Origin of the sequence: Nocardiopsis sp. LDBS1602 (assembly GCF_035818715.1) — a bacterium.
Lineage (GTDB): Bacteria > Actinomycetota > Actinomycetes > Streptosporangiales > Streptosporangiaceae > Nocardiopsis > Nocardiopsis alba.
Genome location: NZ_JAYLVW010000011.1, coordinates 112,944 through 165,475, shown reverse-complemented (window position 1 = coordinate 165,475; position 52,532 = coordinate 112,944). Strand labels below are relative to the sequence as shown.

Here is a 52,532-nt window from a genome sequence, read left to right as displayed (position 1 = left end):
CCGCGCTGCTGTCGGGGGGCCGCCCGCCCCCCCCCCCGGGGGCGGCCGCGCTCCCCCCCCCCGTAACCCCCCTACGCCCGCCCCCCGCCGCCCGCCCCCCCCCCCGCCGGGGGGCCCCGCGTCCGGCGTTCGCGGTCACTCGATGAGGGCCTCGGCGGCGTCGACGAGGAGCTCGTCCATCTCCTCCTCGGTGAGGGCCTGGTCGATGTCGTCCCTGCCGATCGACATGGCCGCGACGAACACCCCGCCGGGCAGGTGCAGGAGGGCGCCGCGTCCGGTGTCGACCTCTCCCATGTCACTGATCTCCAGGAGACCGCCCAGCTCGCTCGCCCGGTCGGTCAGGTACAGCTCCCGGTCCTGTGACTCGGCCACGACCTCGTAGTTGTCCTCGATGTCGGGCATGTCGGCCAGCGTGAAGCCCTCCGAGTAGACCAGGTTCACGCCGTTCTGGGCCTCATGGCTTCCGAAGAGGCAGCGGATCCCGCCCTCATCGGTCGTCTCCTCGTTGACCCGTTCCACGTCGGCGGGCTGGTAGTGCCGTACGACGTCGAGGGCGCCCGCCGCGTCGCAGTCCTCGGGGAAGGCGAACTCCGGCGAGGCCTCCTCGGCCTCGGTCGTCGGCTCCTCGTCCACGGCGGCCTCCTCCGTCGGGGCCGTCTCCTCCTCGGGGACGGACTCCTCTCCGCCACAGGCCGTGAGAGCGAAGGTCACGGCGGCGGTGAGGGCCAGGAGGCGTGCGGGGCGGTGGGGCATGTCGGTCCTTCGATGTCGGGGGAGACCTCGTTCCTCCCCTACGATCCCGCCCGTCTCCGCCCCGTTCGATGACGTGGATCACCACCCGCCGCCACCCGGGCCCGCCGTTTCCGGCTCCTCCGGCTACCGTTGACGCGTGGCAAGGGACGGAAGAACCAACATGACAGCGGGCGCGCTCGCCCGACGCGGTTTCGGTGACAGCGTCCGGGCCTTGAGCCTGGTGACGGCGGCCGGGTTGGACACCTCGGACGACGTCGACGTCATCGGCGCCCTCGGTGCCGCCGCCGACCCCGATCAGGCCCTGTTGGGTCTGGTCCGGCTGTTGGAGACCTCTCCCGACCCCGACGAGGTGCGCTCCGCCCTGCGCCGGGAGTCGGATCTGAGGGAGCGTCTGTGCCGGGTGCTGGGGGCGGGCACGGCCCTGACCGACCACCTGGTGCGCCATCCCGAGGACTGGCGGGAGCTGCGCGGCGCCGACGCCGCGCGCACCCCCGAACCGGAGGAGGCGCGTCGAGGGCTGCTGCACACCGTCGGCGCCCATCCCGACGACGAGGCCCCGGTGGCCGACCCCGCCGTGGTGGAGGGTGACGGGGCGGATCCCTCCGCGACCCTGCGCCATACGCTGCGGGTCGCCTACCGCCGCCGTCTACTGCGTCTGGTCGGGCGGGACCTGACCGGGGTGAACTCGGTCGAGGAGGTCGCGGCCGAACTCTCCGACCTGGCCTCCTCCCTGCTGGACGCGGCGTTGGCGGTGGCCCGGTGGGAGTCCCCCGAGGACGCGGCGCTGTGCCGGCTGAGCGTGATCGGCATGGGCAAGTGCGGCGGGCGGGAACTGAACTACGTCAGCGACGTGGACGTCGTGTTCGTCGCCGAACCCGTCGGTGACGCGGACGAGCAGGCGGCCCTGCGCGCGGCCACCGGGCTGGCCACCGCGATGATGCGGATCCCGGCGGAGACCGACGCCGAGGGCACCCTGTGGGAGGTCGACCCGGCGCTGCGCCCCGAGGGCAGGAACGGCCCGCTGGTGCGGACCCTGGCGAGCCATGTGGCCTACTACGAACGGTGGGCCAAGACCTGGGAGTTCCAGGCCCTGCTCAAGGCCCGTCCGATCGCCGGGGACGTCGCCCTGGGGCGTGCCTACGGCGAGGCGATCTCCCCCATGGTGTGGGAGTCCTCCGGGCGCAAGGGCTTCGTGGAGGACGTCCAGGCGATGCGGCGCCGCGTGGTGGCGCACATCCCCACCGGCGAGGCCGAACGGGAGCTGAAGCTGGGGCCGGGCGGCCTGCGCGACATCGAGTTCTCCGTACAGCTCCTCCAACTGGTCCACGGACGCACCGACGAGCGGTTGCGTTCGGGCAACACCCTGCGCGCGCTGACGGCCCTGTCCGAGCACGGCTACGTGGGGCGCGGCGACGCGGCCGGACTCACCGAGGCCTACCGTTTCCTGCGCCGCACCGAACACCTGTTGCAGTTGGAGCGGCTCCGCCGGACCCACCTGATGCCCGATCCGGACAGCCCGGACGGCCCCGCCCGGCTGCGCGGTCTGGGACGGGCCCTGGGCTTCACCGCCGACCCGGTCCGGGAGCTGACCGAGGCCCGTAAGCGGGTGTCGGCCGAGGTGCGGCGTCTGCACGAGAAGCTCTTCTATCGGCCGCTGCTCAACGCGGTGGCCAAGCTTCCCGAGGGCGAGGCGCGGCTCTCCCCCGGACAGGCCGAGGACCGGCTGGGCGCCCTGGGGTTCGCCGATCCGCGCGGGGCGCTGCGGCACCTGGAGTCGTTGACGTCGGGGATCTCTCGAAGGGCGGCGATCCAACGCACCCTGTTGCCCGTGATGTTGGGCTGGTTCGCCGACTCCCCCGATCCGGACGCGGGCCTGTTGGGGTTCCGCCAGGTCAGCGAGGCGCTCGGCACCACCCCGTGGTACCTGAGGCTGCTGCGCGACGACGTGCGGGTGGCCGAGCGGATGGCGTGGCTGCTGGGGACCAGCCGTTACGTGACCGAACTCCTGCTGCGCGCCCCCGGGTCGGTGGCGACGCTGGCCGACGACGCCGATCTGCGGAGCCGTCCGCCCCGCACACTGATGGCCGAGGCGGACGCGGCGCTGCGCCGCTACGACACCCCGGAGGAGGCGGTGTCGGCGGTACGCGCCCTGCGCCGCCGGGAACTGCTGCGCACGGCCTCGGCCGACCTGCTCGGGGTCTCCTCCGTGGAGGAGGTCGGTTCGGCGTTGACCGATATCGCCGCCGTGACCATCGACGCCGCTCTGCGCGCCGCCTACAAGAAGGTGGTGGCCGACTTCGGGGGCGAGGAGCTCACCCGCGTGTGCGTGGTGGCCATGGGCCGGTTCGGCGGCGGTGAGCTGACCTACGCCAGCGACGCCGACGTGATCTACGTGCACGACCCGTTCCCCGGGGCGGACGGCGGCGAGGCCACCCGTCAGGCGATGGCGATCGTGCGAGAGCTCGCCCGGCTCCTGGAGATACCACAGGCCGAGCCGCCGTTGAAGCTGGACACCGATCTGCGTCCCGAGGGACGGAGCGGGCCGGTCGTGCGCACCCTGGACTCCTACGCCGCCTACTACCGGCGCTGGTCCCAGGTGTGGGAGAGCCAGGCCCTGCTGCGGGCGCGTCCGATCGCCGGCGACCACGGACTGCGTTCGGCCTTCCTCGCCCTGGTGGATCCCCTCCGGTATCCGGACGGGGGGATCGACACCTCGGCGGTGTTGGAGATCCGCAAGTTGAAGGCGCGCATGGAGGCCGAGCGGCTGCCGCGCGGGGCCGACCCGACCCTGCACACCAAGCTGGGACGGGGCGGGCTCTCGGACGTGGAGTGGGTGGCGCAGTCGCTCCAGCTCCGTCACGCCCACGAGCATCCCGACCTGCGGACGACCGGCACGTTGGAGACGCTGCGGGTCGCGGTCGCCCACGGTCTGTTGAGCGCCGAGGACGGCGTGGTCCTGGAGCGGGCCTGGCGGCTGGCCTCCCGCGTGCGGGGCATGGTGATGCTCGTACGCGGACGCCCCGGCGACTCGCTCCCCTCCGACCTGCGGGTGCGGGCCGCGTTGGGCGAGGCCATGGGCTACCGCGACTCCTCGGACGACGACGAGAGCGACGTCGAGGCGGAGGGGCCCGCCGAGCAGTTGACCGAGACCTACCTGCGCGCCACCCGGCGGGCCCGCGCGGTGATGGAGCGGGTCTTCTACGACGACTGAGGGCGGGCGGGGAGGACCACCGTGACGAGGAGTCCTCCCCCGTGGCGCGCCTCCAGGGTCAGGGTGCCGCCGTGGACGTCCACGACCCGGGAGACCAGGGCCAGTCCCAGACCGTGTCCCTCTCCGTCCCGGCGGGTCCGGCCCTCTCCTCGCAGGAAGGGTTCGGTGAGCCGGGCGACGCTCTCCGGTGACAGCGTCGCCCCGGTGTTCTCGGTGCGCAACACGGCCGAACCGTCCCGATCCCGATCGACCGAGATCCTCGCCCATCCTTCGCCGATGTTGTGCCGCAGCGTGTTGCGGATCAGGTTGTCGGCCAGCCGCAGCAGCAGTTCGGCGTCTCCGGTCACCGGCGCGGCGCGAAGGTCGGATCGCAGATCGACGCCGCGCCGCCGGGCCTCCTCCGCTGCCTCCTCGACGGCCCGACCGACGGGATCGGCCAGGTCCAAGGGGCGGGCCGCGGCGGTGACGGCGTCGACGTCGGCCAGCCGCAGCAGCGCCTCGGTGAGGTCGACCGCTCGGGCGTTGACCCTGGACAGGCGCTCGATCAGGGCGGGGTCGTGGCCGGGCTCTCTGCGGGCCACGTCGAGCATGGTGGCGGTGATCGCCAGCGGGGTGCGCAGTTCGTGCGAGGCGTTGGCGGCGAACCTCTCCTGGACGGCGAAGGCGTCCTGGAGACGGTCGAGCATGTGGTCGAAGGCGTCCGCCAGCCGACGGAACTCGTCGTCGGGCCCTTCCAGGCGGATCCGGTGGTCCAGGCCGCCGGCGGCGACGGCGCGGACCGCGGCGTCGATGCGGCGTAGTGGCCGCAGCACCCAGCCGGCCAGAAGCCAGCCACCGCCGAGACCGATGACGGCCAGCGCGGCCAGGACCCACAGTGAGACGTCCACGAGGGCGGAGAGGATCTCCCCTCGGGAGGTGATCCCGACATCGGAGAGGCTGGGGTCGGAGCTGGTCAGCGGGTAGTCGGGGATGAAGCGGACGACGACGTAGACGCCGACCAGGATCGCCGCCCCCGCCACGACCAGGAACGCCGCGTAGCCCAGGGTGAGACGGAGACGGGCGCTGACCGGCAGCCCCGGACGCCGGGGCGCCCGGCTCATCGTTCCCGCTCCGGGTCGACCAGGCGGTAGCCGGCACCGGGGACGGTGACGATCGGGTCCGGGTCGCCCAACACCCTGCGCAGGTGCGAGACCGCGACCCGGGGCGCGGTGGTGAAGGGGTCGGCGTGCTCGTCCCACACCTTCTCCAACAGGGTCTCGGCGGTGACCACGGCCCCGTCGGCGCGCATCAGCAGTTCGAGGACGGCGAACTGTTTGCGCGGCAGCCGCAGGGGACGACCGCCCCGGTGGGCCTCCCTACGGTAGGGGTCCAAGCGCAGGTCGCCGCGATGGAGCACCGGATCGACGGCGGTGGCCGGGCGGCGGGCCAGGGCGCGCAGACGCATCACCAGTTCCTCCAGGGCGAACGGCTTGGTGAGGTAGTCGTCGGCCCCCAGCGAGAAACCGTCGACCTTGTCCCGCAGCCGGCCCGCGGCGGTGAGCATGATGATCCGGGTTCCGGGATGGTCGCGGACCAGGACGGCGCACACCTCGTCGCCGTGGGTCCCGGGGATGTCCCGGTCCAGGACGACGGCGTCGTAGTCGTTGACGGCCACGCGCTCCAACGCCCGGTCTCCGTCGAGCGCGATGTCGGCGGCGATGGCCTCCTGGCGCAGACCCGCCTGGAGGGCCTCGGCCATGTAGGGCTCGTCCTCGACGACCAGTACGCGCATGCCGTGTCCTCCCTCGTCGGCGGCCTCCCCGGCCGCCCGGTCCCGAGTCTAGGGACGCACCCTGTTGCGGAAGTGTTGCGCGATCACTCGACACGGACGCAACGCCCCTCTTGATGGTCTGGCCCCGCACGTCGGGCACCGGCCCGGCTCCGAACGAAGGGGGAGACCCGTGGGTGCGGTACACCGTCGGACGATGATCGCGGCCCTGGCGGCCGTGTTGGCGGCCGGAGGCTGCGCGGCCCCGCCGGAGGGCGTCGAGGGCGGCGGTGCCCTGCTGGTGCTGCCGGGACCGGTGGGCGGATCCGACGAACCGACCGAGGCCGACGGGTACGTTCCGGTCGGCGAGGGGCTGGAGGTCGACGCCGACGTCCCCGCGTTGACCGGACTGGATCCGAGGCTGCTGGCCGCGGTGCGAGAGGCCGCGGCGGACGCCCTGGACTCCGGGGTCGACGTGGTGATCGTCACCGGGGGCTGGCGGAGCGAGCGCTACCAGGAACACCTGTGGGAGGAGGCGCTGCGCGAACACGGGGACGAGGAGGAGGCTCGCCGGTGGGTGGCCGCTCCCGACGCCTCCTCCCACGTCCACGGGGACGCCGTGGACATCGGGTACACGAACGCGGCGGACTGGTTCTCCCGCTTCGGGTACGAGTACGGGCTCTGTCAGACCTACGCCAACGAGATGTGGCACTACGAGCTGACCGTCGACCCCGGGGAGCCGTGCCCGCCCCCGCTCGCCGACGCCTCCGAGGAACGCGGAGGCGCCCCCGACCACGAGAATCGAGGGCGCTGAGGGGGCGTGGATCAGCCGCGACCCCAGGTGACCGCGGAGGCGGGGCCGACCCGGTTGTCACCGGGCTCCCAGTCGGCGGTGCCGTCGGTGTCCACACGGACGAGTTTCCACTCGGCGTCGGGGGCGATGTCGACGTTCCCCCGCCACTCGGGATAGGTGTCGGCGTCCGTGCTCAGGCGCACCCCGTTCGCGGGCTCCCAGGAGCCGAGTTCGGGGGTCGAACCGACCACGTGGACCTCCTGACCGGGACGGGTCTCGACGGTCGCGGTCAGGGTCCCCGGCTCGCCGGGCCCCTCTCCCCCGCCGTCGCACCCTTCCTCGCACTCGCCGCCCACGTGCAGGGCCAGGGCGCCCTCGGCGGGAACGGTGGCGGTGACCCGGCCGTCGGCGACCGTGGCGGTGCCCGGGCCGGCGGCGTTGTCGTAGGCGCCGTCGGGCAGGGAGGTCGGGGCGCTCAGCGACCAGGCCTGACCGGAGGCGTTGAAGGCCGCGAAACCGGTCTCGCCCCGGTCGAAGGCCACGCGCGCCGACCCGTCGCGCAGGCGCTCGGTCAGGTCGGTGCCCTCCACCGCGTTACGGAAGGAGACCATGCCGGCGACGGTCTCGTTCCGGTGCTCGCAGACCCAGTCGCTCCCCGAGCAGTCGCTGTCGGCGGTGATCCATCCGGCCGGGTTGCCGTCGACCTCGCCGACGCTGGGCGGCCCCTCGCTCACGTTGCCCCGGAAGTCGTAGCTCGACATCACCACGGGCGTTCCGTAGGGGTGGGCGAGCATGAAGGCGGTGGCCAGGTGGTAGCGGTCGCCATCGAGGTAGGTGAGGGTCGGCTCGTAGCGCTGGGTGTCGTGGTTGTCGACGAAGACCACCGACTCGTCACCGGTGAGACCGCCGAAGTCGGGCATCGAGGTCAGGTCGGCGATGTTCCCGTCGGCGAAGGACGACGCGAGATTGCGCTGGTGATCGAAGTTGGTGACCTGACCGTAGGGCGTGTACGCGGTGTAGGGGATCGTCTGGTCGCCGTAGACCTCGTGGTAGACGCGCGGGGCGCCGCCGAAGCCGGGGACCTCGTCCAAGGCGCCGATGATCGCGCCCATGTCGTCCTCGGGGACGTGCTTGGAGGCGTCCACGCGGAAGCCGCCGACCCCCAGGGCGACCAGCCCGTTGAGGTAGCGGACGATCTGTGCCCGGACCTCAGGGTCACCGGTGTTCAGGTCGGCGAGTCCGAGGAGCTGACAGTTCTGCACCTCCTCCTTGTCCTGCCAGTTCTCGATCGTCTCGTAGCAGGGGCCGAAGTCCTCGTAGGTGTAGGAGGCCTCGCCGTCGCCGAACAGGTCGGGGTATTCGTACAGTTCCCAGTCGGTTCCGGCGCTGCCGGGGCCCTCGTTCTCGCGGGGGCCGGTCATGTGGTTGATGACGGCGTCGACGTAGATCCGGACACCCTGGTCGGCACAGGTCTCGACCATGTTCCGGAACTCCTCGGCGGTGCCGCGCCGGGTGTTGTCGATGCGGTAGGACACCGGCTGGTAGTCCTGCCACCAGGGGTGGTTCCCGCCTTCAGCGGTCGGGACGACCACGTGTTCCTGGGGCGGGGAGACCTGGACGCCTCCGTAGCCCCGCGGACCGAGGAAGTCGACGCACTCCGCGGCGACCGAGTCCCAGTTCCATTGGAAGAGGTGGACGATGGTGTCGCCGGCCTCCTGGGCCGCGGCGGGGGTCGGGGAGGGCGGTGCCGCGTCGGCGGCGGCCGTGGCGGGGGCCGTCAGCAGGCCGGTTCCCAACAACACGGCCGCGGCCAGGGCGCCGAGCCGGGGTGTTCTCATGTGCGCTCCTTGGGGGTTCCGCGGTGGGGACACACCACCCCACCGTCGTTCTCTTGCAGTACTTGCAAGAGTTTGCGTGAGCGTGACGAAGGTAACACGGAGATCTCCCCCTGGGAACCGCCCTTCACCTCCCCTTCATCCGCGCGATACCGATGACCTCAACGAAAACACACGCAAGTTTTCCGCAAGATGTCAGCAAAAGGAGCCGGCGCGAAGGCACGAAAAAGCCGGGGGCGGGTCGGAATCCGACCCGCCCCCGGCGAAGATCCGGCCAGGACACTACCGGTGCCCTCGGCTCCTACCAGAAGACCGCCACGGCGATGTTCAGGACGGCGAGCGCCCCGGCGGTGATCGCCAGGTTCTTCGCGGGCTTGCGCTGGTTGAGCACGGCGATCACGACGACCGTCAGGGCGACGACCAGCTTGACCCCGATCTTGATGTGGTTCATCTCCGCCACGTCGCCCATCTCGGCGACGCCGACCAGCAGCAGGCCGGTGACGAACTGGAGCAGGGAGCTGTGCAGCATGACCTTGGTGGCCTTGACGTTGTCGGTCATCAACTGCATCAGGAAACCGGCGATGATGCCGGCCAGGCCGATCATGTGCAGGAAGACGAGCACCGAGTAGAGAATGTCCATGCCGACACACTACTACGCGTTGTAGTTTTCACGTCCGCCACAGCGTCCCCCATGACGTAACGAATCGGACACCCGTTCAGGCGCGGCGGGCGGCGGGGCCCCACTGGCGCCAGAACATCCACGCCAGCAACATCAACGCGCCCGCGCCCATCGCGCGGATCATCGTGTCCCGGTCGAACACGTCGCCCACCCGGGAGAACATCGTCGGCTCCGCGATCAGGAGCGTCTCGCTCGCGCAGGCCGTCGGTTCCTCGTCCCGGTCCAACAGCAGACAGGCCGTGCTCACCGCCCTGGCGTCGGCCGGCGCCGTCTCGGAGACCCGGACCCGCACGGTGCGCACGGCCTCCTCCCCCGCGGGAAGGTCGATCCGCCAGTTGGCGACCCCCTCCTCCAATACACCGTCCTGGCCGACCTCCACCACCTCCAGCGGGGCGGGAACGTGCTGGGCCAGGAGGGCCCCCTCGGCGCGTTCGGCCCCGTCGTTGGTCACCGTCGCCCGGTAGACGAACTCCTCGCCGGGCATCGGCGAGGGAGCGTCCCCGGACAGGGCCACGCTCGTCGCCTCGGCACCGGACTCCGAGGGCGTCGCCTCCGAGGAGCCCCCCTCGCCGTCCGCCGCCACCGGGGCGGACGACAGCAGAAGGACGGCCGCCACCCCCAGGACCGCGCTCGCCCTCGCGCGCCCCGATCCCCGCGCGTCGACGCGCCCGCCACCGTTCCCGAAACCGTCCGGCGTCATCCCGTACCTCTCTGGTATCCACGCTGTGACACCAACAGACAACTACGGGTCACGCCGTTCCAGGGGGTGGTGACACGCCCCGCACCTCTATCTCGATGGACCGGGCCCCCTGGTGGCCGACCACTCACCGTGAAAACGGGGGTCATAATGGCCGACATGCCCCTCATATCAGGAAAGGCCACCTGTTATGCCTCTGCATGATGGGTGGACCCGGGGGCTCGGGGTGTCTTAGGAGATCTCACGGAGGTCTTAGACGGGGGCGCCCGGCTCACGGATCGCGCCCGCGGAAAGCGGTATTTCTCCCCATGTGGCCCCGGGGTTCTCAGCGGCATCGTCGTGAGCGGGTCGGAAGAGCACCGATCCCGCGACATCCGAGGGGGACCCCATGACCTATGACGACCTTCGTTCCGCCAACGCCCACGCCCTGCGCGACGAGCGTCTCCGCCAGGCCGAACTCGCGCGGCGCGCCCGTCGACTGCGTGAGCAGGAGAGGCGTGACCGCCGTCGCCCGGAACGACGGACCCGGAGAGCATAATGGGCGCCATGCCCCTTATCTCCGACATCAGCCCTGTCTTCGTCGGCCGCCGGGACCAGCTCCGTCTCCTCGCCGACCAGGCCGAACGGGCCCGCTCCGGCGGCTCCGAGACGCTGCTGGTCGGCGGCGAGGCCGGGGTCGGCAAGAGCCGTCTGGTCTCCGAGTTCGTCGAGACCCGGACCCGGGGCGCCGTGTTCGTCGGAGCCTGCCTGCAACTGGGCGAGGACGGACTGTCCTACGCCCCCTTCACCGCGGTGCTCCGCCAGGTCCTGCGCGACCTCGGCCGAGAGGTCTTCGAGACCGCGGCCCCGGGAGGGATCGGCGAGTTCGCGCGGCTCCTGCCCGAACTGGGCGAGGCGCCGCGGGACCGACGGGAGAACCGGGGCATCCTCTTCGAACAGCTGTTGCGCCTGTTCGGCGGTCTCGGCGGGGAAGAGGGCGTCACCATCGTGTTGGAGGACCTGCACTGGGCCGACGGGGCCACCCGCGACCTCCTGGTCTTCCTCGTCCGCAACCTGGACCGCCCCGGCGTACAGATCATCGGCACCTACCGCAGCGACGATCTGCACCGTTCCCACCCGCTGCGCCGTCTCCTGCCCGCGCTCGAACGCCTGCCCGGGGTCGGACGGATCCATCTGGAACCGCTCACCCGGGAGGAGGTGGCCGCCCAGGCCCGGGCGATCCGGGGCGACGATCTCACCCCCTCCCAGATCGACTCCCTCTACCGGCGCAGCGAAGGGGTCCCCCTGTACGTGGAGGCCCTGGCCTCGGCCGAGACCTGCCCGACCGAAGAGGACCCCGACCTGCCGGACCACTTCCGCGACCTGCTCCTGGAACCGCTCCACCGGTTCGACGAGACGGCCTGGAGCGTCCTGCACGCGGTCGCGGCGGGGGCCATCGGCGGCGGTGTCGAACACGAGACGCTCTACCACGCCGTCGGTCTCCCCGAACGGGAACTGGAGGCGGCTCTGCGCGTCCTGGTCGACGCGAACGTGCTGCGCGCGGGGCGGACCGACTACCGGTTCCGGCACGCCCTGCTGCGCGACGCCGTCCACGGGGAGATCCTCCCCGGGCCGCACGCCCGCCTCCACCTGCGGTTCGCCCAACTGATCGACGAGTATCCCGACACGGTCCCCTCGGAGCGCCGCGCCGCCGAGCAGGCGCACCACTACCAGGCCGCCCACGACCTGCCGCGAGCGCTCCAGGCCGCCTGGTGGGCGGCGGTCCGGGCCGGGGAGGCCCTGGCCTTCGACGAGGAGCTGGCCATGGTGGAACGGGTCCTGGACCTGTGGGACCGGGTGCCCGACGCGCGGGAACGGGTCCAGAACCGCTCCCGTGCCCAGGTCGTGGACCGGGCCGCGGGCGCCGCGTTGGACTCGGGACGCCCGAAGCGGGCCCTGGAGCTCTTGGACACGGCCCTGGCCGAACTGCCCGAGGAACCCGAGGACGATGAGACCCGCATGCTCAGGGCGGTCCTGCTCCGCGAACGCGGCCAGGCCCTGTCCCAGGGGGTGCGGGACGGTGGGCTGCCGGACCTGGTGCGCGCCCTGGAGATGCATCCGCCGCATATGCCGGGGTACGCGCGGCTGTTGGCCGCTCTCGCCAAAGAGAGCCGTCTGGCACGGGCCGACCGCGAGGAGACCCCCGACCAACGGCTGCTGACCCGACTGCTCAGGGCCGGGCTCGGCCCCCGCGCGCTGGCCGAGCGTGCCATAGATGTGGCCACCCGGGAGGAGACCGCCGATCCCCGGGGAGAGGTCGACGCCCTGATCGTCCTGGGCGGTCTGCTCATGGAGGAGGGCGACGTCGAAGGGGGCCGCCCGCTCATGGAGCGGGGCACCCTGCGCGCGGTGGAGCTGACCGACCCGATACTCGAAGCGCGCGGCGCGGGCAACCTCGGCCACCATCTCCGAGAACTGGGCCGGCACGAGGAGGGGATGGAGGTCCTGCGGAGCTCCCTGGCCCGACACGATCGGCTGGGCTGGGCGTCGGTGCACCGGGCCTTCAACCACCAGAACGTGGCGGAGATCCTCTTCGAGATGGGGCGTCTGGGCGAGGCCCGGGAGCTGTCCGACCACACGGTGACCGCCGCGACCGAGCGGGTCCGGGTGCACTGCGTCCTGACGGTCCAGGCCCGCGCCGCGGCGGCCCAGGGCGACCTGGAGGCGGCCCGTCGGGCCACGGGGCCCAAGGGAGATCGGAGCATACTGAACGCCCATCGGATGAACGTCCTTCAGCTGCACGCCCTGGCCGCGGTGGACACCTCCCTGGCCGAGGGCGATCCAGAGGAGGCGCTGGACCTGTCCCGGACGCTCCTGGACCGGACGGCCCTGGAGAGGTTCCCCGGCTACACCTGGCCGTTGCTGGAGGCGATGGCCGAGGCCGCGCGCCAGGGCGACGATCCGAAGGTGGCCGAGCGGGTACTGCGGGTGGCGGAACGGACGGACGTGGTCGGTTCGATCATGCCCGCCTATTCCGCCTCGATCGCCGCCCTGGTCACGGAGACCGTGGGCGATGACGCGGGTCCGCTGTGGAAGGGCGCCGTGAAGGCGTGGGAGCCGCTTCCCATGCCGCTGTACCTGGCCCGGGCCCGGTTGCGCGAGGCCGAGGTCGGCGCCGCCCGCGATCGTGATCTGGCGATGTGCCGGGTGCGTCAGGTGTACGCGACGGCCGTCGAGTGCGGGGCGTCCCCCTTGGCGGCCTCCGCCGAGGGGTTGGCGCGCAGGCTCGGGGTCGGGGTCTCGGACGAGGCCCCGGCCCCGAGGACGCCGGCGGGGTTGACCGCCCGTGAGACGGAGGTGCTCCGGCTGCTCGCGGAGGGCGCCACCAACGCCCGGATCGCCGAGGCCCTGTTCATCTCGCCCAAGACCGCCAGCGTCCACGTCTCCAACATCCTCGCCAAACTCGACGTCCCCAACCGCGCCACCGCCGGAGCCCACGCCCGAAGGCTCGGGGTGGCCTGACTCACCCGGCGCCGTCGCCGTCGGAGGACGGGGCGTCCAGGACGATCCCCTCCACGACCCGGGCGACCAGGGTGTCCAGGTCGCCCTCGGGCGCCAGCACCCCCGGCAGGGTGAGGTGTTCGGTGACCATCCAGTTCAGGGCCAGGTAGAGGATCAGGACGGTGTCGCGGCCGCCCGGCATCCTCGATTCCTCGTGGAAGGCGATGTTGGCGTCCAGGTCGGCGCGGACCCGCGCGGTGAGGTCACGGCGCAGATCGGGGCGGCGGGTGGCCTCCAACTGGAGTTCCAGGGTGGCGAGGTAGACCTCGGGGTCCGAGACCATGCGCGTGATCGTGGCGCGCATGACCTCGACGAGCTTGGCGCGGTCCCGGGGGCCGACCAGCACGTCGTCCCACTCGGCCTGTCCGGGCATGAAGCGTTCGTAGGTGCGCACGCTCGTCTGGGCGAGCAGGTCGTCGCGGTCGGCGAAGTAGTTGGAGGCGGTGCCCGCGGGCACCCCCGCCCTGGTGTCGACCGCACGGAAGGTGAGTCCTCGGGCGCCCTCCTCCGCGAGGGCCGCGATGGCGGCGTCCAGCAGCGCGGCGCGTCGTTCCGGGTTCCTGACCATGGTTCTTCCTCTCCTCGGGTCTTTTCCGTTGCCAAACCACTATGCATGGAGTACTTTATCCGTAGTACTTCAACCATAGTGGTCAACCGGCCGCGGAAGTACCCCTTTCTCTCAAGGAGATGTATGCGAACCCTCACCTACTTCGTCGCGGTCTCGATCGACGGCTACGCCTGCGGGCCCGACGGCTCCTACGACTTCTACGAGGCGCCCGACCCCGGCGGCGACCTCGGGGACAACGGACGTTTCCACGTCGAGGAGTACCCCGAACTCCTGCCCACCGCCGCACGCGTCCACCTCGGTCTGGACGTGCCCAACAAGCACTTCGACACCATGCTCCAGGGCCGCGGCTCCTATCGGATCGCCCTCGACGAAGGCATCACCAGCCCCTACAACCACATGCGCGAATACGTCTTCTCCCGTTCCCTGCCCACCGACATCGATCCCAACGTCACCATCGTGGCCGGCGACCCCCTGGAGACCGTTCGCGAACTCAAGCGAGAGGACGGCCCCCTGGGCATCTGCGTCGTCGGCGGCCCCCGCATCGCCGGCACCCTCCTGCCCGAGATCGACGAACTCATGATCAAGCGCTACCCCGTCGTCGCGGGTCACGGGCGCCCCCTCTTCGAGGGCGCCGCCTTCGACCCCGCGCGCTTCGCACGGGTCGAGAGCCACACCTTCGAGGGCGGGGCCGACTACACCCTCTTCCGCCGGATCACACCCGAAGCGCCTTGAGCGGCGCGGCCCCGCCCCACCGGCTCGCGGACCGCGCACCGCCCCCGAGGACGCCCTCGGCACGGTGTGGTCCGCGAGCCCTCGATCAACGGTCATAATGCGTGTGCGGGGGGACGGACCGGGCAGGACGCTCGGGAAACACCCCGGAAACATCCGCACGGCAGACTGGTTCCGGACGACGTGTCCGGTAGGGCTCCAAGGTCGACGGACCGGAACCGGGGCCGACCGGCATCGAGGAAGGTTGATCGTGAATCGACAGCAGGAATTCGTGCTCCGCACGCTGGAGGAGCGCGACATCCGGTTCGTGCGGCTGTGGTTCACCGACGTGCTCGGGTACCTCAAGTCCGTGGCGGTGGCACCGGCCGAACTGGAGGCCGCCTTCTCCGAGGGCATCGGTTTCGACGGGTCCGCGATCGAGGGGTTCGCCCGGGTCTACGAGGCCGACATGCTCGCCCAGCCCGACCCCGGCACCTTCCAGGTGCTCCCCTGGCGCAACGAACCGCACGGCACCGCTCGCATGTACTGCGACATCCTCATGCCCGACGGTTCGCCCTCGCCGGCCGACCCGCGCCACGTGCTCAAGCGTCAGCTCGGCAAGGCCTCCGATCTGGGCTTCACCTTCTACACGCACCCCGAGATCGAGTTCTACCTGCTCAAGAAGTTCCCCGAGCACGGAGAGTTCCCCGAACCGAACGACTCGGGCGGCTACTTCGACCACACACCGCACAACAGCGCCCACGACTTCCGTCGCAACGCGATCAACATGCTGGAGGCCATGGGCATCTCGGTGGAGTTCAGCCACCACGAGGGCGGCCCCGGCCAGCAGGAGATCGACCTGCGCTACGCCGACGCGCTGACCACCGCCGACAACATCATGACCTTCCGACTGGTCATGAAGGAGGTCGCGATGGAGCAGGGCGTGTACGCGACCTTCATGCCCAAGCCCTTCACCGAGTACCCCGGCTCGGGCATGCACACCCACCTGTCCCTGTTCGAAGGCGACCGCAACGCCTTCTACGAGCCCGGCGCCGAGTACCAGCTCTCCAAGGTGGGGCGCGGGTTCATAGCCGGACTGCTGCGACACGCCGACGAGATCGCCGCCGTCACCAACCAGTGGGTGAACTCCTACAAGCGGCTGTGGGACGACCCGGCGGCCTCCGCCGGCATGGGCGGCGAGGCGCCCGCCTACATCTGCTGGGGTCACAACAACCGGTCCGCCCTGGTCCGGGTGCCCATGTACAAGCCGGGCAAGTCCAACTCCAGCCGGATCGAGATCCGTTCGCTGGACAGCGCCACCAACCCCTACCTGGCCTACTCGGTGATCCTGGCCGCCGGGCTGAAGGGCATCGAGGAGGGGTACGAGCTGCCCCCGGGCGCCGAGGACGACGTGTGGGCGTTGACCGACGCCGAGCGCAGGGCGCTGGGGATCAGGCCGCTCCCGCAGAGCCTGGACGAGGCACTGCGTCTGATGGAGAACAGCGAGCTGGTGGCCGAGACCCTCGGCGAGCACGTGTTCGACTTCTTCCTGCGTAACAAGAAGGCGGAGTGGAACTCCTACCGCCGCCAGGTGACGCCCTACGAGCTACAGCGCTACCTGCCCACCCTCTGAGGTCGGTCTTCGAGGCCCCGTCGAACCCGTTCGGCGGGGCCTCGGCCGTGTTCACCCGAGCCCGAGTTCGCGGGCCTTGGCGGCCGCCGCCGTCCGGTTGTCCACGCCCAACTTGGCCATCAGGTTCGTGACGTGCACGCTCACCGTCTTGGGCGAGATGAACAACGCCTCCCCCACCTCACGGTTGCTCAGCCCCCGGGCCACCTCCACCAGCACCTCCACCTCACGCGACGTCAACCCGGCCGGCGGAACCGCGCGTTCCGGAGCGGAGGCGGTCAGGGCGGCCCGCATCCGCTCGATCCGCCCGGGAAGACCGAGCCCGGTGCGCCCGTGCAGTCCCTCGACGCGCTCCAGCATCTCCCGCGCCCGGTCCCTCCGTCCCAGGGCGAGCAGATCGCGGAAGGCCCCTGACCAGGCGTCCATCCGGGTGATGACGTCGGCCCGCTCCGCCAGGGGCAGGGCCCGTTCCCAGTGTTCGAGCGCCGTGGCCGGGTCGGTCTCCAACCATCCGAGGGCCAGGTGCCGTCCGAGCCGGGCCGCCGGCGTGGTCGGTCGGTCCTCGCGTTCCAACACCTCCAGCAACAACCCGGCCAGCCTCTCCGCGAGCTCGGTGTCCCCGGGGTCGGCGCGGTTCCGCAGGAGGTCGACCAGTTCGGCCCATACGAACAGGTCGTGGTAGGCGTGGCGGGTGTTGCCGATGAGCCCGATGTCCTCCTCACCCTCGAAGGACAGGCGCGCGGCCTCGGCCGGTCGGGGCTCCGGGCCGTTCACCAGCAGGAGCATCCGGCCGTGGTAGTGGGTGAGGTACTCCATCGCCGAACTGCGGTCGCGGGGCAGCAGACGGACGAACGTGGCCAAGGCCCTCTCGACGCCCTCCCAATCGCCCCGCGCCATGTGGATCCGGATCATGAGCCCCTGTCGGCGGGCGGCGATGAGGTCCTCATCGGCGGGATGGTCGGCCAACACCCGCTCGGCCTCCTCGACCCGGCCCAGGGAGATCAGGTAGAGGGCGACCCCGTTGGCGTAACCGCCGCCCTGACTGCGCAGGATCCCGAGATCGGCGCAGCGCTCCAGGATCTCCCACGACAGTTCCAGGCCGCGCTCGATCTCCAGACGCCGATGCATGTTGCTCGCCAGGTTGTTGAGTCCGCGCAGCTCCACCTGGACCTCGCCCGTCTCCCGGGCGATCCCGATCCCCTCACGGAGCAACTCCTCCGGCTCGTTCGAGTCGACCGCCTCCAGCAGGGTGCCCAGGGTGACGAGGGCGTCGGCCTCGCTCGCCCGATCGCCGACCGACCGGGCCAGGCGGACGGCGGACCGCGCGGACTCCTCCGCCTCCGTCTCGAACCCCTGGAGCATCAGCACCGAGGCGGTGGCGGCGGTGATGGCGGCCTGTTCGACGTGGCCCTCCGGCAGGAGCCGGGCGGCGGCCCGCAGGTCGTCCAGGGCCGCGGTACGGCCCAGGTCCTTGTAGGCGCGGGCCCGCGCCACCAGCAGACGGGCGGACGTCTCGAGGTCGGTCTCCGGGTCGAGGTCGGCGAGCCCCTCGGTGGCGTGGTCGACGGCGCGGCGCAGGTCACCGGTGACCTGCGCGGCCAGGCAGCCCCGCAGCAGGACCCCGCTGCGGGGCAGGGAGAGCCGTTCGGCGGCGTCGGGCACCGATTCCCACAGTTCCAGGACCCGTTCGAGCAGATCGAGGTGTTCGGGGTGGGCCGCCGAGACGAGCGCCCGTTCGGCCGCCTCCCAGGAGGCGACGAGGGCGCGTGGATGGTCGTGCGCCGCGTAGGCGTGGTGGGCCAGGTGGAAGGCGGTCGTGGCGCCGGACAGCCCGGGGACCCCCGCCTCCAGTGCCTCGGCGTAGCGGCGGTGCGCGCGGATCCGCCGTCCGGGCAGCAGATCGCTCTCGACCGCCTCCGCCAGCAGGGCGTGCCGGAACACGTAGCCGGTGTCGGTCGCGGTGAGCACCCGGGCGTCGACCGCCGGACGCAGGGCCTCGTCCAGCTCGTCCTCGCCGATCCCGGAGCGTTCGGCCACCGCCGAGAGAAGGGCGTGGTCGACCCGGTCTCCGGCGACCGAGGCCAGCCCCAGGACCTCGCGGGTGGTGTCGGGAAGGGGCTCGACCCGGCGCATGAGGAGTTCGCGCGGCCCGTCGGGGACCCCGGCCCCGTCGGCGACGCCCACGAAGGACTCGACGAACAGGGGGTTGCCGCCGCTGCGCTCGTGGATCAGGTCCAGGTCGGTGCCGCTGAGCGGGGATCCGCCCAGCGCGGCGGCCTGTTCCGCGACCTCCTCCCGGGAGAGCGGGCCCAGGTCCAGTCGGGACACTCGGGGCAGCCGTTCCAGCTCGGGCAGGAGGGGCCGTAGCGGATGGGTGCGGTGCAGGTCGTCGACGCGCACCGAGATCACGAGGTGGACCGGAACGGTGTGCAGGTTGCGCAGCAGGAAGACCAGCAGGTCGCGGGTGGAGGCGTCGGACCAGTGCAGGTCCTCCACCACCAGACCGAGTCCGCCGGGGCGGGCACGCTCCTCCAGGAGGGTCAGCACCGCCTCGAACAGCCGGGCCCGCCCGTTGTCGTCCGTCGAGGGGAGACCGTCTCCCCCGGCCTCACCCGGGAGCAGACCGGCCAGCCCCACGTCGTCGAAGGGCCGTTCGCCACCGCGTGACAGGGCGCGGACCAGGGCGGTGAAGGGGGCGTAGGCGATGCCCTCCGTCCCCAGCTCCAGGCAGGCCCCCAGAGCGGTCCGCTCCACGGGGGTGCGCTCCAGGTACTCGGTGAGCAGCCGTGACTTGCCGATTCCGGCGTCGCCGCACAGCAGGGTCGTCCGGGTCTCCCCCGACAGGGCCCGCCGGGCGTCGGTGAGGAGATGGTCCAGGTGGCGTGCGCGGCCCACGAAGACCGAGCTCTCGGAGGGGGACATAGAGGTCAGTATGCCCGGAACGGGGAGCGCCCGGTCGAGTGTCGGGGCTCGGTTCCGTACCGTTCCCCGGCCGAAGTCGGCCATTCCCGGAGGCGACGGATCGGGCGGCCCCGCAGCGGGGCCGCCCCCGCGCTCACCCCTCGCCGAGCCAGAGGTCGGGGCCGAAGACCTCGTAGTGGACCCGACGGGCGGGGAGGCCTCCCCGGAGCAGGCCCGCCCGGACCTCGCGCATGAACGGCAGTGGGCCGCACATGTAGACCTCGGCCGTCTCGGGGATCTCGATCGGGTCCAGGTCGAGGGTTCCGGGGCGGACCTCGATGCCGTCGACACCCGCGTCCCCGTGGTCCCGTTCGTACCAGGTGTGCCCCTCGGCCCCGGGCAGACGGTCGATCAGCTCGGCGATCTCCTCACGGTGGGCGTGGTCGAGGGGTGAGCGGTCGGCGTGCAGGACCACGACGCGGCGCTCGGCGCCCCGTTCGGCCAGGTGGTTCAGGATCGCCACCATGGGGGTGCAGCCGATCCCGGCGGAGATCAGCACCAGTGGGTGATCTCCGTCGGCCGGGGTGACGTCGCCCGCCGGCGCGGAGACCATGAGGGTGTCGCCGGGGGCGGCGGTGGCGTGCAGCAGGGTGGAGACCTCGCCGGAGGGGCTCCGTTCCCCGGCGCGCAGACGCTTGACGGTGATCCGGCGGCGCTCCCCGTTCCATCCGGAGACGGAGTACTGGCGGGCCTGGTGGACGCCGTCGGGCATGAGCGCCCGCACGCTGACGTACTGGCCGGTCAGGAGGTCGGGGGCGGGTCCGTCGTCCCCCGGCACCAGGGTGAGGGAGACCGCGTCGGGGGTCTGTTCGCGGCGTTCGGTCACCGTCCAGGGGCGCCATACGTCGCGACCGGTGTGCCCGGATTCGGCGTACAGGCGCGCTTCCAGGGCGATGAGGGCCCCGGCCATGAGCCAGTAGACCTCGTCCCACGCGGCGACGACGTCGGGGGTGGCGGCCTCGCCGAGGGTGTGGGCGATCGCTTCGAAGAGGTACTTGTGCACGACCACGTACTGGTCCTCGGTCACTCCGAGGGAGACGTGCTTGTGCGCGATACGGGACAGGAGGGCGTCCGGGCGTTCGTCGGGGTGGTCGATCAGGGCGGTGGCGAAGGCCGCGATGGACCCGGCCAGGGCCCGACGCTGCTCACCGCTCGCCTGGTTGCCCCGGTTGAAGAGGCCGTCGAGGAGCTCGGGGCGGTCGCCGAGCATCGTGTCGTAGAAGCGGGAGGTGATCGCGTCCAGTTCCTGGGCGACGACGGGGATGGTGGCGCGGATCGTGGCCGCGGACTCGGTGGAGAGCACGCTTCCTCCTAGACCGGGACGGGTGTTCCCGGCAGAGATAATTGGTATCTGAAATGCATATTAAACCCGCGTCCCGTGGACCCCTCGGCGGGGTGGAATAAGAGATACGACCAGGTCAGGAAGGCTCTACGGCCGGTGATCCGTCCGACCGGAGCACCATCAGGGTCTGCTGTGTGGGCGGGGACACCAGGGACTCCACCGTCACCTCGTCCAGGGAGGCGTAGAAGGCCTCACGCGCCCGGGACAGCGCTCCGCGCAACCGGCAGGCCGAGCGCAACGGGCAGGGCGGATCGTCCTCGCACCCGGCCAGGTCCCCGGCGCCCTCCAGCTCGCGCACGATCGCCCCCACCGAGGACCGCCGCCCCGCCTCGGTCAGGGTGAGGCCGCCACCGCGTCCGCGCCGCGCCTCGACCAGCCCCAGCTCCGACAGCCGCGCCACCGCCTTGGCCATGTGCGAATAGGGCACGACGAGCATGCCCGCGGCGGCCCGGGTGGTGAGGAGTTCGCCCTCCTTCGCCACCGCCAGTCGCATGACCAGGCGCAGGGAGACGTCGGTGAAGGCGGTCAGACGCATACGCCCATGCTAGGTCGTGCTCTTGTGAATCGCTCCGCTCTCGTTCCCTAGCCCTCGCCCCTCGACTCCCCCTCTTCGCTCGAGGCCCTTTCCCGTCGACCCGAGCCCTCTCGCCCTCGAGCGGCCGGTGTCCCGCGCGGCATCCAGATCCACACCATCAGCAGCCCCAGCAGACCGGTCACCAGGGAGACCGTCGCCGCCATGTGCAGGCCCGCCAGGAAGGCCGTCTTGGCGGGGGCGATCAACGCGTCCCCGCTCGCGCCCAACGTCTTGGCGAACGCCACCGTGGACTCGATCGACTCCCCCACCGAGGGGTCGGGGTGACGGTGCGTCTCCTCGGTCACCCTCGTCAGCGTGGGCTCGATCGCCGGCCGGTAGTGGAAGGAGATCACCGCGCCCAGGACCGCGACCCCCATGGCGGTGGAGACCTGACGCACCGTGTTCTGCACCGCCGACGCGGAACCCGCCTTGCCCGGCGGGACCGAGGCCATGATCGTGTCCGTGGCCGGGGTGAGGACCACCGCCATCGCGGAGTTCTGGAGGAAGAAGAACACGACGATCAGGGCGACCGGGGTGGTCTCCTGGAGCTGGGTGTAGAACGCGAAACAGCAGCACACGACGGCCACGCCCACGAGCGCCAGGTTGCGTCGGCCCACCAGCCGCACCAGGGTCGGGCTGAGCGGGGCGAAGATCATCTGGCCCAGGGCCGAGGGGAGGATCAGCAGCCCCGCGACGAGCGGGCTGAACTCGCGCACGCTCTGCCAGTAGAAGCTCAGGAAGAAGATGATCCCGGCCATGCTGAAGAACAGCACCATGATCACGGCGATGGACACGCTGAACCCGGGGTCGCGGAAGAAGCGCACGTCCAGCGAGGGGTTCGGGGTCCGTGCCTCGTGCACCAGGAACAGGACGAGCACACCCACCCCGAGGAGCAGAGCGCCGTACACGTCCACGTCGAACAGGGAGGCCCGCTCCCCCGCGGTGATCACCCCGTAGATCAGCAGCACCAGACCGGGGATCGACAGCGCCACCCCCAGCAGGTCGAGACGGCCGGGGTTCTCGTTCCTGGACTCGGGGACGAGGAAGAACATCAGCGACAGGCCGATCAGGACGAACGGCACGTTGATCAGGAAGATCGAGCCCCACCAGAAGTTCTCCAGCAGCAGCCCGCCGGCGGACGGTCCGATCGCCAGCGCCAGGCCGACCGCCCCGGCCCACAGGCCGATCGCCCGTCCCCGTTCCTCCTCCGGGAACAGGTTCCTGATCACCGACAGGGTCTGCGGCATGACCATGGCGGCGCCGAACCCCATCGCCGCCCGCGCCGCGATGAGCTGTTCCGGTGTCTGCGAGTAGGCGGTCAGGGTCGAGGCCGTACCGAACACGATCAGTCCGGACACCAGCATGCGTCGCCTGCCCCAGCGGTCACCGAGGATGCCGAAGGTGAACAGCAGCCCCGCGAACACCAGGGTGTAGGCGTTGATCGCCCACGCCAACTGCGCCTGGCTCGCGCCGAGCCCCTTCGACGGATCGGAGAGGGTGCGCAACGCCACGTTGAGGATCGTGTTGTCCGCCACGATCACCAGCAGGCAGATGATGAGCACCGTGAGCCCGCCCCACCTGCGCCGATACGCCGTCCGCTCGTCCACAGGGCCTCTCCTCGTCCACCGGCCGTCCGGGTCCGTGGGACACCTACCCGGGGCCGGCATCGTGCCGAACCTCTCCTGTCGGGCGCGCACCCCCCGGAGGGGAATGTTCGGATCTGTGAAGCCGTTGATCTCGCGGAGACGGCGGCATGCGATGATGCCCTCGGGCACCCCGCTCACCCGTTCTCCCCACCGCACCGGTCCCCCGGACGGCGGGGGCGACGGGCGTGGAGGCCGTCCCACGACACAGGTATTCCCCCCGGGGAACACGCGCTCCGACGAGCGCATCACACCATCTTTTCGTCCACAGGTCCGGAGACACCCCGCAGGTGCTTCGAGACAACGGAGGAAGAACACCATGAACACCACGCCCAAGACGCCCGAGGCCGGCAACGCCCTGTACGGCGGGGTCACCAACCGCCGCGTCACCATCAGGGACCTGGCCCGGGCCAAGCAGCGCGGCGAGCGTTGGCCGATGCTGACCGCCTACGACGCCCTCACCTCGCGGATCTTCGACGACGCGGGCATCCCCGTCCTCCTCGTCGGCGACTCGGCCGCCAACGTCGTCTACGGCTACGAGTCGACCGTGCCGATCACGATGGACGAGCTGGTGCCCCTCACCGCCGCCGTCGCCCGTTCCACCAAGCGGGCCCTGGTCGTGTCCGACCTGCCCTTCGGCGCCTACCAGGGCTCCCCTCAGCAGGCGTTGGAGGCGGCCTCCCGGTTCATGAAGGAGGGCGGCGCCCAGGCGGTGAAGCTGGAGGGCGGCCGGGCCGTCGCCCCCCAGGTCGAGCTGCTGGTCTCGGCCGGTGTGCCGGTGATGGGCCACGTCGGTCTGACCCCGCAGTCCGTCAACACCCTGGGCGGCTACCGCGTGCAGGGGCGCGGCGAGGCCGCCGAGGAGCTGCTCAAGGACGCCAAGGAACTGGAGCGCGCGGGCGCGTTCTCGGTCGTGCTGGAGGCGGTCCCGGCCGACCTGGCCGCCGAGGTGACCCGACAGCTGTCGATCCCCACCATCGGGATCGGCGCGGGCGCCGGGACCGACGCCCAGGTGCTGGTGTGGCAGGACATGGCCGGGCTGAGCCCCCGGGTGGCGAAGTTCGTCAAGACCTACGCGAACCTGGCCGACACGCTGCGCGACGCGGCCTCCGAGTACGCGGACGAGGTCGTCAACGGCGCCTTCCCCGCCGAGGAGCACACCTACAAGAGCTGATCCGGTTCGGGGTCGGGCCCTGGGTCCGACCGTGACCGCGTGCGCCGGTCGGGGTTCTCCCCGGCCGGCGTTCCCGTGTCCGCGCCCGGTTCCTCCGTCGAACGGTCGAAGGCCCGTGCCGCCGCCCCGAACATCGGGAACAGGACCGCCGCCAGATGGACGAACGCCCCGGCCGCCAGGACCGGGGCCACCCCCAGGAGCCCGATCGCCGCGCCGATGCCGGGGGCGGCGATGGGCGCCCCGACTCGAGTGAGGGCGCCGAGCATGGACATGCCCCGGCCGACCATGGTCAGGGGCAGCCGCTCGAAGATGATCGCCGAGAGCAGGGGGTTGATGAGCCCGCCGAAGAGCCCGGAGGCCGCCCACACCGTCAGGACGACCCACAGGGGCACGTCCAGGGCCAGGACCAGGACGCGCGGTGGCCCGGCGACCGCCATGCAGAGGAAGAAGGTCGCCTTCCGGGGCAGCCGGTGGCCGGCCCAGGCCGCGATCAACGACCCGAGGATCGACGCCCCGCCGAGCGCTCCGGCCACGAACCCGACCGCCTCGGGCCCCATTCCGCCCTGGTGCGCCCAGATCGGCAGCGCCAGACTCATCACCGCCACGTCGACGATGTTGGTCACCATGATCATGACGGTGAGGGTCCGCAGGGGAACGTCGCCCCAGATCGCCCGCCATCCCGCGTGCAGCCGGGTGAGGTAGCCGTGTCCCTCCTCCGGGTCGGGACCGGCCCGGCCGACCGTCTCGGTGTCGCGGCGCAGCAGGACCGCCGTGACCAGCGCCGACGTGATCATGAGCGCCGCGTTGAGGTGGAGGGCGGTGAGCGCGCCCAAGAACGCGACCACCGCTCCGGCGGCGATCGGTCCGACCGTCATGGAGAGACGGTCGACGGTGCCGGTGAGTCCGGTGACCCGTTCGACCCGCACCCCGGCGGCGCGGGCGACGAACGGGGCCAGGGAGACCTTCGCCGCCTCGGAGGGGCCGGTGGCGAGCCCGATCACGGTGACGAGCGCGAGCAGGAGCGGAAAGGGCAGGAGGTCGGCGGCGAAGAGCAGCGGCACGGCGGCGAGCGCGGCGGCCGCGAGGAGGTCGACCCGGATGCTGACGGCCCGCTGCCCGATCCGGTCCAGGAGGGGACCGACGAACAGCCGGGCCAGGGTGTAGGCACCGAGCTCGCACAGGGTCACCAGACCCATGTGGGTCGGGCTTCCGGTGGTCTCCAGGACGAACCAGGGGATGGCGATCATCGCCAGGCGGGTGCCGAGATAGGCGCACGCCTGCGCGAGGATCAGCCCGGTCATGGGCCTCACGGCGCACCCTTCTCGGCGCCCGGGGGAGCCTCGGTGTCGCCGAAGGGTTCCCGGTCGGTCTCGGGGAAGGGAAAGGCGGTGAGCTGGACGTTCACCGCGCGCCCTTCGGGGTCTCCCTCGTGCGCGTATCGGGCGAGCGTCTCGCTCAGCTCGGCGCGGAGGCGTTCCATCTGCTCCAGGTTCAGGTGCAGGACACGGTCGGCCATGAACTGGGCCTCACGCCACCCTTCGGGCTGCGAGGCCCACAGGTCGACCGCGGCCGCCATGCGTTCGGACCAGCGGGCGGCGAGGGCGTGGCGCAGGGCGGTGCTGAGTTCGGGGGCCTCGGTGTCCAGGTGCTCGGGCATACGGAATCCCTTGTGGAGGACGCGCCACCAGCGTTCACGGGCGGTGCCCAGAGCCGGGTCCTCCTCGATGAAGCCGTAGGTCTCCAGTTGGCGCAGGTGGTAGCTGGCCGAGGCCGAGGAGATGCCGAGTTCGATGGAGACCTTCTTGCCGGTGGCCGGGGCCGCCTGAAGGAACTGGTAGACCCGCAGCCGCAGGGGGTGGGCCAGTCCGCGCAGGGAGTGGGCGTCCAGGACCGCGGCCTTCTCGAAGGGGTCGGGGACGGGGGTGGGGTTCTCGCCGTTCATGCCGAGAAGGTAGACGCCCAAGGTTCTTTGGCCAAGACCCCTTGGCCAAGAGATCTTGGGGAGGGGCTTCGACCAGGGCCTTCCCTCGATGTGAGGCGGACCACAGACCGAATGTCGCTCGGTAGTACAGTGACGCCGACACCAGGACCGCCACGGGCCGGTTCCGGCCCCACCGGGAGGACAGCAGATGCGCATCTCGATGCCGCTCCAGTACGCGGGCGAACCGAAGGACGCCGTCGCACAGGTCGCCGAGCTGGAGAAGGTCGGACTGGACACCGTGTGGGTCGCCGAGGCCTACGGCTTCGACAGCCCCACCCTCATGGGCTATCTGGCGGCCCGCACCGAGCGCGTGGAGATCGGCTCGGCGATCCTGCCCATGTACAGCCGCACCCCCACCCTCATCGCGATGACCGCCGCCGGGCTCGACCACCTCTCCGACGGCCGCGCGCTCCTCGGGCTGGGCGCCAGCGGCCCCCAGGTCATCGAGGGCTTCCACGGCGTCCCCTACACCCGGCCGTTGACCCGCACACGGGAGACCATCGAGATCTGCCGCCGGGTGTGGGCCCGCGAGGAACGGCTCACCTACGACGGCGACGTCTTCACCCTCCCGCTGCCGGCCGACCAGGGCACCGGACTGGGGCGTCCGCTCAAGATCATCAACCACCCGGTGCGCCCGCGCATCCCGATCCACGTGGCCTCGCTCGGCGTGAAGAACGTCGAGATGACCGCCCGGATCGCCGACGGCTGGCTGCCGCACCTGTTCATCCCGGAGAAGGCCGAGAGCGTGTGGGGCGAGGCGCTGGCCCGGGGCCGCGCCGAACGCGACCCCTCCCTGGGCCCGCTCGACATCACCGCCGGCGGTCTTCTGGCCATCGGCGAGGGCGAGGACACCAAGAGACTCCTGGAGTTCACCCGCCCGATCATCGCCCTGTACGTGGGCGGCATGGGCGCCAAGGGCAAGAACTTCTACAACACGGTCGCCCGGCGCTACGGCTACGAGGAGGCCGCCGAGAAGATCCAGGACCTGTACCTGGCCGGCCGCAAGGACGAGGCCGCCGCCGCGGTCCCGGACGAGTTCGTGGAGCTGACCAACCTGGTCGGCCCCGAGTCCTACGTACGCGAACGGGTGGAGGCCTTCCGCGCCGCCGGGGTCACCCGACTCAACGTCACCCCCATGGGCGACGACCCCGCCACGCTCATCGGCAAGATCAAGGAGTGGGTCTCCTGATCCGACGCGGTGCCGCCCGGAACCGTTCGGGCGGCACCGCGGGGCCCGTGTTCACAGGCCGGTGACGCGGATCCCTGCGTGGGTCTTGTAGCGGCGGTTGACCGCGATGAGGTTGGCCGTGAGCGCCTCCACCTGGTGGGCGTTGCGCAGTCGACCGCCGAACACGCCCCGCGCGCCGGGGATGGTCCCGGCCAGGGCGCGTACCACGTCGGTGGCCTCGCGGTCCTCGCCCAGGACCAGAATGTCGAGCTCGATCTCGGCCACCTCGGGGTCGAGCAGGAGCACGGCCGACACGTGGTGGAAGGCGGCGGTGACCCGGCTGCCCGGCAGGACCTCGGCCGCCTGCTGGGCGGCGCTGCCCTCGGGGACGTCGAGGGCGTAGGGACCCTTCTTGTCGAAACCGAGCGGATTCACGCAGTCCACGACGATCTTCCCGGCGAGCCGGTCCGCCAGCGAGACCAGCAGTTCGCGGTGGCCGTCCCAGGGCACCGCCACGACGACGATGTCGCCCATGGCGGCCGCCTCGGCGTTCTCCAGCCCGTGCACCCGGATCTCGGTGGCCTCCGCCTCGACCAGGTCGTTCGCGGCCTTGGCGGCGCGTTCGGCGCTGCGCGAGCCGAGGTGGACGGTGTGCCCGGCCAGGGCGAACCGGCGGGCCAGGCCTCTGCCCTGGTCGCCGGTGCCGCCCAACACCGCGATGCTCTTCCCGGTGATGTCCACGTCCTGTGGTGTGCTCTGTTCGGTCATGAGGCGATCCTGTCAGAGCGCTCCCGGCCGGAGAACGCGCAGGGCCGCGCGCCGGCTCAGCGTCCTTCCTCCTCCGACTCCTCCTCGTCCCAGGCCTCGTTGCGCTCGGCGGCGATGCTCAACGCTCTGGCCGCCGTCTCCCGGTCCGGGTAGGGGCCCAGCCGTTGACTGTTGGGACAGCCCTTTCCGTGCTCCACCTCGTCGTGCTTGAGACAGAACCACCAACCGTCGTCCTGAACGTCCGTCACGGTCGACCACCTCTCGTCGTTCCAGGGCCTCGTTCGGGCATCTACCCGCCCCCGGCGCGCTCTTCACACGTGTCACGTGTCGGCGTCACCGGGTACGGGCGGGTGCCCTCCGCCAATACAATCGTTGTCCATGACTACTCCGCTGGTTCCTGGGCGCATCTCGCCGCAACGTTCGGTCCCCTCGCACATCGTCCGCCCGGAGTACGTCGGCAAGAAGTATCCCGTGGAGGGGGTCCTGGGCGATGTCCAGGACGCCGAGACCATCGAGCGGCTCCGGGTGGCCGGCCGGATCGCGGCGCAGGCCCTCGAAGAGGTCGGCAAGCACGTCGAGCCCGGTGTGACCACCGACGAGCTCGACCGGATCGGCCACGAGTTCCTGCTGGACCACGGCGCCTACCCGAGCACCCTCGGTTACAAGGGCTACCCGAAGTCGCTGTGCTCCTCGCTCAACGAGGTCATCTGCCACGGCATCCCCGACGACACCGTCCTGTCCGACGGCGACATCGTCAACATCGACATCACGGCCTACAAGGACGGCGTGCACGGCGACACCAACGCCACCTTCCTGTCGGGGAACGTCTCCGAGGAGAACCGTCTCCTGGTGGAGCGCACCCGTGAGGCGACCATGCGCGCGATCAAGGCCTGCCGCCCGGGGCGACAGATCAACGTGATCGGTCGGGTCATCGAGTCCTACGCCAAGCGCTTCGGTTACGGCGTGGTCCGCGACTTCACCGGTCACGGCGTGGGCCCGGAGTTCCACTCCGGCCTGATCATCCCGCACTACGACGACCCGCGCGCCACCACCGTGATGGAGCCGGGCATGACCTTCACCATCGAGCCGATGATCACCCTCGGCGGCGTGGAGTACGACCTGTGGGAGGACGGCTGGACCGCCGTGACCGCCGACCGGAGGTGGACGGCGCAGTTCGAGCACACACTGGTCATCACCGAGAGCGGCGCGGAGATCCTCACCCTTCCCTGAGCGTGGCCTCCCAGGACCTCGGACCCGTTCCGGGGTCCTTTTAGCGCGCGGGGTCCGGAACGCCCCGATCGTGCCCGCGCGTCGGAGGAACGGACCCGCGACCCGGTCGACGAGGCGACGCGTTCCGCCGTACCCGCCGGCCTTAGAATCCTGAACCATGCACCAGAGCGCGCGCCGATCCGGACCACGGATCGCCGGTCGCGCCGGTGCGGGCACGGCGCCACCCGGGTGACCGTTCCCGTTCCGGGACCGACCGGTCCGCGCTCCCGTGAGGTCGACGGTCCGGACCGCGACGTCGCTCGGACCGTGCCCCTGCCCCGCACACCGAGGACGTTCACCCGGCGCGGCCGGGTCCCGCGCCATGGGAGTCCCGGCGCCCCCTGCCGAGAACCCTGTACGAGGCTCATGCCATCGACCGCCGACCCTCTCCGACCGACTCACAGGGATCCGATGTCATGGCGATGTTCGTCCACCTGACGCCCCGGGCCAACGCCGCCCGCGTCGAACACGCGGGGGTGCGCCCCACACTCGGGCAGAAAGGGACCAGTGGGGTCTTCTGTTTCCCCACGCTCCCCTCCTATGCCCTCACCCACCACTGGTCGCACGAGTTGAGCCGTCACCACGGACCTCGCGGCCTGATCGCCATAGACGTACGGCTTCCGGACGACGAACCGGTGACGGTCGGCCACTTCGCCGACGGGAACGGGCCGCGGGCGGTGACCGCGGCGGAGGCGGTCCGGGTGATCGTGGCGCTGCGCGATCCGCTCGGCTGGGAGGTGGTCGTCCCCCGACCGATACTCCGCGAGGAGGTGCAGGCCATCCGGGAGATCCGTTGGACGTCCGACCGGGGCCCCTTCCCCGAGTCCCCCTCCCCTCTCCTGCCGGCGCCTCGGCACGACGAGTTCCCCCAAGGCCCCCTCCCCGAATCGCTCACCCTCGCCGACCTGCCGGTGTCCCTTCCCGGCCTTCCCCGGCTCAGTCCCGTCCCCGGGCAGGCCGGAGGGGGAGAGCCCCCACGAGGGCGCTGAATCCGTCCGTTCGATGCCCGTGGACCCATGGCCCCACGGGGTGCGCGCGGGCTAGGCTCTGGCGGATGAAGATCCTCATCTCCGCGGACATGGAGGGCGCCACGGGCGTCACCTGGCCCGCCGACTGCGAGCCCGGGACCGAGCAGTGGCAGCGCTGTCGTTCGATGTTCACCGGCGACGTCAACGCGGCGATCGTCGGTCTCTACGAGGGCGGCGCCACCGAGGTGTTCGTGAACGAGGCGCACTCGACCATGCGCAACCTCCTCTTGGAGCGTCTGGACGAGCGGGCCACCATGATCACCGGCCGCCACAAGGAACTCTCGATGATCGAAGGGGTCCAGAGCGGCGACGTGGACGGGATCGTCTTCCTCGGCTACCACTGCGGTGCCGGGGAGGACGGGGTCCTGGCCCACACCTATCTGCCGAACGCGATCACCGGGGTGTGGTTGGACGGCGTGCCCGCGAGCGAGGGTCGGCTCAACGCCGCCGTGGTCGCCGAGTACGGCACCCCCGTCATCCTGGTCACCGGCGACGACAAGGCCTGCGAGGACGCCGCCTCCTACGCCCCGCAGGCCCTGACCGTCGCGGTCAAGGATCACGTCAGCCGCTACGCCGCCCGCTGTCGTCCCCCCGCGCGCACCGCCGCCGACATCACCGAGGCGGCGCGCAGGTCCCTGGCCCCGGCCGGCCGGGTCGAGCCGGTCGCCCCCGCGCCCAGGACGGTGGAGGTCGAGGTGGACTCCGCCCAGCTCGCGCAGGCCGCGGCGATCGTCCCCGGGGTGACCCGGACCGGTGAGCGCCGGGTGCGTTACACCTCCCCCGACGCCTATGAGATGATCCGGGCCTTCAAGACGGTCACGACCATGATCTCCAACCACATGGAGAAGGACTACGGCTGACCGTCCCCGCCTCGCCCGGAGGGTCTCCTCCTTCCGAGCGGTTCGGCGGACAATCGACGGGGTCGACAGGTAGAACTGTCCCCGGGGTCGGTAACGGATCGTGCCGTTCGGCACGGGCCGCCCCGGGCGTCGCCCCTGCCCGCGCCCCTCCATCGGCGCGCGACGACTCCGTCCTCATCACCTGTACCCGACGAAAGGCCGACTCCGTGGGCCACAACGACACCTTCCCGTCCGACAGTGCCCGAGAGGCGGCCCTGACGGCGGCGGGCGAGGACGCCATCCACCTGACCCGCGAGCTGATCCGACGCGACTCCACCAACCGGGGCGGAGGCGAGGGCGACGAGCGCGCCGCCGCCGAGTTCGCGGCCGAGGCCCTCGGCGCGGCCGGGCTCTCCCCCGTGATCCTGGAGTCCGCGGACCGCAGAGCCAACGTGGTGGTGCGCGTCCCGGGCACCGACCCCGACGCGGACGCCCTGCTGGTCCACGGACATCTGGACGTGGTGCCCGCCGACGCCCACGACTGGTCGGTGCCGCCGTTCTCCGGTGAGATCGCCGACTGCCCGGTCACCGGTGCCCCCGCCCTGTGGGGGCGCGGCGCGGTGGACATGAAGAACACCATCGGCATGGTCACCGCGGTCGTGCGGCACTGGTCGGAGATGGGCCTGCGACCGCGCCGCGACATCGTGCTGGCCTTCGTCGCCGACGAGGAGGACAGCGCCGCCTATGGGGCCGACCACCTGGTGCGCGAGCACGCCGATCTGTTCGAGGGCTGCACGGTCGCGATCGGCGAGGGCGGCGGCCACACCGTGCACTCCCGCTCCACCAACGGGGACCCGGTCCGTCTGTACCCGATCGGCGCGGCCGAGCGGGGCAGCGCCTGGCTGACCCTGCGCTCGCGCGGTACCGCGGGCCACGGGTCGCGTCCGCCGCGCGACAACGCGGTCGGCACCCTGGCCGCGGCCATCGCCCGGATCGACGAGCACCGTTGGCCGCTGCACATGACGCCGGTCACCCGCGCCGCCATCGAGTCCATCACCAAGGCCCTGGGGGTGGAGCGCGCGCACGGCGACATCGAGAGCAACGAGGCGGTGGACGCGTTGATCGCCCGGTTGGGGACGGCGGCGCCCCTGGTCGCGCCGACGGTGCGCAACAGCGCCGCCCCGACCATGCTCTCGGCCGGGTACAAGGTCAACGTGGTGCCGGGCGAGGCGACGGCGGGGGTGGACGGCCGGGTGCTCCCCGGCGCCGAGGAGGCGTTCACCGCCGCCATGGACGAGCTGACGGGGAACCGGGTGACCTGGGAGTACGCGCACGGTTCTCCGCCCGTCTCCGCCCCGGTGGACTCCCCCGCCTTCGACGCCCTGCGTTCGGCGCTGCTGGCCCACGATCCGGAGGCCCACGTGGTGCCGGTGTGCCTGTCGGGCGGCACCGACGCCAAGGTCTTCGCCCGGTTGGGGATCGACTGCTACGGCTTCTCCCCCATGCGTCTGCCCGCCGGGATGGACTACCCCGGGCTGCTGCACGGGGTGGACGAGCGGGTGCCGCTGGACGGACTGCGGTTCGGCGTGCGGGTGTTGGACGGCTTTCTGCGTTCTTGATGACCCGGGAGGGGCGTCGACGGGTACGACCCGTACGGCGCCCCTCCCTTTTCGGGTGCCCGAGGGCGGGTGCCCTGGAGGAGACGACGAAAGGGATGGGGACCGACGTGGGCGAGTCGACGGCCGAGGTGCGCGAGGGGTTCGAGGAGCGTAAGGGGGTCCCCGGGGCGTCACGTCCCGTTCCGTCTCCGCTGAGGCGTCCGCCGAGGCTGCGTCGAGGCGACCGGGTGCGGTTGGTGGCCCCGTGCAGTCCGGTCCCGGCCGCCCAACTGGACGCGGCGGTCTCGATCCTCACCGGGTGGGGGCTGGAGGTGGAGACCGGCCGGCACATCCGCGACCAGCACCCCGTACTGCCCTACCTGGCCGGGGAGGACCGGGATCGGGCCGCCGACCTCCAGGAGGCCTGGTGCGATCCCGACGTGCGCGCGGTGTTCTGCGCGCGTGGTGGCGACGGCGCGCACCGGATGCTCGACCTGCTGGACTTCGACGCGATGCGCGAGGCCGGGCCCAAGGCGCTGATCGGGTTCAGCGACATCACCGCCCTGCACGAGGCGTTCGCGATGGAGCTGGGGGTGACGACGGTGCACGGCCCGGTGGTGGGCACCCGCTACTTCGTGGGCGACGAGCCGGCCCAGCGGGATCTGCGCACGACCCTGTTCTCGCCCGAGGAGCGTCTGACGCTCACCTCGCCCGCCACGCGCGCGCTGGTCCCGGGCCGGGCCGAGGGGGTGCTGTTCGGCGGGAACCTGAGCCTGCTCAACGACGGGCTGGCCACACCGCACAGCCGGCTCTCCGCCGCCGGGGGAATCCTCGTGTTGGAGGACATCAACGAGGACGCCGCGCGCCTGGACCGGATGCTCACCCACCTGCTGCGCACCGGCTGGATGGACGGTGTGGCCGGGGTGGCGTTGGGCACCTGGACCGACTGCCCGCCGGACCCGGAGACGATCGCCGAGTTGATGCGCGACCGTCTCGCCCCACTGGGGGTCCCGGTGCTGTGGGGTCTGGACTTCGGTCACTGCGCCGCCCAGCTCACCGTTCCGCTGGGGGTCCCGGCGGTCCTGGACGCCGACCTCGGGACCCTGGAGGCGCTCGTCCCCGTTCTGGAGTGAGGTCCGCGCGTCGAGCAGCCCCCTCCCGACCTCGCTCTTCTCGATCGGGGTCGGGGAGGCCGGGTTACACTCGGCCCATGGTTCGTGAACCGTTGACCCAAGAGCAGATCCAGCGCGGCCGGACCCTGGGCGCCCTCCTCCGCCGGGCACGGGCCGACCGCACGATGGTGGACGTCGCGCGGGACTCCGGCATCTCGGTGGAGACCCTGCGCAAGATCGAGGGCGGCCGCATCCCCACCCCCGCCTTCTTCACCATCGCGGCCGTCGCCACCACACTGGGCCTGTCCCTGGACGACCTCCTGGCGCGGACCGACGACCCCCTCTCCCCGCCCCGCGACGTCGCGGTGTGACCCGCACGACCTCTCCCCGGGGACGGAACGCCCCCACCACCGCCTACGTTGGTTTCCACACCCGTGTCCCGGGCGTGTTCGGCACTCCCGCGCGTCGGGATGATGGTCACATGAGGGGCACGGGCGCGTGTCCGGACGACCACAGGGGGAGCAGATGAGCGAACAGGCACCGCTGACACCGAACGAGACCGAACTGCGCGGTCTCCTGGACGGGCGCTGGGCGCACGTGCGAGAGCGGGCCAGGGACGTCGTTCGAGGCGAGCGGTTCGCCCCGGTGTACGGCCTGTCGGTGGAGGAGCACCGGGCCCGGACCCTGGACCAGCTCATGGCCCTGACCGAGACCGATATGCCCGGCTACGGCTTCCCCGAGTCCGTGGGCGGCAGCGACGACGTCGGCGCCTCCGTGGTGGCCTTCGAGATGCTCGTCGCCGACATGTCCCTCATGGTGAAGATGGGCGTGCAGTTCGGGCTGTTCGGCGGGGCGATCAAGGCCCTGGGCACCGACGACCACCACCGGCGCTACCTGCCCGACGTCATGAGCGTGGCGCTGCCCGGTTGTTTCGCGATGACCGAGACCGGCCACGGTTCGGACGTGCAACGACTGCGCACCACCGCGACCTACGACCCGGCCACCGAGGAGTTCGTGGTCCACACGCCCGACGAGGCGGCGCGCAAGGACTACATCGGCAACGCCGCCCGCGACGGTCGCGCCGCCGTGGTCTTCGCCCAGTTGCGCACCCCGGGCCCCGACGGCCTCATCGAGCACGGTGTGCACGCCCTGATGGTGCCGATCCGCGACGAGGACGGCGCGGCGCTGCCCGGGATCACCATCGAGGACTGCGGCCCCAAGGCCGGCCTCAACGGCGTCGACAACGGCCGGCTCTGGTTCGACCAGGTGCGCGTGCCTCGCACCGATCTGCTCAACCGTTACGGCGACGTCTCCCCCGATGGCACCTACTCCAGCCCGATCGAGAGCCCCAACCGGCGCTTCTTCACCATGCTGGGCACCCTCATCCGCGGCCGGATCAGCGTGGCCGGCGGCGCGGGCAGCGCCACCAAGGCCGCCCTGACCATCGCCCTGCGCTACGCCGACACCCGCCGCCAGTTCACCCGTCCCGCCGCCGACGGCCGTCCGGCGGAGGAGGTGCGGATCCTCGACTACCTGGCCCACCAGCGCAAGCTCCTGCCGGCCCTGGCCCGCACCTACGCTCTGCACTTCGCCCAGGAGGAACTGGTCACCGGGCTGCACGAGCTCTCCCGGAGCGAGGAGTCCGACGACCGTGCCCAGCGCGAGCTGGAGTCCCGGGCCGCCGGTCTGAAGGCGGTCGCGACCTGGCACGCCACCGCGACCATCCAGACCTGTCGTGAGGCCTGTGGCGGTTCGGGCTACCTGTCGGAGAACCGGATCCCGCAGCTCAAGGCGGACTCGGACATCTTCACCACCTTCGAGGGCGACAACACGGTCCTGTTGCAGCAGCTCACCAAGGGTCTGCTCACCGACTTCAAGGACTCCTTCGGCGACCTGGACCAGCTCGGCCTGGCGAAGTTCATGGCGGGCAAGGTCTTCGAGACCGTCATCGAGCGCACCGCCGCGCGGCCGTTGATCGAGCGGCTGATCGCCGCCGCCCCGGGCCGGGGCGACGAGTCGAGCCTGTACAACCGGGGTTGGCACCTGGAGCTGTTCGAGGACCGCGAGAAGCACGTCATCGAGGGTCTGGCGGCGCGCCTGCGCCGTTCCAAGAAGGACGGCAGCGACGCCTTCGAGGTGTTCAACCAGGCCCAGGACCACGTCCTGGAGGCCGGTCGGGCGCACATGGACCGGGTGGCGCTGGAGGCGTTCGTCGCGGGTATCGACCGTTGCGGCGACAAGGCCACCGCCAAGCTGCTCAACCGCCTGTGCGACCTGTTCGTGCTGTCCGTGATCGAGGAGAACCGCGGCTGGTTCCTGGAGCACGAGCGGATCTCCACCTCGCGCGCCAAGGCGGTCACCGCGGCCGTGAACGAGCTGTGCCGGGGGCTGCGCCCGTACGCGGTGCCGCTCGTGGAGGGCTTCGGTCTGCGCGACGAGTGGCTGGGCGCCCCGATCGCGTTGGGCGCCGAGCACCGACGCCAGGGCGACCGGGACTGACGTCCGGAGCGACCCTAGGCCCCGTGAAGCCCGTCTTCGCGGGGCCTATGCTTTTGCGGACGTCCAGAGGAGGTGGGGCCATGTCGGCGATCCGGTTGTTGGTGCTCGGCGCGATCCGGTCGCGCGGTCGCGCGCACGGGTACCAGGTCCGTTCGGATCTGGAGTCGTGGGGCGCGCACGAGTGGTCCACGGCCAAGCCGGGATCGATCTACCACGCGCTCAACCGGATGGAGCACGAAGGCCTGTTGGCCGCCGAGGAGGCCGCCGTCTCCGGAGGGCCGCCGCGTACCGAGTTCACCCTGACCGGGGACGGCGAGCGGGAGTACCTGTCGCTGCTGCGCGACGCCCTGGCCGCCGAGCACGACGCCCGGGTGGACGTGGTCTCGGCGGGGCTCGGCTGTATGACCGATCTGCCGCGCCCGGAGGTCCTGACGCTGCTCCGCCGCCGGTTGGAGAGCCTGGAGGGGTGGCGTTCCAGCGTGCTGGAGCACCACGATCCCGAGGCCCCCGTCGACGAGGAGATCGGGGCCGTCGGTGAGGTCCTGGGCTTCTGGGTGCACTCGGCCGAGTCGGCGGCGGGGTGGACGCGCTCCCTGATCGAGCGGATCGAGGGAGGCGCCCACGTCTTCGCCGGCGAGGAGGGGTGGCGTCCCTCCGGCGTCCCGAGCTAGGAAGTGCCCGGGGAGCGCCTACTCGTCGCGCCACTCGACCAGGTCGGCGGCGCGTTCCAGCTCCTCCCGGACCACGCGTCGTTCGTCCTCGGTGAGCTCCTCGGCCATGATCGGTGCCAGCGCCCGCCGCCACTCCTCGGCCTCGTCGGCGCGGTCCAGGGCGGTGGCCAGCTCCACGAGCACCGCGTGGGCGGTGGCGCGTTCCAGGGCCGAGGCGGTCTCACCATGACGCTTGAGCGCGGACCGGGCCCTGCGGTAGGCGGCCGCGTCGTCGGTCTTGAACTCGCGATAGATCCGTACCTGGTCCAGTGCCTTGGCCAGCCCCTCCAGGGCGGCGGAGCCCCCGTACTCCACCTCCTCGGGTTCGTCCCTCTGGATGAAGATCAGCGAGTTGCCCGAGGGGTCCACGAGTGTGAAGCGGGAGGCTCCGGGGCGGTACCGGGTGATCCGGGGCAGCCCTCGGGACAGGACCTTGCCGTGGGCGGCGCGCATCGCCTCGGTGAAGGCCGAGTGGTAGGGGGCGACGTGGTCGACCATGACGAGGCAGCCGCCGGTCATCTCCGTCGTGGGGTCCATCCCCCGGGGTCCGGCGGAGAAGTGCACCTGGAGGCCGCTCAGTTCGAAGGCCAGGTACACGTAGGGCTTGAGCTGTCGTGAGACGACGGTGAAGCCGAGCGTCTCGTAGAAGGCGAGGGTCGCCTCGGGGTCGTGGGTGTGCAGGGTCGGGATGGTGATCTCGTTGGGGCGGATCGACGCGTTCCGGCTCATGGCCCTCCCAGGTTCGTGGTCGCCGGACCACCCTACTAGTCAACTTTGACTAGTTGGCTCCCCCTTCCTCCCCGAGCCCCTTCGCTCTAGGGTGGAGCCTCATCATGTAAGGCAGGTCACACCGTGAGCACCTCCCCCGCGCCCCGGTCGCCCCACCCCGCCGACGACCCCCCTCCCGCCGCCCTCGCCGAACCCACCCGTCCCGTCCGTGCCCTGTGGGTGGCCGGTGTCAGCCTGGCCAACCTCGGGATGTGGATGGCCTTCTTCGGCCCTCTCCAGGTCCTGCTCCCCGAACAGATCGGCCACGTCGCCCCCGACGGCAAGGAGACCGTCCTGGCCTGGGTGACCGGGGTCGGCGCCGCCATGGCGATGATCGCCACCCCGCTGATCGGGGCGCTGTCGGACCGCACGACCGGCCCGCTCGGGCGCCGCCGCCCCTGGGTCCTGGCCGGGGCCGTACTCGGCGCCGTCGGACTGATCGTCCTCGGCCGGCAGGAGAGCGTCACGGGGATCCTGCTGGGCTGGTCCTTCGTCCAGACCGCCCTGTCCTGTCTGAACGCCACCCTGCTCGCGGCCGTCCCGGACCACGTGCCGCGCTCCCAGCGCGGGGCGGTCTCGGGCTGGGTCGGCGTGCCGCAGTCGGCCGGGGTGGTCGCCGCCGTGGTGCTGGTGACGGTCGTGGTCACCGAGATCGCCCCCGGCTACACGCTCATCGGGCTGCTCACCCTGGCCTGCGCCCTACCGTTCGCGCTGTTCTCACCCGACCCGCCGCTGCCCCGCTCGGCCCGGCCGGCGTGGGGCGCTCTGCTCCGGGATCTGTGGGTGTCGCCCCGTCGGCACCCCGACTTCGCGTGGGCGTTCCTCACCCGGTTCCTCATCGGCACGGGGAACGCCATGTTCATCCTGTACCTGCTGTACTTCCTCCGGGACGCGGTCGGCTACGAGGAGCGTTTCCCGGGTTCCTCCGCCGCCGACGGCCTCCTGACCCTGATCCTGGTGTACACGGCGGCGGTGGTGGCCACGACCGTGGTGGCGGGGATCGTCTCCGACCGGCTGGGGCGCAGACGGGTGATGGTCTGCCTGGCCGGGATCGTCATGGGGGTGCCCGCGTTCATGGTGGCGGCCTCACCCGAGTGGACCACGTTGCTCGCGGGGGCGGTGGTGCTGGGCGTGGGATTCGGGATCTTCCTGTCGGTGGACAACGCCCTGGTCACCGAGGTCCTGCCGACCGCCTCAGGGCGCGCCAAGGACCTGGGGATCGTCAACATCGCCGGGGTCGGACCGCAGGTGATCGCCCCCGCCCTGGCCGGGCCGATCGTGGTGCACCTGGGCGGATACCCCGTCCTGTACGCCGTGTGCGGCCTGGTGTCCCTTCTGGGGGCCGCCGCCGTGTGGCGGATCGAAGGCGTGGCCTGACCTCGGGATCCTGCGCAGCAGCCGGCCGATCGACGCCTTGGGCAACCGTTCGGCGACGGTCGTCTCCGTACCCTCACCGACCCGGGGCGGGGGCGGCCCCTCCGTGCTCGCCTCGGGTCCTCGATCCGCCTCGGCCCGCAGACGCGCGGGCTCCCACCACCACCAGTGGGTCTCGGGGACCCAGGCGGGCACCTCGGCGAGGCTGGCCTCCTCGGCCACGGCGGTCAGCGCCTCGTCGATGCGCGGGATCGCCTCGATGTCGCCCGGGCGCATGAAACGTTCCCAGGGGACGAACTCGTCACCGAGGATCTGGAGCATGGAACGGCGCCAGCAGGCCGGACGGTAGCCCTCGTGGCGTCCGTGGTCGGCGGCGGTCTGGGTGCGCACCACGTAGAGGCCGACGCGGTCCGGGTTGCTCCCGCCGACCAGGAGTTCGGCGAGGGTGGCGTTGAGGTCCCGGCCGGCGGGCGAGCCCCGCTCGGCGGCGCTGGTGGCCTGATAGAGGTCGAACAGCCGCGCGAAGGCGGTGTCCATCAGGGAATCGCGGTCCCTGCGCCGCGCGGCGCTCTCCGCGAAGGCGTCCACCACACGTTGGGCCAGGCCCGGGAGGTCCCTGTCCGTTCGCACACCCACCGACACACCATCCCGTCCGTTCACCATCGCGACCGCGTTCCCGCGGCCACGCCCCTGTCCGGCCCTCCCGATCATAATCATCGGTCCCGAAGGTTACCGCTTGGTAGTGGAGCGTGGGGAACGGGTGGACGGAAGGGGTTCGCGAAGCGTGCGATCGAGCATCACGGCCCACTGGGCGACCACCCGCCGCCGGCGCGCGGTGTCGTCCGTGAGCAGATTGGCCAGCCCCAGCCCCCGGGCCAGGTCGAGGGTGGCCTGGACCGCCTCCCGGTTGCCGGGGATCGACTCGTCGGCGCCGAGCAGCTCGACCACCGCGTGGTGCACCGCCCGCCCCACCTGTTCCTCCAAGGGGATCACCCGTTCCCGCAGGGCCGGGTCGCTGGCGGCGGCCGCCCACAGTTGCAGGGCGGCGTCGAAGTCCGGACCGCTGAAGGCGTCCACCACCATCTGCACGACGGCCTCGGTACGTTCGGGGCCGGCCGGGACGGCGTCCGCCCGGCGGCGCAGGTCGGCGCTCCGGCTCTCGACCATGTGCCGCAGCGCCGCCAACAGGAGCCCCTCCCGGGTCGGGAAGTGGTGCTGGGCCGCGCCCCGGGAGACCCCGGCCCGTTCGGCGACCGCCCCCACCGTGGCCCCGGAGACCCCCCGTTCGGCCAGGCAGCCGACGGCGGCGTCCAGCAGCCGGGCCCGGGTGACCCGGCTGCGTTCCTGTCTCGGTTCCCGGTCCGATGCCGTGTCCACCGCGCGCCTCTCCCCTTGGTCGTCAGTACGACTTGGGCAACCCGAGGGACTGCTGGGCCACGTAGTTGAGGATCATCTCCCGGCTGACCGGGGCGATCCGGGCCAGACGGGCGGCGGCGATCGCCGAGCCCAGCCCGTACTCGGAGGCCAGCCCGTTGCCGCCCAGCGTCTGAACCGCCTGGTCGACCGATCGCACGCACGCCTCGGCGGCGGCGTACTTGGCCATGTTGGCCGCTTCCCCGGCGCCCGCGTCGTCGCCGGCATCGTAGCGGAGCGCCGCGTGCTGGGTCATCAGGCGTGCCTGCTCGGTCTCGATCTTCACCTGGGCCAGCGGATGCGCCAGCCCCTGATGGGCCCCGATGGGGCGATCCCGCCACACCACGCGCTCCTTGGCGTAGGCGACCGCCTTGTCGAGCGCGTGCCGGGCGCTGCCGGTGGCCAGGGAGGCGGCCATGATCCGTTCCGGGTTGAGGCCGGCGAACAGTTGCAGGAGTCCTGCGTCGGGGTCTCCGACCAGGGCGTCGGCGGGCAGCCGGACCTCGTCCATGAACAGTTGGTACTGATGGTCCGGGCTGATCAGATCCATCTCGATGCGGCGGGCCTCGAACCCGGGGGTGTCGGTGGGGACCACGAACAGGGCCGCCGAGAGTCGTCCGGTGTCGGTGTCCTCGATCCGGCCGACCACGAGGACCGCGTCGGCGACGTCCACACCGGAGATGAAGGTCTTGCGGCCGTCGAGCACCCACTCGTCGCCGTCGCGTCGGGCGGTGGTGGTGATGCGGTGGGAGTTGGAGCCGGCGTCGGGTTCGGTGATGGCGAAGGCCATGATCCTCTCGCCCGAGGCCAGCCCGGGGAGGAGACGTCGTCGCTGGTCGGGGGTGCCGAAGCGGGACAGGACGGTACCGCAGATGGCCGGGGAGACCACCATCATCAGGGTCGGGCAGCCCGCGGCTGAGAACTCCTCCAGCACGGCGGCCAGGTCCCCGATGCCGCCTCCCCCGCCGCCGTACTCCTCGGGGATGTTGACGCCCAGGTAGCCGAGTCCGCCCGCCTCCTTCCACAGTTCGGTCAGGTAGGCGCCCTCCTTGGCCTTGGCGCGGTAGTACTCGGAGCCGTAGCGGGAGGCGAGCGCGGAGACCGCGGAGCGCAGTTCGCGGCGTTCGGTCGGTTCGTCGAAGATCATGGCACCGGTCACGGGTTCGACCCTTCGTCGACGGGGTGGGAGGGGGTGGTGCTCTCCGGGGGACCTGAGGGTTCCTCGGTCCCGGTGTGGTCGAGGACGGCCAACGGTGTCCCGGCGGGCACCCGCTCGCCCGCCTTCACGGGGAGCTCCCGCACCGTGCCGTCGGCGGGCGCGGTGACGCGGTGCTCCATCTTCATGGCCTCCATGCGCAGCAGGGTCTGGCCCTCGCGCACGCTCTGCCCGACCTCGACGTCCACGGCGGTGATCGTGCCGGGCATGGGGGCGGGCAGCGCGCCCGGGTCGACGCGCGTCTCGGGGACGGGCAGGGGGTCGACGGGGGTCAGGACGACCGTGCCGGACGAGGACCGTACGTGGACGCTTCCCGGGGCACCGGGGGTCGCGGGGGCACGGTGGATCTCGAAGGGGCGGCGTACCCCGTCCGTCTCGAGGACGACCAGGTCGGGGGCGACCGACAGGACTCGGAGGCCCTCGGCGACGGGCCGGTGGACGCCCCGCGTGGAGTGGAAGGAGGAGACGATCTCGCGTCCGTCGTCGGTGAGGTGTCTTCGCTCGTGCGGGGCCGAGGGCACGTTGCGCCATCCGGCGGGCGCCCCGACGGGGGTCGGCCCGTGGCCTCGGACTGCCTCGATCGCGGCGAGGGAGGCGGCCAGCGCGGCCGCGCGTTCGGTCTCCTCGTCGGCCAGGGGACGGGCCAGGGCGACGAGCCTTTCCCCGGTGAGCAGCCCGGTGTGCAGGCGCGCGGGGTCGACCAGATGGGGGTCGCCGAGGATCCGTACGAGCAGGTCCCGGTTGGTGCCCACCCCGTGCAGGCGGGCGGTGGAGAGCGCGGCGGACAGGCGGCGCAGGGCGTCGCGTCGGTCCCGGCCGTGGGCGACGACCTTGGCCAGCAGCGGGTCGAAGTCCGTGCCGACCTCGTCGCCCGCCTCCACCCCGTGGTCGAGGCGGACGCCGTACCCGGCCGGCGTCTCGAAGAAGGCGGTCGCGGCGGGCACCTCGAAGGCGTGCAGGGTGCCGGTGCGGGGTCGCCAGTCCCGGCGCGGATCCTCCGCGTACAGACGGGCCTCGATCGCGTGACCGCGGGGCTCGGGGGGGTCCGGGGCCGGGAGAGGTTCCCCTTCGGCGATCCGTATCTGCCACTCCACCAGGTCGAGCCCGGTGACGCATTCGGTGACGGGGTGCTCGACCTGGAGTCGGGTGTTCATCTCCAGGAAGACGGGCTCGCCCGGACCGTCCTCGGTGACGGGGACGAGGAACTCGGCCGTCCCCGCCCCGGTGTAGCCGATGGCGGCGGCCAGATCGCGGGCGGCGCGGTGCAGCCGGGCGCGGAGCGCGTCCGGCAGCCCGGGGGCGGGAGCCTCCTCCAGCACCTTCTGGTGGCGTCGCTGAACCGAGCAGTCGCGTTCGCCCACCGCCCAGACGGTGCCGTGGGCGTCGGCCAGGATCTGCACCTCGACGTGGCGGCCGCGTTCGACGTAGGGCTCGCAGAACACCTCGGGGTCGCCGAAGGCGGAGGCGGCCTCGGAACGCGCGGCGTCGACCTCCCCGGTCAGCGCCTCCAGGTCGCGCACCACCCGCATGCCCCGGCCACCGCCGCCGGAGACCGCCTTGACCAGGACCGGCAGGTGTTCGTCGCGGACGTCGGCCGGGTCGAGCGCGTCGGCGACCGGTACCCCGGCGTCGCGGGCGACCCGCTTGGCGAGGGTCTTGGACCCCATGCGTTCGATCACCTCGGCGGCGGGGCCGATCCAGGTGAGTCCGGCGTCGACGACGGCGCGGGCGAACCCCGCGTTCTCGGACAGGAAGCCGTAGCCGGGGTGGACGGCGTCGGCCCCGGCGCGGCGGGCCGCGTCGACCAGGGCGTCGGGGTCCAGGTAGGCGTCCACGGGTCCGCGCCCCTCGGGAACGGACAGGGCCGCGGCGATGTCGGCCTCCCGCACGTGCGGCGCGTCCTCCTCGCCCGGGGTGTGGACGGCGACGGAGGACACCCCCAGGGCGCGGCAGGTCCGAAGGACACGGCGGGCGATCTCTCCCCGGTTGGCCACCAGCAGGGCGGTGACCGGGGTGACGTGGTCGTCGGGGGACATGTCCCTCCCTCCTCTACATGCGGAAGACACCGAAGGTGTCGGTACCGGCGACGGGCGCGTTGTGGGCGAAGGACAGGCACAGTCCGAGGACGGTGCGGGTGTCGCGGGGGTCGATGATCCCGTCGTCGTAGACCCGTCCGGACAGGAACATCGGCAGGGACTCGGCCTCGATCTGCCGCTCCACCAGTTCGCGCATGGCCGCGTCCTGGTCGTCGTCGTAGGGCGCGCCCTTCTTCGCGGCGGCGGCCCTGGAGACGATCGAGACCACCTCGGCCAACTGTCTGGGGCCCATCACCGCGGAGCGGGCGCTGGGCCAGGCGAAGAGGAAGCGGGGGTCATAGGCACGTCCGCACATGCCGTAGTGTCCGGCGCCGTAGGAGGCCCCGATGAGCACCGAGAAGTGCGGCACGGTGCTGTTGGAGACGGCGTTGATCATCATCGAGCCGTGCTTGATGATGCCGCCCTGCTCGTACTCGGCCCCGACCATGTAGCCGGTGGTGTTGTGCAGGAAGATCAGCGGGGTGTCGGCCCGGTTGGCGAGCTGGATGAACTGCGCCGCCTTCTGCGCCTCCTCGCTGAACAGCACCCCGTTGTCGTTGGCCAGGACACCGACCGGATACCCGTGCAGGCGTGCCCACCCGGTGACCAGACCCGCCCCGTAGAGCGGTTTGAACTCGTCGAACTCCGAGCCGTCCACGATCCGGGCGATGACCTCGCGGGGGTCGACCGGAACCTTGAGGTCGGGGGGCATGATCCCCAGGAGCTCCTCGGCGGGGTGGAGAGGTTCGGCCACGGGCCCGGTCGGGGCGGGGCCCGCCTTGGTGTGTCCGAGCCGGGCGACGATCCGACGTCCGATCCGGATCGCGTCGTGTTCGTCCTCGGCCAGGTGGTCGGCGAGCCCGGAGACCTCGGCGTGCATGCGGGCCCCGCCCAGGGACTCGTCGTCGCTCTCCTCACCGGTGGCCGCCTTGACCAGCGGCGGTCCGCCCAGGAACACCTTGGCCCGGTCCCGGACCATGACCACGTGGTCGCTCATCCCGGGGATGTAGGCGCCCCCGGCGGTGGAATTGCCGAAGACCAGGGCGATCGTGGGGATACCGGCGGCCGAGAGCCGGGTCAGGTGGCGGAAGGTCCCGCCGCCGGGGATGAAGATCTCCTTCTGGGTGGGCAGGTCGGCGCCGCCGGACTCCACGAGGCTGATCATCGGCATCCGGTTGCGTTCGGCGATCTCGCCCGCCCGCTGTGACTTCCTCAGGGTCCAGGGGTTGCTGGAGCCGCCCCGCACGGTGGGGTCGTTGGCGACGATCACGCACTCCACGCCGGAGACCACACCGACCCCGGTGACCACGCTGGCGCCCACGTGGAAGTCGCTGCCCCAGCCGGCGAGCGTGGACAGTTCGAGGAAGGGGCTCCCCTCGTCGAGGAGGAGTTCGATCCGCTCCCGGGCGAGCAGTCCGCCCCGGGAACGATGGCGTTCGATGTAGCGCTCCCCTCCTCCGGCCAGGGCCTTGGCGTGTTCGGCGTCGATCTCGGCCAGCCCCGCGAGCATGGCCTCCCGGGCCTCGGCGTAGGCCGGGCCCCGTGTGTCGAGTCTCGAGGTCAGGACGCTCACCTGGTCTCCTCTCCGTTCGGGGTCCGCTCCAGCAGGAGTTCGGGGACGGGCATCCGTCGGGCCCGTAGCCATTCGCCGAGCCCCTTGGCCTGGGGGTCGGCCCCTTCACGGCGGGCCGTCCCCGGGGCGAGCAGCCCCTCGATCCAGAAGTCGACCGCGCGCAGGGAGGGCAGCGGATGACGGGTGACCCTCAGGTCGGCGACCTCGGGCAACAGGTCGCGCAACACGTCGACGGTGAGCGCGTGGGAGAGCCAGCGCCACCCCTCGTCGGTGGTCGCCCATACGCCCAGGTTGGCGTCGGGACCCTTGTCGCCGCTGCGCGCGCCCAGCACCAGACCGAGGGGGACGGTGCGCACGGGCCCCTCCGGCAGGGGGTCGGGCTGCGGCGGGTCGGGGACCTCGGCGAGGGCGAGGGTCCTGGTCGGATGAGGGATCCTCTCCCACTCGCCGTCGGGGGTGATGACGATGTGCTCGACCTCCGCGGCGGGGACGAGGACGTGGGTGGCGGCGACCCCGTCGGGGCGGGCGTCGCGCGGTGGGGAGGTGATGTGGAAGCCCGCGTAGCTGCCCAGGGCCAGTTCGACGGCGGCGGCGCCGAAGCGGCGGCCGATGACGGCGGGGTCGCGGTCGCGGGCGATCGCGCGCAGCCGGGCGGTGGCCGCGTCCTGCGTCGCCCCGTGCGGATCCTGGGCCGGGGTGAACTCGAAGCGCAGTTCCTCGGGCTCGTTCCCGGCCAGGGCGGCGCGCATCTGTCGTTCCACCCGGGCGGCCTTGGCCTCGGCCTCCAGTCCGGGGAGGAGGAACTCCACCTCGTTGCGAAAGCCCGTGAGGCCGGTCAGGCCGACCTTGAGGTCGGGCGGCGGCGGTTCGCCCTGGACCCCGTCGATCCGTACCCGGTCCGGGCCCGCCTCGGTGAGGCGGACGGTGTCCAGGCGCGCGGTGACGTCGGGCCCCGGGTAGCGGGCTCCGCGGATCTCGTAGACGAGTTGGGCGGTGACGGTGCCCACCGTGACCGCTCCCCCGGTGCCCTCGTGCTTGGTGATGGTCGACGAGCCGTCGGCCTCGATCTCCGCGAGGGGGAAGCCTGGCCGGTCCAGGTCGTGGCCGGACAGCGCTTCGGCGAACGCGTAGTTGCCGCCGGTGGCCTGGGCGCCGCACTCGATGACGTGTCCGGCCACGGTGGCGCCGGCCAGGGCGTCGAGGTCGTCGTGGGTCCAGCCGAAGTGGGAGATGGCAGGCCCCACCGTGAGGGAGGCGTCGGTGACCCGTCCGGTGACGACGATGTCGGCTCCGGCGTCCAGACAGCGGGCGATGCCGAAGGCCCCCAGGTAGGCGTTGGCGGTGAGGGGTCCGTCCAGGTCCAGTTCCTCGGCCCGGTGCAGGAGGTCGTCGCCGGTGACGCAGGCGATCCGGGGTTCGAAGCCCAACTCCTCGGCCAGGTCGGTGAGGCGGTCGGCCAGGCCCCGGGGGTTGAGGCCTCCGGCGTTGGTGACCACTCGGATCCGGCGTTCCATGATCAGCCCGAGGCATTCCCGCATCTGTTTGAGGAAGGTCCGGGCGTAGCCGCGTCCGGGGTCGGCCAGTTGGTCGCGTCCCAGGATCGCCATGGTGAGTTCGGCCAGGTAGTCACCGGTGAGCACGTCCACGGTGCCTTCGGTGAGCATCTCGTGCACCGCCGAGAGGCGGTCTCCGTAGAAGCCGGAGGCGTTACCGACCCACAGGGAGGGGGCTTCTGTCGCGGTCATGGCACGAGAGTGACATCGGACACACGAAAAAACAAGCTCTCCTGATTGTTCTTCCGGGACGAGACTCCCGTATTGGCCGGAACCGGACGCCACCGACCCGCGTTCGGGACCCCGGGACGGGGAACGCGGCCGGTATTTTGACGCGGGTGAGTACTTCCCCAGAGGACACCACCGACACCTCCTCCACCGAGACCCCCGAACCCGACGACACCACAGGTGACGCCACCGGGACCGAGGCCACGAAGGACGAGGGCGAAGAGGCCTTCCTGTCCGCGGCCCCGGCCCACGGACGCGGCGGCGGCCTGTTCGGTCCCGAGACCTTCGGCGTGGCCGGCGCCCTGCTCTTGGGCGTGGTCCTGTTCTCCACCGAACTCATCGCGATCTTCAACCAGTACGTCCTGACCGGGGCCTCCGGGGTCCTCGTACCCGCCGTCCAGGGCCAGCTGACCGGGGCCGGGCTGTTCTCCGCGCTGGCCGTGGCGAGCGCGTCCGCGGCCCTGTTCCGGGCGACGCACACGACACGCCCCTGGGCCCGTCACCTGGCCGCCGCCACGATTCTGGTCGGGCTGCTCGCGGTCCTGTTGACCGTGCTGTCCTACGTACTGTTGGGCTCCTGAACGGCGCCCCCGGGGCGCCACCGTGTCCGGAACGGCCCGAATCCCTCCATTGACCAGGTGGTTCTTAGGCCCCGCTTACACGGACCCACCGGTACGTTGGCCGCGTGAGTACCACTCCGGAAGATCACCCAGGACCCGAGAACACCACGAGCGCGCCGGAGGGTGGCGGCAAGCCGACCTTCGAACCGGCGGGGACGGAGGCCCCGCCGCGGGACGAGGCGCCCGTCGAACCCGAGACGGACCCGAACGGTGAGGACACCGACCCCGGCGAGGACGCGGAGGAGGCGCTCCCCACCGAGCCCCGCCCCGGAGGCGTCCTGTCCGCCGAGACCTTCACCATCGCAGGGCTGATCCTGCTCGGTGTGACCGTCATGTCCGGGCAGCTCATCGAGATCCTCACCAGCATGATCCTGGTGGACGGCCAGCCCATCGAGGGCGGCCAGATCAGGCAGATCAGGATCCAGCTCATGACCGGCGGGTCGATGGCCCTGATCGCCGTGATCCTCGGCGGTCTGGCCCTGAGCCTGACCGACGCGGGCAGCCGCCACTGGGCCCGGTGGGGTTCGGCGGCGACCATCCTCGTGGGGCTGATGTTCGTGGTCGTGGCGGCCGTGGCCGTCTACATGATCCCGGAGGCGGCGCCGCAGATGATGCCGCCGCCCATGCCGAACTGACGGGGACTCCCCCGCGACACCGCCCGAGACACGGAACGGCCGGGGCCCATCGAGGCCCCGGCCGTTCTCATCGCTTGCCCCGAGGACTCCCGCCGCGACGCGACCCTCGCCCACGTCCTGCACTCCACCTGGGCCTGAGGCGCCTGAACGCCGATGGGGCGGGACCGAAGGTCCGGCCCCGCCCCATCGTTCGTTCGCGGGGTCAGGCGATGCGGTCGATGACCAGCGGGGCGGCCTTCCACTCGTCGCCGGCGCCGATGTCGAACGCGCCCTCCAGGGCCTCGGCGGCCCGGTCGAAGCGCTCCGACTCGTCGGTGTGCAGGGTGAACAGCGGCTCGCCCGCCTTGACCTCCTCGCCCGGCTTGGCGTGCAGGGTCACGCCCGCGCCGAAGGACACCGCGTCCTCCTTGCGCGCTCGCCCGGCGCCGAGCCTCCAGGCGGCCAGGCCCACCTGGTAGGCGTCCAGGCGGGTGACCACGCCACCGGCCGGGGCGAGGACCACGCGACGCTCGGCGGCCACGGGCAGCGGCGCGTCCGGGTCGCCGCCCTGCTCGCGCACGAGCTCCTTCCAGGACGCCAGCGCGCTGCCGTCGCGCAGCGCCTCGGCCGGGTCCTTGGTGCCGCCCTCGCCCGGGGTCAGACCGGCGGCCAGGAGCATCTCGCGGGCCAGGGCCACGGTCAGCTCGACCACGTCGGCGGGCCCGCCTCCGGAGAGGACCTCGACGGCCTCGGCGACCTCCAGGGCGTTGCCGACCTGACGCCCCAGCGGGCTCTCCATGTCGGTGAGCAGGGCGACGGTGCGCACCCCGTGGTCGTTGCCGATGTCCACCATGGTGCGGGCCAGTTCGCGGGCGGAGGCGAGGTCCTTCATGAACGCCCCCGAGCCCACCTTGACGTCCAGCACCAGCGAACCGGTGCCCTCGGCGAGCTTCTTGCTCATGATGGAGGCGGAGATGAGCGGGATCGACTCGACAGTGCCGGTGACGTCGCGCAGGGCGTAGAGCCTGCGGTCCGCCGGGGCCAGCCCGGAACCGGCCGCGCAGATCACCCCGCCCGTGGTGGTGAGCACCCGGCGCATCTCCTCGGTGCTCAGCGACGCCTTCCAGCCGGGGATGGCCTCCAGCTTGTCGAGGGTGCCGCCGGTGTGGCCCAGGCCGCGACCGGAGAGCTGGGGCACGGCCGCCCCGCAGGCCGCCACGGTGGGGGTGAGCGGCAGGGTGATCTTGTCGCCGACCCCTCCGGTGGAGTGCTTGTCGGTGGTGGGCCGGGCCAGGTCGGAGAAGTCCAGCCGCTCCCCCGAGTCCAGCATCGCCTCCGTCCATCGGCTCACCTCGGCGCGGTCCATTCCCTGGAGGAAGATCGCCATGGCCAGCGCCGCCATCTGTTCCTCGGCGATCTCGCCACGGGTGTAGGCCCCGATCACCCAGTCGATCTGCTCGGGGGTGAGGGTCCCCCCGTCGCGCTTGGCGCGGATGATCTCGATGACGTCCATGTCACGTTCCTTCCGTGGCACTGCTTCGGTGATGGCGAGGGTGGATAAAGGGCGTCTCCCCGGCCGCGGTGGGCCGGGGAGACGCCGATGGGGTGACTATGTGAGGTTGTGCGGTCCGAAGGCCTGCGGCAGGACCCGGTCCATGGGGAGGATCCCCTCGGGCGTGTCCACGAGCAGTTCGGGCCCGCCGTGTTCGTACAGCAGTTGTCGACATCGCCCGCACGGCATCAGGGCGGAGCCCCGCCCGTCCACGCAGGCGAAGGCGACCAGACGTCCGCCGCCGGTGGCGTGCAGCGCGCTGACCAGACCGCACTCGGCGCACAGGCCCACACCGTAGGAGGCGTTCTCCACGTTGCAGCCGCTCACCACCCGGCCGTCGTCGACCAGGGCGGCGGCGCCCACCGGGTAGCGGGAGTAGGGGGCGTAGGCGCGGCCCATCGCCTCCCGGGCGGCCGCGCGGAGCGCCTCCCAGTCGACGTCCGGGGCCGTGCCCTCGGCGCCCTTCTCGTGTTCGGTCATGAGCGGCTCGCCCTCCATTGCCTACCGACGCCCGCGGGTGCCCGCAGCCGTTGCGAGGCCAGCGACAGCACCAGCAGGGTGGCGATGTGCGGGCTGTAGGTGGCCAGCTCGCGCGGCAGGGAGTCGGTGGTGAAGTACCAGAACAGCAGCACGATCGCGGCGAGCGTACCGGCCACGGCCAGACCCTTGCGGTCCTTGCGCACCTGCCACACGGCCACCACCAGCAGTACCACGGCCAGGAGCAGCAGCAGCGCGTGGATCGCGGCGCCGCCACCACGTACCTGGAGGGCGTCGGTGTAGCCGAACAGGCCCGCGCCCATGGCCAGACCGCCCGGACGCCAGTTACCGAAGATCATCGCGGCCAGACCGATGTAGCCGCGGCCGCCGGTCTGCCCCTCCTGGTAGATCTGCGAGGCGACGATCGCGAGGAAGACGCCGCCCATGCCGGCCAGACCACCGGAGATGAGCACCGCGACGTACTTGAGCGTGTACACCGGAACACCGAGGGACTCGGCGGCGTCGGGGTTCTCGCCCACCGAACGCAGTCGCAGACCGAAGGTGGTCTTCCACAGCACCAGGTAGCTGAGCGGGATCATCAGGACCGCGATGAGCGTCAGCGCCGACATCCGGGTGGTGAGGCCGATGATCAGCGCGGCGATGTCGCTGACCAGGAAGATCCCGCTCTGCGCGACCGGGGTGAGCGCCTCGGGCAGCCACGGCACGTTCAGGGTGGGGAACGAGGGCGCGGGCGGGGACTGGGCCGCGCCGGCGCCGGGGATGTCGGCGTAGACGAGGATCGACAGGTAGCGCATGGCGCCCAGGGCGAGGATGTTGATCGCCACACCGGACACGATGTGGTCCACGGCGAAGGTCACCGTGGCCACCGCGTGCATGAGGCCGCCGAACATCCCTCCCAGGGTGCCGGCCAGCAGACCGATCCAGGGGTTGTCGAAGCTCCACGCGAAGTAGGCGCCGAACCAGGTCCCGAAGATCATCATGCCTTCGAGACCGATGTTGATGATGCCGGCGCGTTCGGCCCACAGACCGCCGAGCGCGGCCAGGCCGATCGGGACCGCGAAGGTCAGCGTGGTGCGGACGGTGCCCGCGTCGGTCAGCATGTCCTGGCCGGTGATGACCCGCAGCCCCGCGAGGGACACCAGGACCGCCATCAGCAGGGTGAGGAGACGCCAGCGCCCCCACCCCTTGGGCCGGGACCTTCCGGCCACCGGCTCCATCACGTTGAGTTCCTGACTCACTTCGCCTCCCCGCCGCGCTCGCCGTCGGTGCCGTGGGCGCCGTCGCCGCCCTCGGTCCCCTCGGCGGAACCGTGCTCCGGGCCGGCGCCGTGGGACACGGTCGCGGGCTCCGGAGTGGTCTCGGTCGTGCGACCGAGCTGTCGACCGACCTGTTGCTGCTGGTGGCGACGGCCCCAGCGGTGGACGACCTCGTAGACCACGACGACCGTGAGGACGATGGTGGCCTGTGCGATGACCGCGATCTCCTGGGGGATGCCGTCGAAGGGCAGGATGCCCGCCGCCTGGTTCAGGAAGGCCCAGAACAGGGAGGCGAAGACGATGCCGACCGGGTGGTTGCGCCCCAGCAGGGCGATCGCGATACCGATGAAGCCGATACCGGTCGGGAAGTCCAGGGCGTAGTAGTGGGAGCTGCCCAGAAGCTGGGGCAGGCCCACGAGCCCGGCGACCATGCCGGAGAACAGCATGGACAGGAAGATCATCTTCTTGACGTCGACGCCGCTGGCCTCGGCCGCCGTCTTGGATTGACCGGTGGCGCGCAGTTCGAAGCCGAACCGGGTGCGGTTGAGCATCACCCAGTAGCCGATGCCCACGGCGACGGCGAGGAAGACCAGACCGAAGATCTCGCGCTCCGAGCCCAGGAAGGTCGCCGGGATGCCGGGGACCCAGCCGGACTCGGGGATCGGCGGGGTACCGATGTTGTTGGTGCTGATCTCGACCGCGAGACGGCCCTCGGTCAGCAGGTAGGCGGTGATACCGGTGGCGATCGAGTTGAGCATGATCGTCGCGATCACCTCGGACACCCCTCGGGCGACCTTGAGGTAACCGGCGATGCCCGCCCACACTCCACCGACGGCGACCGCCGTGACGATGACGACGAACTGGCTGATCACCGGGGGCAGCACCAGGTGTCCGCCGACCGCGGCGGCCAGGAGGGCCGCCAGTCGGTACTGGCCGTCCACGCCGATGTTGAACAGCTTCATCTT

Annotated in this window: 44 protein-coding genes and 1 pseudogene (1 of these 45 only partly in view); 19 read left to right on the top strand and 26 right to left on the bottom strand. The window is 71.6% G+C overall.

The features are described 5' to 3' along the window. Positions 1-135 precede the first annotated feature (135 nt). Positions 136-753 (bottom strand): hypothetical protein, encoded by a 618-nt coding sequence (locus U9J66_RS23965; RefSeq protein WP_326338824.1) that lies wholly within the window; start codon positions 751-753, stop codon positions 136-138. Positions 754-913: 160 nt separating this feature from the next. Here U9J66_RS23965 and U9J66_RS23960 point away from each other — a divergent pair, with 160 nt between their 5' ends. Beyond that, complete coding sequence (locus U9J66_RS23960; protein ID WP_017535096.1) at positions 914-3,964, top strand: bifunctional [glutamine synthetase] adenylyltransferase/[glutamine synthetase]-adenylyl-L-tyrosine phosphorylase; 3,051 nt, start codon at positions 914-916, stop codon at positions 3,962-3,964. Here the strand turns inward: U9J66_RS23960 and U9J66_RS23955 are convergent. Both U9J66_RS23955 and U9J66_RS23950 read right to left on the bottom strand, forming a co-directional pair. After that, on the bottom strand, positions 3,952-5,064 hold the full coding sequence (locus U9J66_RS23955) for a sensor histidine kinase (RefSeq protein ID WP_326338823.1): 1,113 nt from the start codon (positions 5,062-5,064) through the stop codon (positions 3,952-3,954). The genes U9J66_RS23960 and U9J66_RS23955 overlap by 13 nt on opposite strands. Then, entirely contained in the window at positions 5,061-5,735 is a 675-nt protein-coding gene (locus tag U9J66_RS23950; RefSeq protein ID WP_326338822.1) for a response regulator transcription factor, read from the bottom strand. The genes U9J66_RS23955 and U9J66_RS23950 overlap by 4 nt, the downstream gene beginning before the upstream one ends. A 169-nt stretch (positions 5,736-5,904) precedes the next feature. Here U9J66_RS23950 and U9J66_RS23945 point away from each other — a divergent pair, with 169 nt between their 5' ends. Then, positions 5,905-6,525, top strand: a complete 621-nt coding sequence (locus U9J66_RS23945; RefSeq protein WP_026125092.1) for a D-alanyl-D-alanine carboxypeptidase family protein — start codon at positions 5,905-5,907, stop codon at positions 6,523-6,525. 11 nt (positions 6,526-6,536) lie between these two features. On the opposite strand, the gene U9J66_RS23940 is transcribed toward U9J66_RS23945, so the two are convergent. The 3 genes from U9J66_RS23940 to U9J66_RS23930 form a co-directional block, all read right to left on the bottom strand. Then, a complete protein-coding gene (locus U9J66_RS23940) occupies positions 6,537-8,342 on the bottom strand; it encodes a carbohydrate-binding module family 20 domain-containing protein (protein WP_326338821.1) in 1,806 nt (601 codons plus the stop codon). 298 nt (positions 8,343-8,640) lie between these two features. Continuing rightward, entirely contained in the window at positions 8,641-8,979 is a 339-nt protein-coding gene (locus U9J66_RS23935; protein WP_014909896.1) for a hypothetical protein, read from the bottom strand. 76 nt (positions 8,980-9,055) lie between these two features. After that, complete coding sequence (locus tag U9J66_RS23930) at positions 9,056-9,718, bottom strand: DUF11 domain-containing protein (RefSeq protein ID WP_042283731.1); 663 nt, start codon at positions 9,716-9,718, stop codon at positions 9,056-9,058. A 385-nt stretch (positions 9,719-10,103) separates the two neighbouring features. On the opposite strand from U9J66_RS23930, the gene U9J66_RS23925 reads away from it, so the two are divergent. Both U9J66_RS23925 and U9J66_RS23920 read left to right on the top strand, forming a co-directional pair. Further along, a complete protein-coding gene (locus U9J66_RS23925; protein WP_017535089.1) occupies positions 10,104-10,253 on the top strand; it encodes a hypothetical protein in 150 nt (49 codons plus the stop codon). Beyond that, positions 10,253-13,216, top strand: coding sequence for a helix-turn-helix transcriptional regulator (locus U9J66_RS23920; RefSeq protein WP_326338820.1), 2,964 nt, complete (start codon positions 10,253-10,255; stop codon positions 13,214-13,216). Before U9J66_RS23925 ends, U9J66_RS23920 begins: the two co-directional genes overlap by 1 nt. A 1-nt stretch (position 13,217) precedes the next feature. Here U9J66_RS23920 and U9J66_RS23915 read toward each other — a convergent pair whose 3' ends face one another. Further along, on the bottom strand, positions 13,218-13,823 hold the full coding sequence (locus tag U9J66_RS23915) for a TetR/AcrR family transcriptional regulator (RefSeq protein WP_017535087.1): 606 nt from the start codon (positions 13,821-13,823) through the stop codon (positions 13,218-13,220). Between the two features lie 123 nt (positions 13,824-13,946). On the opposite strand from U9J66_RS23915, the gene U9J66_RS23910 reads away from it, so the two are divergent. Both U9J66_RS23910 and U9J66_RS23905 read left to right on the top strand, forming a co-directional pair. Continuing rightward, complete coding sequence (locus tag U9J66_RS23910; RefSeq protein WP_017535086.1) at positions 13,947-14,555, top strand: dihydrofolate reductase family protein; 609 nt, start codon at positions 13,947-13,949, stop codon at positions 14,553-14,555. A gap of 247 nt (positions 14,556-14,802) precedes the next feature. After that, the gene (locus U9J66_RS23905) at positions 14,803-16,164 is read left to right on the top strand and encodes a glutamine synthetase family protein (RefSeq protein WP_014911719.1); all 1,362 of its coding nucleotides are present in this window, start codon (positions 14,803-14,805) and stop codon (positions 16,162-16,164) included. A gap of 51 nt (positions 16,165-16,215) precedes the next feature. Here U9J66_RS23905 and U9J66_RS23900 read toward each other — a convergent pair whose 3' ends face one another. The 4 genes from U9J66_RS23900 to U9J66_RS23885 all read right to left on the bottom strand — a co-directional run bounded on the left by U9J66_RS23900 (position 16,216) and on the right by U9J66_RS23885 (position 22,645). Further along, positions 16,216-19,083: a helix-turn-helix transcriptional regulator gene (locus U9J66_RS23900; RefSeq protein WP_326338819.1), complete on the bottom strand. Its 2,868-nt coding sequence runs from the start codon at positions 19,081-19,083 to the stop codon at positions 16,216-16,218. Between the two features lie 133 nt (positions 19,084-19,216). Continuing rightward, the gene (locus U9J66_RS23895) at positions 19,217-20,425 is read right to left on the bottom strand and encodes a globin domain-containing protein (RefSeq protein WP_326338818.1); all 1,209 of its coding nucleotides are present in this window, start codon (positions 20,423-20,425) and stop codon (positions 19,217-19,219) included. Between the two features lie 115 nt (positions 20,426-20,540). Continuing rightward, the gene (locus U9J66_RS23890; RefSeq protein ID WP_014910586.1) at positions 20,541-20,999 is read right to left on the bottom strand and encodes an RrF2 family transcriptional regulator; all 459 of its coding nucleotides are present in this window, start codon (positions 20,997-20,999) and stop codon (positions 20,541-20,543) included. Positions 21,000-21,046: 47 nt separating this feature from the next. Next, positions 21,047-22,645: an MFS transporter gene (locus U9J66_RS23885; protein WP_326338817.1), complete on the bottom strand. Its 1,599-nt coding sequence runs from the start codon at positions 22,643-22,645 to the stop codon at positions 21,047-21,049. A gap of 355 nt (positions 22,646-23,000) precedes the next feature. On the opposite strand from U9J66_RS23885, the gene panB reads away from it, so the two are divergent. After that, positions 23,001-23,855 carry a 3-methyl-2-oxobutanoate hydroxymethyltransferase gene (gene panB, locus U9J66_RS23880; RefSeq protein WP_017535081.1) on the top strand — a complete coding sequence of 285 codons (855 nt, stop codon included), beginning with the start codon at positions 23,001-23,003 and terminating at the stop codon, positions 23,853-23,855. Here panB and U9J66_RS23875 read toward each other — a convergent pair. Both U9J66_RS23875 and U9J66_RS23870 read right to left on the bottom strand, forming a co-directional pair. Further along, a complete protein-coding gene (locus tag U9J66_RS23875) occupies positions 23,843-25,165 on the bottom strand; it encodes an MFS transporter (protein ID WP_017535080.1) in 1,323 nt (440 codons plus the stop codon). The two genes, panB and U9J66_RS23875, sit on opposite strands and share 13 nt — an antisense overlap. Continuing rightward, positions 25,162-25,797 (bottom strand): ArsR/SmtB family transcription factor, encoded by a 636-nt coding sequence (locus tag U9J66_RS23870; RefSeq protein ID WP_202421421.1) that lies wholly within the window; start codon positions 25,795-25,797, stop codon positions 25,162-25,164. Before U9J66_RS23870 ends, U9J66_RS23875 begins: the two co-directional genes overlap by 4 nt. A gap of 187 nt (positions 25,798-25,984) precedes the next feature. On the opposite strand from U9J66_RS23870, the gene U9J66_RS23865 reads away from it, so the two are divergent. Further along, the gene (locus U9J66_RS23865; RefSeq protein ID WP_014912050.1) at positions 25,985-27,025 is read left to right on the top strand and encodes an LLM class F420-dependent oxidoreductase; all 1,041 of its coding nucleotides are present in this window, start codon (positions 25,985-25,987) and stop codon (positions 27,023-27,025) included. Positions 27,026-27,076: 51 nt separating this feature from the next. Here U9J66_RS23865 and npdG read toward each other — a convergent pair whose 3' ends face one another. Together npdG and U9J66_RS23855 are read right to left on the bottom strand one after the other, a co-directional pair. Continuing rightward, on the bottom strand, positions 27,077-27,772 hold the full coding sequence (gene npdG / locus U9J66_RS23860; RefSeq protein WP_014913149.1) for an NADPH-dependent F420 reductase: 696 nt from the start codon (positions 27,770-27,772) through the stop codon (positions 27,077-27,079). Positions 27,773-27,828: 56 nt separating this feature from the next. Next, complete coding sequence (locus U9J66_RS23855) at positions 27,829-28,020, bottom strand: hypothetical protein (protein WP_014911821.1); 192 nt, start codon at positions 28,018-28,020, stop codon at positions 27,829-27,831. A gap of 130 nt (positions 28,021-28,150) precedes the next feature. Between U9J66_RS23855 and map the strand changes: the two genes are divergently transcribed. The 8 genes from map to U9J66_RS23815 all read left to right on the top strand — a co-directional run bounded on the left by map (position 28,151) and on the right by U9J66_RS23815 (position 36,788). Beyond that, the gene (gene map, locus U9J66_RS23850) at positions 28,151-29,002 is read left to right on the top strand and encodes a type I methionyl aminopeptidase (protein ID WP_234305850.1); all 852 of its coding nucleotides are present in this window, start codon (positions 28,151-28,153) and stop codon (positions 29,000-29,002) included. A gap of 455 nt (positions 29,003-29,457) precedes the next feature. Next, positions 29,458-30,030, top strand: a complete 573-nt coding sequence (locus U9J66_RS23845; protein ID WP_161110206.1) for a hypothetical protein — start codon at positions 29,458-29,460, stop codon at positions 30,028-30,030. Between the two features lie 65 nt (positions 30,031-30,095). Then, complete coding sequence (locus U9J66_RS23840) at positions 30,096-30,929, top strand: M55 family metallopeptidase (protein ID WP_326338814.1); 834 nt, start codon at positions 30,096-30,098, stop codon at positions 30,927-30,929. A gap of 206 nt (positions 30,930-31,135) precedes the next feature. Then, the gene (locus tag U9J66_RS23835; protein WP_326338813.1) at positions 31,136-32,527 is read left to right on the top strand and encodes a M20/M25/M40 family metallo-hydrolase; all 1,392 of its coding nucleotides are present in this window, start codon (positions 31,136-31,138) and stop codon (positions 32,525-32,527) included. Positions 32,528-32,622: 95 nt separating this feature from the next. Further along, positions 32,623-33,639 carry a S66 peptidase family protein gene (locus tag U9J66_RS23830; RefSeq protein WP_017535077.1) on the top strand — a complete coding sequence of 339 codons (1,017 nt, stop codon included), beginning with the start codon at positions 32,623-32,625 and terminating at the stop codon, positions 33,637-33,639. Positions 33,640-33,716: 77 nt separating this feature from the next. Further along, entirely contained in the window at positions 33,717-33,989 is a 273-nt protein-coding gene (locus U9J66_RS23825) for a helix-turn-helix domain-containing protein (protein ID WP_017535076.1), read from the top strand. Between the two features lie 154 nt (positions 33,990-34,143). After that, on the top strand, positions 34,144-36,117 hold the full coding sequence (locus U9J66_RS23820) for an acyl-CoA dehydrogenase family protein (protein WP_014909212.1): 1,974 nt from the start codon (positions 34,144-34,146) through the stop codon (positions 36,115-36,117). An 80-nt stretch (positions 36,118-36,197) separates the two neighbouring features. After that, entirely contained in the window at positions 36,198-36,788 is a 591-nt protein-coding gene (locus U9J66_RS23815) for a PadR family transcriptional regulator (protein ID WP_326338810.1), read from the top strand. An 18-nt stretch (positions 36,789-36,806) separates the two neighbouring features. Here the strand turns inward: U9J66_RS23815 and U9J66_RS23810 are convergent, their stop codons facing one another. Then, positions 36,807-37,556, bottom strand: a complete 750-nt coding sequence (locus U9J66_RS23810) for a glyoxalase (protein WP_326338809.1) — start codon at positions 37,554-37,556, stop codon at positions 36,807-36,809. Positions 37,557-37,679: 123 nt separating this feature from the next. Here U9J66_RS23810 and U9J66_RS23805 point away from each other — a divergent pair, with 123 nt between their 5' ends. Further along, positions 37,680-38,972, top strand: a complete 1,293-nt coding sequence (locus U9J66_RS23805; protein ID WP_326338808.1) for an MFS transporter — start codon at positions 37,680-37,682, stop codon at positions 38,970-38,972. A gap of 48 nt (positions 38,973-39,020) precedes the next feature. Here the strand turns inward: U9J66_RS23805 and U9J66_RS23800 are convergent. From U9J66_RS23800 to U9J66_RS23775, 6 genes and pseudogenes are all read right to left on the bottom strand, one after another. After that, positions 39,021-39,611: pseudogene (locus U9J66_RS23800) on the bottom strand (hypothetical protein); the annotation flags it as partial. 87 nt (positions 39,612-39,698) lie between these two features. Continuing rightward, positions 39,699-40,346, bottom strand: coding sequence for a TetR/AcrR family transcriptional regulator (locus U9J66_RS23795; RefSeq protein WP_014910809.1), 648 nt, complete (start codon positions 40,344-40,346; stop codon positions 39,699-39,701). Positions 40,347-40,368: 22 nt separating this feature from the next. Continuing rightward, a complete protein-coding gene (locus tag U9J66_RS23790; RefSeq protein WP_326338807.1) occupies positions 40,369-41,541 on the bottom strand; it encodes an acyl-CoA dehydrogenase family protein in 1,173 nt (390 codons plus the stop codon). Further along, a complete protein-coding gene (locus tag U9J66_RS23785; protein WP_326338805.1) occupies positions 41,538-43,634 on the bottom strand; it encodes an ATP-binding protein in 2,097 nt (698 codons plus the stop codon). The genes U9J66_RS23790 and U9J66_RS23785 overlap by 4 nt, the downstream gene beginning before the upstream one ends. Before the next feature lie 13 nt (positions 43,635-43,647). Next, positions 43,648-45,246, bottom strand: a complete 1,599-nt coding sequence (locus U9J66_RS23780; RefSeq protein WP_326338803.1) for an acyl-CoA carboxylase subunit beta — start codon at positions 45,244-45,246, stop codon at positions 43,648-43,650. Continuing rightward, entirely contained in the window at positions 45,243-46,991 is a 1,749-nt protein-coding gene (locus tag U9J66_RS23775; RefSeq protein ID WP_326338802.1) for an acyclic terpene utilization AtuA family protein, read from the bottom strand. Before U9J66_RS23775 ends, U9J66_RS23780 begins: the two co-directional genes overlap by 4 nt. A 146-nt stretch (positions 46,992-47,137) precedes the next feature. Between U9J66_RS23775 and U9J66_RS23770 the strand changes: the two genes are divergently transcribed. Together U9J66_RS23770 and U9J66_RS23765 are read left to right on the top strand one after the other, a co-directional pair. Next, on the top strand, positions 47,138-47,608 hold the full coding sequence (locus U9J66_RS23770; protein ID WP_014912974.1) for a hypothetical protein: 471 nt from the start codon (positions 47,138-47,140) through the stop codon (positions 47,606-47,608). Positions 47,609-47,712: 104 nt separating this feature from the next. After that, the gene (locus U9J66_RS23765) at positions 47,713-48,282 is read left to right on the top strand and encodes a hypothetical protein (RefSeq protein WP_017535066.1); all 570 of its coding nucleotides are present in this window, start codon (positions 47,713-47,715) and stop codon (positions 48,280-48,282) included. Positions 48,283-48,484: 202 nt separating this feature from the next. On the opposite strand, the gene U9J66_RS23760 is transcribed toward U9J66_RS23765, so the two are convergent. From U9J66_RS23760 to U9J66_RS23745, 4 genes are all read right to left on the bottom strand, one after another. Further along, positions 48,485-49,774, bottom strand: coding sequence for a thymidine phosphorylase (locus U9J66_RS23760; protein ID WP_326338800.1), 1,290 nt, complete (start codon positions 49,772-49,774; stop codon positions 48,485-48,487). Between the two features lie 96 nt (positions 49,775-49,870). After that, on the bottom strand, positions 49,871-50,311 hold the full coding sequence (locus U9J66_RS23755; protein WP_326338799.1) for a cytidine deaminase: 441 nt from the start codon (positions 50,309-50,311) through the stop codon (positions 49,871-49,873). Then, on the bottom strand, positions 50,290-51,549 hold the full coding sequence (locus tag U9J66_RS23750) for an ABC transporter permease (RefSeq protein ID WP_014911018.1): 1,260 nt from the start codon (positions 51,547-51,549) through the stop codon (positions 50,290-50,292). The genes U9J66_RS23755 and U9J66_RS23750 overlap by 22 nt, the downstream gene beginning before the upstream one ends. Beyond that, positions 51,546-52,532, bottom strand: the 3' portion of a protein-coding gene (locus U9J66_RS23745; RefSeq protein WP_014908801.1) for an ABC transporter permease. Its footprint extends 597 nt past the window's final position; only the last 987 of its 1,584 coding nucleotides appear in the window; the start codon falls outside the window, past its right edge; the stop codon is at positions 51,546-51,548. The genes U9J66_RS23750 and U9J66_RS23745 overlap by 4 nt, the downstream gene beginning before the upstream one ends.

What these genes read in the sequence shown, in the direction of transcription:
- U9J66_RS23915 (WP_017535087.1), bottom strand. Translation starts at nt 13,823, where the DNA reads ATGGTCAGGAACCCGGAACGACGCGCCGCGCTGCTGGACGCCGCCATC.
- U9J66_RS23825 (WP_017535076.1), top strand. Translation starts at nt 33,717, where the DNA reads ATGGTTCGTGAACCGTTGACCCAAGAGCAGATCCAGCGCGGCCGGACC.
- U9J66_RS23815 (WP_326338810.1), top strand. Translation starts at nt 36,198, where the DNA reads ATGTCGGCGATCCGGTTGTTGGTGCTCGGCGCGATCCGGTCGCGCGGT.
- U9J66_RS23870 (WP_202421421.1), bottom strand. Translation starts at nt 25,797, where the DNA reads ATGAACGGCGAGAACCCCACCCCCGTCCCCGACCCCTTCGAGAAGGCC.
- U9J66_RS23920 (WP_326338820.1), top strand. Translation starts at nt 10,253, where the DNA reads ATGGGCGCCATGCCCCTTATCTCCGACATCAGCCCTGTCTTCGTCGGC.
- U9J66_RS23760 (WP_326338800.1), bottom strand. Translation starts at nt 49,774, where the DNA reads ATGGACGTCATCGAGATCATCCGCGCCAAGCGCGACGGGGGGACCCTC.
- map (WP_234305850.1), top strand. Translation starts at nt 28,151, where the DNA reads ATGACTACTCCGCTGGTTCCTGGGCGCATCTCGCCGCAACGTTCGGTC.
- U9J66_RS23755 (WP_326338799.1), bottom strand. Translation starts at nt 50,311, where the DNA reads ATGGAGGGCGAGCCGCTCATGACCGAACACGAGAAGGGCGCCGAGGGC.
- panB (WP_017535081.1), top strand. Translation starts at nt 23,001, where the DNA reads ATGAACACCACGCCCAAGACGCCCGAGGCCGGCAACGCCCTGTACGGC.
- U9J66_RS23845 (WP_161110206.1), top strand. Translation starts at nt 29,458, where the DNA reads ATGGCGATGTTCGTCCACCTGACGCCCCGGGCCAACGCCGCCCGCGTC.
- U9J66_RS23810 (WP_326338809.1), bottom strand. Translation starts at nt 37,556, where the DNA reads ATGAGCCGGAACGCGTCGATCCGCCCCAACGAGATCACCATCCCGACC.
- U9J66_RS23840 (WP_326338814.1), top strand. Translation starts at nt 30,096, where the DNA reads ATGAAGATCCTCATCTCCGCGGACATGGAGGGCGCCACGGGCGTCACC.
- U9J66_RS23830 (WP_017535077.1), top strand. Translation starts at nt 32,623, where the DNA reads ATGGGGACCGACGTGGGCGAGTCGACGGCCGAGGTGCGCGAGGGGTTC.
- U9J66_RS23960 (WP_017535096.1), top strand. Translation starts at nt 914, where the DNA reads ATGACAGCGGGCGCGCTCGCCCGACGCGGTTTCGGTGACAGCGTCCGG.
- U9J66_RS23955 (WP_326338823.1), bottom strand. Translation starts at nt 5,064, where the DNA reads ATGAGCCGGGCGCCCCGGCGTCCGGGGCTGCCGGTCAGCGCCCGTCTC.
- U9J66_RS23865 (WP_014912050.1), top strand. Translation starts at nt 25,985, where the DNA reads ATGCGCATCTCGATGCCGCTCCAGTACGCGGGCGAACCGAAGGACGCC.
- U9J66_RS23965 (WP_326338824.1), bottom strand. Translation starts at nt 753, where the DNA reads ATGCCCCACCGCCCCGCACGCCTCCTGGCCCTCACCGCCGCCGTGACC.
- U9J66_RS23775 (WP_326338802.1), bottom strand. Translation starts at nt 46,991, where the DNA reads ATGACCGCGACAGAAGCCCCCTCCCTGTGGGTCGGTAACGCCTCCGGC.
- npdG (WP_014913149.1), bottom strand. Translation starts at nt 27,772, where the DNA reads ATGACCGAACAGAGCACACCACAGGACGTGGACATCACCGGGAAGAGC.
- U9J66_RS23890 (WP_014910586.1), bottom strand. Translation starts at nt 20,999, where the DNA reads ATGCGTCTGACCGCCTTCACCGACGTCTCCCTGCGCCTGGTCATGCGA.
- U9J66_RS23935 (WP_014909896.1), bottom strand. Translation starts at nt 8,979, where the DNA reads ATGGACATTCTCTACTCGGTGCTCGTCTTCCTGCACATGATCGGCCTG.
- U9J66_RS23950 (WP_326338822.1), bottom strand. Translation starts at nt 5,735, where the DNA reads ATGCGCGTACTGGTCGTCGAGGACGAGCCCTACATGGCCGAGGCCCTC.
- U9J66_RS23900 (WP_326338819.1), bottom strand. Translation starts at nt 19,083, where the DNA reads ATGTCCCCCTCCGAGAGCTCGGTCTTCGTGGGCCGCGCACGCCACCTG.
- U9J66_RS23785 (WP_326338805.1), bottom strand. Translation starts at nt 43,634, where the DNA reads ATGTCCCCCGACGACCACGTCACCCCGGTCACCGCCCTGCTGGTGGCC.
- U9J66_RS23925 (WP_017535089.1), top strand. Translation starts at nt 10,104, where the DNA reads ATGACCTATGACGACCTTCGTTCCGCCAACGCCCACGCCCTGCGCGAC.
- U9J66_RS23910 (WP_017535086.1), top strand. Translation starts at nt 13,947, where the DNA reads ATGCGAACCCTCACCTACTTCGTCGCGGTCTCGATCGACGGCTACGCC.
- U9J66_RS23820 (WP_014909212.1), top strand. Translation starts at nt 34,144, where the DNA reads ATGAGCGAACAGGCACCGCTGACACCGAACGAGACCGAACTGCGCGGT.
- U9J66_RS23940 (WP_326338821.1), bottom strand. Translation starts at nt 8,342, where the DNA reads ATGAGAACACCCCGGCTCGGCGCCCTGGCCGCGGCCGTGTTGTTGGGA.
- U9J66_RS23930 (WP_042283731.1), bottom strand. Translation starts at nt 9,718, where the DNA reads ATGACGCCGGACGGTTTCGGGAACGGTGGCGGGCGCGTCGACGCGCGG.